Source organism: Alkalihalobacillus trypoxylicola (genome assembly GCF_001590785.1).
GTDB lineage: Bacteria > Bacillota > Bacilli > Bacillales > Bacillaceae_D > Alkalihalobacillus > Alkalihalobacillus trypoxylicola.
Map to the genome: position 1 here is coordinate 1 of NZ_LTAO01000011.1, position 57,671 is coordinate 57,671.

Sequence of the window (57,671 nt, forward strand, 5' to 3'; positions counted from 1 at the left end):
CAAGCGGGAGACCTATTCAGTGGGCCTTTAAGGCCGAGGCCGGTAAGAGAGGCTTCTAGCCGCAGAGCAAACCACCCGTTACCACGGGTGGTTTTGATTTTGGATGTAAAAGAAATTCATTGGGAAAGCATATACAACAGAAAGAAAAACGGAGTTCCTCTTTGCTTTCTTTTCAAACAATGTGCTAATATTTAGGTATGGTTTCTTAATTTAAAAGAAGCATTGATCATGGAAAATTGGAGGCAGAAAAGTTGCAATCAGTCGATTATAAAAAAATACAAGAAGCTGTCACAATGATTTTGGAAGCAATCGGAGAAGATCCAACACGTGAAGGCTTAGAGGATACACCTAAAAGAGTAGCAAAAATGTATGCAGAGGTATTTCAAGGCTTAAATGAAGACCCGAAAGAGCACTTTAAAACCATTTTTGGTGAAGACCATGAAGAGCTCGTACTAGTAAAAGATATTCCTTTCTTTTCAATGTGTGAACATCATCTAGTACCTTTCTTTGGACATGCACACATCGGGTACATACCAAGAGGTGGAAAGGTTACTGGTCTAAGTAAATTAGCAAGAGCAGTTGAGGCTGTTGCTAGAAGACCACAATTACAAGAAAGAATTACAGCGACGATTGCCGATTCTATGATAGAATCGTTAGACCCTCATGGAGTGATTGTCGTAATCGAAGCCGAGCATATGTGTATGACAATGAGAGGTGTCAAAAAGCCAGGAGCCAAAACGGTTACATCTGCTGTAAGAGGTGTTTATGCGGAAGATGCTCAACTTCGTGCAGAAGTAATAAGTCATATAAAAGGCTGAGCTTAGTAAAGGAGAGCATAGATATGAGTAATCAAAGTGAAAGTATTGTCATAAAAGCAAAAGAAAATGGAGTAAGTGTTTATGGTTTGACAAGAGGTACGGATACTAGACTTCATCATTCTGAAAAGCTTGACAAAGGAGAAGTGATGATTGCTCAATTTACTGAGCATACTTCAGCTATTAAAATCCGTGGAAAAGCAACGATTCAAACAAGTCATGGAACAATAGATACAGAAGACTAATAAAGAAAATAAAAGTATGATACAAATACCTAACATGAAAAAGCAGGAATTCCTGCTTTTTTATGTTGGACATAGTTGAATTCACGCAGAGCACTACCTTTTTTTATTAGTCCGGTTTCTAAAACTATGCTATAATAGTATGCGGTTTAAAAAAAACAGCTTCGTTCAAAATCGACAAAAAACAGCATGGTTGGATTTAAATTTGGGGGACTATTTATGGTTAATATGAAACAGGTAAATGAGAACATATATGAGATTAAGCAAAGCTTTCTCGACTTCACAAAACATCCATACTTAAATCAATACATAAAAACGCCTCAAATGGATGAGGATAAACTTTCTTTGTTATTTGCGATGCTCTCTCAACATTTTTCCGTGAAAAAAGCAAAGCTTGTAACTCTATCAGCACTATTATTGCAAGCTGCTTTAGATATTCATGAAAAAGTCTCCCTTCATAAAATTCAATCTGATACCGTGAAAAAAGAAAGACAACTTACGGTGCTAGCGGGTGATTATTATAGTAGCTTATATTATAATCTCTTAGCAAAAGAAAAATGCATTCCTATGATTCAAATATTTAGTCGTTCTATTCAAGAAATCAATGAAAGTAAAATGAATATTTATGAAAAAGGCTCGCTATACAACGGAAATATAGAAGAGTTTGAAAAAGAAGTATCCGCTATTGAATCTAAATTATTACAAAATATAGCTGGATATTTTTCAGAAATTAAATGGATTTCTGTTGTCGATGAATTTTTCTTTCTAAAAAGACTATTAGCAGAAAATGAGGACCGAAAAAAAGGGCTAAAGCGTCCTCTAATGAAGGCGTATATAGATGCATATGGGAATAAAGAAATTGAAACCATTATTGAGTCAAAGGTCGAAAACTTGAAAGCGTCTTTAATAAAAAAAGGACAAGAACTATCGAGCTTTGATGGACTATTTGCAGAATGTTTGGAACGGCTTGATACAACGACCTTATATCATAATAAAGTGGCAGAAGAAGGGTGAATTCTATGACACAGTCAAAAGAAGAAAGAGTTCATCAAGTCTTTCAATCAATCTACGAGAGATATGATACGATGAATTCTGTTATTAGTTTTCAAAGACATAAATCATGGCGCAAAGCGACAATGCGCCGTATGAATGTGAAAAAAGGGCAATCAGCTCTAGATGTTTGCTGTGGTACAGCTGATTGGACGATTGCTTTAGCTGAAGAGGTTGGAGTGAGTGGGAAAGTGGAAGGCTTAGACTTTAGTGAGAATATGCTAAAGGTCGGTCAAAATAAAGTAGAAGAAAAACAATTATCACAAGTTAATCTAGTTTGTGGGAACGCGATGGAACTTCCTTATGAAGATCAACAATTTGATTATGTAACGATTGGTTTCGGCTTAAGGAATGTACCTGATTATAAACAAGTATTAAGTGAAATGTATCGCGTTGTAAAGCCTGGTGGTATGGTCGTATGTCTAGAAACATCACAACCGACTATTCCTGTATTCAAACAGCTCTACTTTTTTTATTTCCGAAATATCATGCCTTTATTTGGAAAGTTATTGGCTAAAAGCTATAAAGAGTACTCTTGGTTAAATGAGTCGACGCAAACCTTTCCCGGTAGAGATGAGCTCAAGCGCTTATTTGAAGAAGTTGGTTTTTCACCAGTAGAAGTACAATCTTTTACCGGAGGAGTAGCAGCTATGCACCTTGGTTATAAGCCGGATGAAGTAGAAAAGAATGGGGAATCAATGTGATTAAAAAAGTTAAAATCATCTTAGAAATGATCAAATTTGAACACACTTTATTTGCTTTACCCTTTGCTTTTTTTGGGGCCGTTTTGGGGAGTGCAATCATTCAAGGATCTTTGCCTTCTATATCCCAATGGATATGGATTACACTAGCTATGGTTGGAGCAAGAAGTGCAGCAATGGGATTAAACCGAGTAATAGACGCTAAAATAGATGCGAGGAATCCAAGAACCGAAAGTAGGGCCATTCCTGCTGGTTTAATATCAAAGCTTGAGGTTATGATTTTTATTATCATCTCATTTATTATCTTATTTGTTTCAGCCTTTCAATTAAATATGCTTGCCGTGTATCTTTTACCAATTGCCGTCTTCTTTTTAGTTATTTATTCATATACGAAACGATTTACATGGGCATGTCATATTATACTAGGCTTTACAATTGCGATTGCACCCCTAGGTGGCTGGGTTGGGGCAACAGGGACATTAACGCTTGCTGCATTTATATTATTTATCGCCGTTTCAATGTGGACAGCTGGATTTGATGTTATTTATGCTACACAAGATTTAGATTACGATAAAGAGTACAAAGTTTACTCCATTCCAAGTCGTTTTGGATTAGTTAAGGCATTAAGGATAGCAAAGGGACTTCACATTATTAGCTTCTTAGCCTTTTTATCCCTTTACTTTTTTACTCCTTTGAGTTGGTTATATTTAATAGGGGTATTAATAGCGGGTGCTATTATGGTATATGAGCATTCTATTATCTCTGCTAAAGATATGTCTAGATTGAATGTTGCCTTCTTCACCATGAATGGAATATTAAGTGTACAACTGTTTTTATTTGCCATTGGAGATGTTTTATTTCTTTAATCGTAAAAAAAGCTTCAATTGAATCAATTTCATCATGCATATCTTATAATGAAAACCGGACGATTAGGGGTTTGATTTTCACTTTAGGTAGATGCTTTCCCAAGGGCTTGTCTTCAGCTAACTCTGACTACCGCAGATCTTCGTCAGAGTGGATCTTCAGACTGCGCTGCTCCTTTGGGAGTCCCTACCTACCGTTACAATCAACAAGTAATTTTTCAAACATTTAAGACATTTTTATAATGAATGTTTGGTTTTATTCACTTAAACCCATTTCATCCTTCATATCTTATAATGAAAACCGGACGATTAGGGGTTTGATTTTCACTTTAGGTAGATGCTTTCCCAAGGGCTTGTCTTCAGCTAACTCTGACTACGCAAATACGCAAATCTTCGTCAGAGTGGATCTTCAGACTGCGCTGCTCCTTTGGGAGTCACTACCTACCGTTTCAATCAAGGAGTTAAGTCGCAAACGTTTAAATCATATTTTATAAGAAACGTTCGGTTTTATTCGTTTATAGAGCCATTATGAAATTCACTCAATTAGAAAGAAGGTAAAGAAAATGACTGTTCGCATAGGTGAGATTTCTTATACGAATATATCGCCGCTTTTTCACTATCTAAATAAACAAACCTTAAATCAAGATGGTTTTTCTTTTATTCCACAAGTTCCTGCCCAATTAAACGCTGCAATGGCAGCTGGAACAATAGATATTGGTGGGATATCAAGCTTTGCTTATGGCGAAAATCAACATCATTATACATTGCTACCTAATTTATCTGTATCTTCATATGGAGATGTGCGATCCTTATTTTTATTTTCAAAAGTACCTATTGAACAATTACATAAAAAATCAATCGCTTTAACATCTAGTTCTGCGACCACTGTACATCTTTTAAAAATCATACTCAAACGATTCTACGAATTAGATGTCTCATATGAAATAATGGAGCCTAACTATGAGCGTATGTTAAATAAAAATGATGCTTGCTTGTTAATTGGCGATGATGCGATTATGTCTAGCTGGAACAAACAAGAAGATATTTATCAATATGATTTAGGTCAGCTTTGGTATAAATTTACTTCTTTACCCATGACATTTGCCGTTATAGCGGTACGAAATGAAACGATTGAACATCAACAAAGTAAGATTGAACAATTATATGAAGAAATGCTAATAAGTAAACAGCAATCGTTTCAAGATGGTTTTAAACCAATGATTAATCAAATAAAGCAAGATTACAGTGGAAGTCAGGCTTTTTGGGAAAAATACTTTCACGGTTTGACATACGATTTCTCGGAACAGGAACAAAAGGGTCTTCTACATTATTTTGATTTATGTTATGAATTAGGTTATTTACATCAGCCGGTTCATCAATTGAATATGATGGAAAATGTAACAGGAAAGACAAACTGACTAAGCAAGGTGATGCAAATGAACTTAGCTGATATTTATTTAAATTTTGTAGAGGATATTCAATTTATTGAAAAAGAGCTAGAAGAAAGAGTTCAGGCGACGAATCCGGTATTGAATAAATCCTCTGTACATTTACTCAGAGCAGGAGGAAAGAGAATTCGACCTGTATTTGTTCTGCTTGCAGCAAAGTTTGGAAACTATCAAATTAATGAATTAAAGCATATTGCTGCTCCGTTAGAATTAATTCATATGGGCTCTCTTGTCCATGACGATGTGATAGATGATGCTGAATTAAGAAGAGGCATCAAAACAGTGAAATCACAATGGGATAATCGAGTTGCCATGTATACGGGGGACTTTATTTTTGGAAATGCGGTTGAAACGACTACTTTTTTTTCAGAACCTTCTATTCATCAGGTCATTTCAAAAGCGATGGTAGAAATTTGTCTAGGGGAAATTGAGCAAATACGCGACCAATTTAACTTAGAACAAAATTTAAGGGGCTATTTAAGAAGAATTAAAAGAAAAACCGCACTACTTATCGCAATTAGCTGTCAGTTAGGTGCGATGGCGGCAAAAGTCAATCCCGATATTCAAAGGCAATTATACTGGTTTGGTTATTATGTAGGAATGTCTTTCCAAATTACTGACGATATTCTAGATTTTGTGGGGACAGAAAAAGAGCTTGGTAAACCGGCTGGTGGAGATTTATTACAGGGAAATGTAACTTTACCTGCACTTTATGCTATACAAACGGATACACCATTAAAAAAAGAGCTTGAACAGGCTTTTTGTAACAAATATATGTCAGAACATCAGATTGGTTTTTTTATTGATAAAATTATTCAATCTGGTGGAATAGAATACTCTTTAAAATTAAGTGATCATTATTTAGAAAAAGCTTATACCTGCTTAGATTTATTACCTGATGTAGAAGCAAAAAAACATTTGATGGAGATTGCCTCTTATATAGGTCGCCGTAAATTTTAAGGATAGGTGAGTACATAGGTTACTCACTTAAAAAATAAATTGAGAGCGCTTTATTTGTTTGATATACTATATATCGATACATAGATGTTTAATGACTGGAGGAATTTTGGTATGGAACGTACATATTTGATGGTGAAGCCTGATGGAGTAAAAAGAAATGTAATCGGTGAAATTGTTACTCGCTTTGAAAAAAAAGGCTACGAGTTAGTCGGAGCAAAGTTAACTGTCATTACGAAGGAAATGGCTGAGAAGCATTATGCAGAGCATAAGGAGCGTCCTTTCTTTGGAGATTTAGTAGAATTTATTACTTCTGGACCTGTTTTTGCTATGGTTTGGCAAGGTGAGAATGTCATAAAGACAGCTCGGTTAATGATGGGAGCAACCAATCCTATCGATGCAGCTCCTGGAACGATTCGTGGAGATTATGCAACTGTTATGGCCCAGAATATTATTCATGGCTCTGATTCTCCCGAAAGTGCTGAGCGCGAAATTGCGATCTTCTTTAAAGAAGATGAGTTAGTGTAATTTTTCGTAGGTTTATAACCTGATGAAATAGTAGAAACGGATTTAACCTCTTTTTTTCTCCTAGGAAAAGAAGAGGTTTTTCATATATTTGGCTATTCTTATAAGAAAGTTACTGGTATTCATGACTAGGAAGCATTATGATAATGAGTAGTACAAACTTGAGGAGAGTCATATGGAACAAGATTACGAGCAATTTATTCAGAACATTTATAAAGCTACTAATATTGATTTACATCAATATAAAGAGACTCAGATGAAAAGAAGATTAACTACTCTAAAAAGTAAGCATGGATTTTCGACTTTTGCAGATTTTTTTATAGCGATGAAGCAGAAACCAGGATTATTAGATGAATTTTTAGACCGGATGACGATTAACGTTTCAGAATTTTATCGAAATCCCTCACGTTGGGAAATTTTAAAATCTACTATCCTTCCTGAAATACTAAAAACAAGTAATAAAAATTCCTTAAAAGTCTGGAGTGCAGCGTGCTCATCAGGTGAAGAGCCTTATACGATTGCCATGCTCCTATCAGAATTTTTACCATTAAAAGAAAATATGATATTAGCTACCGATCTTGATCAAAATATTATAGAGCAGGCAAAGAGAGGTTTTTATTTAGAAAAAGCCGTTCAAAATGTTCCTAACATACATTTAGACCGCTACTTTCAAAAAAAGGATTTAGGCTATCAATTAAACCAATCATTAATGAAAAGCGTTACTTTTAAAAAACAGAATTTATTAGCTGATCCTTTCGATAGTCACTTTGATTTGATTGTCTGTCGAAATGTTATGATTTATTTTACAGAGGAAGCAAAGCACCAGCTCTACTTAAAGTTTAGCAAGGCATTGAAGCCAGGAGGAATTCTTTTCGTAGGGAGCACCGAACAAATCTTTCATAGCAAAAAATATAATTTAGAAGCAGAGGAAACTTTTTTCTATAAAAAAATAATCTAAATTGATAGAAGTATTATCAGAAAAAAGAGAAAATGATTTAGATGAAAACAGTTATTTTTGATAAAATGGCTAAATAATTTAGAACGAAACCGTAAAAGAGCAATACAAAATGACAAAAACATGTTATAATTTAACGCATAAAAGTGATAAAGAGATTTGAATGTAGTGGAGGCGAAATACAATGAGATATTTAACAGCTGGAGAATCACACGGACCACAGCTTACGACGATTATCGAAGGAATTCCTGCACAATTAGAATTATTAGCTGAAGATGTAAATACGGAACTGAAAAGACGTCAAGGAGGCTATGGTCGCGGAAGAAGAATGCAAATTGAAAAAGACCAAGTCCAAATTACAAGTGGTGTTCGACATGGAAAAACAACGGGTGCGCCTATTGCCTTAGTCGTTGAAAATAAAGATTGGACACATTGGACAAAAGTAATGGGAGCGGAGCCTTTGCCTGAAGGTGCCGAAAAAGAGGTTAAAAGAAAGATTTCTAGACCTAGACCAGGTCATGCTGATTTAAATGGAGCCATTAAATATGGACACCGTGATATGAGAAATGTTCTAGAACGCTCTTCTGCTCGTGAGACGACCGTTAGAGTAGCCGCAGGGGCAGTAGCGAAAAAAATATTATCCACTTTTGGAATGAAGGTTGGAGGTCATGTTTTAGAGATTGGTGGTGTGAAGGCACAACATACCCAATATCAATCCATTGAGGATTTGCAGGAGCGTTCAGAGGCTTCGCCTGTTCGTTGCTTGGATGAAGAAGCATCGACAGCCATGATGAATAAAATTGATGAAGCAAAACAAGCTGGTGACTCTATTGGCGGAATCGTTGAAGTGGTAGTGACGGGTGCTCCGATTGGGTTGGGTAGTCATGTTCAATATGACCGAAAATTAGATGCTAAGCTTGCAGCGGCAATTATGAGTATTAATGCATTTAAAGGTGTTGAGATTGGAATTGGATTCGAAGCCGCTAGCAAACCTGGTAGTGAGGTTCATGATGAAATTACATGGAATGAAGAAAAGGGCTATTCTCGAAAAACCAATCATCTCGGTGGGTTTGAAGGCGGTATGACCAATGGAATGCCGATCGTTGTTCGTGGTGTGATGAAGCCTATACCAACCTTATATAAGCCATTACAAAGTATTGATATTGAATCGAAGGAGCCATTTGCAGCAAGCATCGAACGCTCAGATAGCTGTGCAGTTCCAGCGGCATCTGTTGTAGCAGAAGCAGTCGTCGCTTGGGAAGTGGCAAAAGCATTATTAGAAACCTTTGGTTCTGATCAAGTTGATGTAATCAAAGATAATATTGAAAAGCACAACGATGCTGCGAGGAAATTCTAATGCAAGTGATTCAAGTAGAAGCTCCCTCTAAAACCTATCAGGTTTTTGTAAAATCAGGGATTATAAAGGAACTTGCTACCTATATCGCTCAATTAGAAAAAAAGCCAACTAGTCTTTTTATTATTACAGATTCGATTGTTGAGAAGCTCTATTTGGATTCTGTTAAGCAATCGTTAAATCATTTGAAAATCTATGAAGGAATTATACCAAGCGGAGAAGCTTCAAAGTCTTTTGAACAATATGAGCGTTTGCTAACAATAGCTCTTCAATCACAATTAGACCGCCATTCTTTAATCGTTGCATTAGGAGGGGGCGTGGTTGGAGATATAGCTGGTTTTGTTGCTGCTACCTATATGAGAGGAATTCGCTTCATACAAGTCCCCACCACTCTATTAGCGCAAGACAGTAGTGTAGGAGGAAAGGTTGCGATTAACCATCCTTTAGGGAAAAATATGATTGGAGCTTTTTATCAGCCAGAAATGGTCCTTTATGATCCGACATGTTTTACGACATTGCCTTCTGAAGAGTTGCGTTCAGGATTTGCAGAGGTTTATAAGCATGGCTTAATTAACGACGAGTTATTTTTTGATTGGCTACATAAAGAGATTACAGACTTAACAAACATCGAGCCGATCGTCATCGAAGAAATGTTGAAGCGTTCAATCGAAATAAAAGCGAGCATAGTAAAAGCTGATGAAAAAGAATCAGGTATACGAGCGTATTTAAATTTAGGCCATACGCTTGGTCATGCTATTGAAAAAGAATTAGGTTATGGGAAAATGACTCATGGAGAAGCTGTAACAATTGGTATTCTTTTTGCAATGAATGTAAGTGAAGAATTATTGAAATGCTCATTACCTATTCAAGAATTAAAGCTATGGTTGAGTAAGCTAGGTTATTCTACTGAGCTTCCTAAAATTTTAAATTCAAAACAATTATTGAACACGATGAAAAGTGATAAAAAGGCAGAAAACGGAACGATAAACATGGTTCTAATGAGAGAAATAGGTAAGGTTTGTCTCATGCCTGTAAAAGAATCAACCCTATTAAAACATTTAGAAAAAATGCTCGAGGAGTGACTTATATGGTAAGGGGAATAAGAGGTGCGACCACAGTAAAGGAAGATCGAGAAGACGAGATTTTAAAAGAGACGGAATATATGGTGCAGCAATTAGTGAAAGAAAATGAGGTCAATCCTGAGGATGTTGCTCAAGTACTCATTACGGTTACAGATGATATTAGCTCAACCTTTCCAGCAAAAGCATTACGGAGATTTCCTGAATGGAAATATGTCCCTGTCATGTGTGCAAGAGAAATCGCCGTTCCTAATAGTCTAGAAAAATGTATACGTATAATGGTGACTGTTAATAGTCAAACCCCTCAAGAGCAGATTAATCATATTTACTTAAACAATGCTGTTCAATTAAGACCGGATTTGCTCTTGACGGACGAAGCCAAAAAGGTTTAAACTGTTTGATAAGATTAGATTTAGTATTTAGTATAGCTTAGAAAATATGATGAGAATTAGTTGAGTTGAGACGAGTTGAGAATAGTTGAGTAGAGCCAAGCCGAGCAAAGGATGTTTTGATCACCCTATGCCTATTTGGTCATAGGGTTTTTTTATATTCAGTCGTTAAATCCTCTAAAAAATGGCTTTCACTTGTCCTCATTCGTTTTGCTCTTCTCGAAGGAGCGAATACCGTTATGATGAAAACCTCTTACCAAAATTTTTGTGAAGCAGCCAAGGTCTATAAAACCGTTCCTGTCGTGGAACAATTTTTTGCAGATGGCCTAACTCCCATTCAAATTGTGCACCAATTAACGGATGAAGTAAGTTTTGTTCTTGAAAGTAATGATGATGCATCAATTTGGTCAAATTATTCATTTATTGGACTTCATCCACTTTATCATTTAGTAGAAGAACAAAATCAGTTTTGTACGTATGAAGTGACAACAAATAAGAAATTAATACAGCAATCAACCTTCGAAGCGGCCTATGAAGAAACGATGTCTTTTTTAAATGTACAGCCATTAGATCTGCCTTTGCCGTTTAAGGGTGGAGCAGTAGGTTATATGAGCTATGATGCAATTGAAACAATAGAACCCTCATTAAAGACAGTTGAAGAGTCAAGGAACGTCCCTTATTACCAATTCTTAGTCTGTCAAACGCTCATTGCCTTTAATCATGTTACGAAACAATTGGCGGTCATTGTACATACGCCTATTCAATCACATCAGTCTGTCAAATCTCAATTTGAAGCTTCACAGAAGAAGATTAAAGAATTGATTGAGCAACTAGAACAGCCCAATCGAGGGTTATCTTTAAAAACGACGCCTATTATGGATGAAGAGGTTTCATTTGAAGGAGTTCAGTCCAATTATTTAAAGACAGATTTCTTGTCTCATGTAGAAGAAATTAAAGAATATATCCGTGCCGGAGATGTATTTCAAACTGTTCTTTCACAACGATTTGAAATGGATGTGAAATCAAGTGGACTTGAAATTTATCGGGTTTTAAGGATGGTAAATCCTTCTCCTTATTTATTTTATTTAAAATTTAATTCTCTTGAAATTATCGGAAGCTCACCTGAAAGACTCGTTCAAGTTCAAGATGGAGAAATTGAGATACATCCTATTGCTGGTACTAGAAAAAGAGGCAAAACGTTTGAAGAAGATCAAGCATTAGCAGCCGAGCTTTTACAGGATGAAAAAGAGCGTTCCGAGCATTATATGCTTGTTGATTTAGCTAGAAACGATGTTGGAAGGGTCGCAAAGTACGGCTCGGTAGAAACTCCGACTTTGCTAGAGATTGGGAGATTCTCTCATGTTATGCATATTATCTCTAAGGTCACAGGGATATTAAAAGAGGATTATAAGCCAATGCATGCCCTAATGGCTTCTTTTCCTGCCGGAACCGTTTCTGGTGCTCCCAAAATACGAGCTATGGAAATCTTACAAGAGCTAGAACCAACTAAGAGAGGAATCTACGCCGGAGCGATTGGATATTTAGGATTTGATGGGAACATTGATTCCTGTATTGCAATTCGTACTCTTGTATTAGAAAAGGGCAAAGCATACATCCAAGCAGGTGCTGGAATTGTTGCCGACTCCATTGCAGAGTTGGAGTATGAAGAAACTCAAAACAAAGCGAAAGCATTAATAAGAGCTGTCCAGATTGCAGAAAAAATGTTTGGTTATGAGGAGGTAAAATAAGATGTTAAAAAAGCATTTACAAACTTGTCTTAATCATCAGACATTAACTGAAAAAGAAGCAGAAGAAGTGATGAATGCGATTATGAATGGTGAGGCAACATCGTCTCAAATAGCTAGCATTATTTCGATTATGAGATATAGAGGTGAAACCGTTGATGAAATAACGGGCTTTGCTCGTGCAATGAGAAAGCATTCCCTTAGTATCCCATTCCAGCATGATGCGCTTATCGATACTTGTGGGACGGGGGGAGACTCTTTAAAAACCTTTAATATTTCAACAACGGTAGCCATTGTCCTTTCTTCTTTTGGACTAAAAGTAGCAAAGCACGGCAATCGGGCTGTATCATCTAAAAGTGGAAGTGCGGATGTTTTAGAGCATTTAGAAATAAGTATTCAGCATACACCTGATGCAGCTGCTCACTTTTTAGAAAAACACAATCTCTGTTTTCTTTTTGCTCCTCTTTATCATCAGTCGATGAAACACGCTGCGTTACCTCGAAAGGAACTAGGCTTTCGTACAATATTTAACATGTTAGGTCCATTGACGAATCCTGCAAATGCCAATCATCAATTGCTGGGAGTATATGATGTTCATATGATAGATAAAATGGCAGAGGCTCTGCAGCGTTTAGGAACAAAGCATTCTATCATAGTAGCGGGTGGCGAAGGATTAGATGAGTGCTCTATTACAACTCATACAGATTTGGTAGAAATAAAAGATGGTCAGCGTCATTCCTATCAAATCGTTCCTGAACAATTTGGGTTGAAACGTGGTAAACTAGATGAAATCCAAGTGGAAACACCATTAGAAAGTGCGAAACTAATGATAGATATCCTTAATGGAAAAGCGAATGAATCGGCTAAACATATTGTTTATTTAAATGCTGGTGTTGCCATGTACGCTTCTGACCAAGTTTCTAGTATACAAGAAGGTGTAGAGTTAGTAAGGCAAGGAATTGAATCTAAAGCTGTTTTAAGACATTTTCATCAGTTACAAATGGAAAGTAGGGAATCACAACATGCTTAAGAAAATCATTGAAACAAAGAAAAAAGAAATTGAGATATTAGAGCTTCCGAATCAGGTAGAGGTAACAAACTATTCTTTATATAAAGCACTAAAAAATAAAAACCGTTCTGTCGGGTTAATTGCGGAGGTAAAAAAAGCATCACCCTCTAAAGGAGTTATTCGTGAACACTTCGACCCTGTTCAAATTGCGAAGGAGTATGAGAAGGGTGGAGCTGATGCGATATCAGTGTTAACCGATGTTTCTTATTTTCAAGGTTCAAGTGATTATTTATCAGCCATTAAAAAAGTGGTTAACATCCCTGTCATGAGAAAAGATTTTATAATAGATAAAAAGCAAGTTGATGAAACCGTACTGATCGGTGCAGATGCCATGCTATTAATCGTTGATACCGTTCCGATTAAACAATTGAAAGACCTATACGATTATGCTTATGAAAAAAAGCTAGAATGCTTAGTTGAGGTTCATTCAAAGCAGGAATTAGAAGAATTATTGAATGAATTTACACCTAAAATGATTGGAATTAATAATAGAAATCTAAAAACCTTTGAAACCTCATTACAGCAGACGGTTGAAATGAGCCGAATGATTCCAGAACAAAGTCTGTTTGTGAGTGAAAGTGGTATTTTCACGAAAGCTGATATTGATTTGGTTCAAAGAGCTGGTGCATCCGCCGTTCTAGTTGGAGAATCCTTAATGAGAGAAGAGAATACAAATGAAGGGATTTTAACCTTATTTGGAGGGGAATCAATTGGCTCTTTCTCTTAAAATATGTGGAAATCACTCAAAGTCAGATGTGGATATATCTTTAAGAAGTAAAGCGGATTACATGGGCTTTGTTTTTGCTGAAAGTAAACGGAAAGTAACGATTGAGGATGTAAAGAATTGGCTAGAGCACAAACGACCTAGCCAAAAAATAGTTGCGTTATTTGTAAATGAAAAAATCGAAACAATTAAAGACACGATAAAAGCATTACCAATAGATATCGTTCAATGTCATGGAAATGAATCGAAAGACTATATAACAAGGTTAAAAAATGAAATAAAGCTCCCTATTTGGAAAGTCATTCACGCAAATAAAGAGGCTGTCGACTATATGGCTTCTTTTGCGGGATTAGTAGACGGTTATATTGTTGATTGCAAATCCAAAAATCAATGGGGTGGGACAGGAACATCTTTTGATTGGAGTACGATACCACTCTATCTTAATGAAGCAAAAAAACAATCTCAGCCCTTATTGATTGCCGGTGGAATTAACCCAGATAATGTAGAGGGATTGCTTCATTATTCAATTGACGGGATTGATTTATCTAGTGGAGTTGAAATAGAAGGCAAGAAATCAATGGCTTTAATAGAACAACTAGTGGAAAGGATGAATAAACATGAAAACAACCTATCCAGATAAAGCTGGTCGCTTTGGTGTTTTTGGAGGAAAATATGTTCCAGAAACATTAATGAGTGTAATTGAGGAATTAGAAGCCGCTTTAGAAGAAGCAATGAATGATTCAAATTTTATAAATGAATATATGGATCATCTAAAGGAATATGCTGGCAGACCGACAGCTTTAACGTATGCAAAAAATATTTCAGAAGAGCTTGGAGGTGCAAAAATCTATCTAAAAAGAGAAGATTTACTGCATACGGGGGCACATAAATTAAATAATGCCTTAGGCCAAGCTTTACTAGCGAAAAAAATGGGAAAAACAAAAATTGTCGCAGAGACGGGCGCGGGGCAGCACGGTGTCGCTTCAGCAACGATTGCCGCTAGATTTGGATTAGAATGTAAAGTATTTATGGGTTCAGAGGATATGGAAAGACAAGCTTTGAATGTGTTCCGAATGGAATTATTAGGAGCAGAAGTAATTCCAGCAACGTCTGGAAGTCAAACGTTAAAAGATGCAACAAATGAAGCGATTCGATATTGGGTAGCAAATGCTGAGGATACGTTTTATTTAATTGGCTCGGTTGTCGGACCGCATCCTTATCCGAAAATGGTCCGTAATTTTCAAAGAATAATAGGTGATGAGTCGAGAAGGCAAATGATTGAAAAAGCAGGAAAGCTTCCTAATGAAGTGATAGCATGTGTTGGTGGCGGAAGTAATGCAATAGGGATGTTTTATCCTTTTCTAGATGATGCAATTCAATTAATTGGAGTTGAAGCAGCAGGCTTAGGAGTAGAGACAGAAAAACATGCTGCAACGATTACTAAAGGAAATCAAGGAGTTATCCACGGCTCACTAACGTATCTCTTGCAGGATGAGCATGGACAAATAACGGAGCCTTATTCGATTTCGGCAGGTTTAGATTATCCAGGTGTCGGTCCTGAACATGCTTATTTGGCACACTCAGGTCAAGTATCTTATGAAGCTGTTACAGACCAACAAGCATTGGATGCATTAAAATACTTATCCGAAAAGGAAGGGATTATTCCAGCGATAGAAAGCGCTCATGCACTAGCGAAAGCATTCGAAAGAGCTAAGGCTCTTAGTAAAGAAGAAAGTATTCTTGTATGTTTATCAGGTAGGGGGGATAAGGATGTCCATACATTACAAAAACACTTTAAAGGCTAAAACAAGTAATCGCTTTGAGGCTATTTATGAAAAGCATGAAAAACTGTTTATTCCATTTATTACAGCAGGAGATCCTTGTGCAGATGCTACTATAGAGATTGCCTTAGCTCTAGAAGAGGCAGGAGCAAGTGTATTGGAATTAGGTGTCCCTTATTCGGATCCCCTTGCGGACGGACCTATTATTCAAGAGGCGTCTAAACGAGCATTGAAAGCTGAAATGACATTAGGAAAAGCAATGAAGCTTGTTCCTGAGATGAGAAATCGTGGATTAACGATTCCTCTAGTCATTTTTACGTATATTAACCCTATTTTACAATATGGTTTAGAAAAATTTGTTAAAGAAGCTGCATCATTCGGTATCGATGGAGTGTTAGTTCCCGATTTACCGATAGAAGAGAGCCTTGAGCTGAAGATGCTTTGTGAAGCTCATGACATGGAACTTATCTGCTTAGTGGCACCTACATCGAAAGAAAGAATTGAAAAAATTGCTAAGCAGGCTAAAGGATTTTTATATTGTGTGTCATCTTTAGGCGTCACAGGTGTACGGGATGAGTTAAATCCGGCAGTGTATGAATTTTTAAAAACAGTAAAGAAGCATACGTCTATACCAATGGCAGTAGGATTTGGGATTTCAAATGCTGAGCAAGTTAAATTAATGAATGAATTCAGTGATGGTGTTGTCGTTGGAAGTGCTTTAGTACGTGAAATAGGGGCATTAGAAAATCAGTTAAAAGACCCAAAAGAAAGAATAAATGCGCTCCAAACTATAAAAACATTTGTCTCTTCGCTCATTTCGTCGTAACATAGAGAGGGACAGATCATATTTTAAAAATGAATAAGTTCGTTTTTACATTTTAAGGCTATTTCCCCCGAATAAGTTCGGTGTAGCTGTGAGTAAAAACGAACGCTTATTTTTAGTCGAACATTTTAACGAGTTGAGGTGCTAAAGAAAATGAGAATAAAACAACAATTACATGGACTTCCATCTTATAAACCTGGAAAGCCGATGGATGAAGTAAAAAAGGAACTAGGATTAGAGCGTGTCATTAAGCTTGCTTCTAATGAAAATCCATATGGTTCATCGCTTTTGGCTCAAGAGGCGATTGCTCAATTACTTAATGGTTTAGCCATTTATCCAGATGGTTATGCAGCTATTCTTAGAAAAAAAGTAGCTACTCATATTGGTGTTGAACAAAATCAGTTGATTTTTGGAAACGGCTCGGATGAGGTGATTCAAATGCTATGTCGTGCTCTTTTAACCAAGGAGCATAACATCGTAACAGCGGATCCTACTTTTTCTCAGTATAAATTAAATGCTATTATTGAAGGAGCAGAAGTAAAGGAAGTTCCATTAAAGGACGGTGTTCATCAGCTAGATGAAATGTTAAAAGTAATCGATGAACAAACAAAGATTATTTGGGTTTGTAATCCAAACAATCCAACTGGAACTTATGTGACGGAAAAGGCATTTCTATCATTTTTAGAAAAAGTACCAAAACATGTTTTGGTCGTTTCAGATGAGGCTTATTATGAATATGTAGAGGCAAAAGATTACCCAGAGACAGTACCACTTCTAAAGGAATACGAAAATCTGGTTATATTAAGAACCTTTTCAAAAGCTTATGGTCTTGCCTCATTAAGAGTAGGCTATGGAGTTGGTCACCCTCACTTTATTCAATCTTTGGATCCGGTAAGACCTCCTTTTAATAATACAAGCCTAGCCCATGTTGCTGCTGCAAAAGCGTTAGATGATCAGGATTTCATTTCTAATTGTGTGCAAAAAAATGCAGAAGAGAAAAAAAGATTGGTAGATTTTTGTGATAAAGAGAACATTCCATTTTTTCCATCTCAAACGAATTTTTTATTAATGGATTTAAATAAAAAGGGAAATGATGTATTTGACTATTTCTTGCGTAAAGGTATGATTATACGTTCAGGAGAAGCATTAGGCTTTCCAACCTATATAAGGGTAACCATTGGTACAAAAGAAGAAAACGATGTATTTTTAGAAGTATTAAAAGCATTCCTAGAGGAAACGAAGTAATTATTATTTCAAGGTTGTTATAAATAAATAATGAGTGGCAATCATCTTTTTGGAGATGAGCCACTTTCTTCTATTTTTAGAGTAAGTTAAGATTTGTATTTGGGTTGAGGGGAGAAAAAATGACTAAAAAAGTGTTAATCATAGGACTTGGGTTAATAGGTGGTTCAATTGCTTTAGCGATAAGGCAAGAGCATTCTTGTGTGATTCGAGGCTATGATATTAGTAATGAAACATTAAAAGTGGCAAAGTCTTTAAAAATTATTGATGAGATTGTTGATTCCGTAGATGATGGAATTAAGGATGTTGATCTTATTATATTAGCAACGCCTGTTTCTAAGACGGAGCAAATTTTAACAGAAGTGAATCATCAATCATTTAAGCAAGGAGTTATTATTACAGATGTAGGTAGCACGAAAGCGAATATTGTGAGTAAAGCAACTGAAATCCTACCAGAACACGTGACATTTATTGGTGGGCATCCGATGGCAGGCTCTCATAAAACAGGAGTTGAAGCAGCTAGAGAGCACCTCTTTGAGAACGCCTTTTATATTTTAACACCGATGGAGAGTACAGATAATCGTTCTGTGATTCAATTACAAAATTGGTTAAAAGGAACAAAAGCGAAATTTATCAACATGACGCCAAAACAACACGATTATTTAGCTGGTGCGATTAGTCATTTTCCTCATATAGTCGCTACTAGCTTAGTGAATCAAATAGCTAAAATGGAGGAAGAACAGCCTTTGTTATTAAGACTAGCGGCAGGTGGGTTTAGAGATATTACTAGGATTGCATCTGCTAGTCCTGTTATGTGGCGCGATATATTAATCCATAATAAAGAGGTTCTTCTACCTTTATTAGATAATTGGATTTCAGAAATCAAAGGTGTGCAGCAAATCTTGGAGCAGAATGATGAGCAAGCTATTTATCAATATTTTGACGATGCCAAAGTTTTTCGGGATCAAATGCCTGAACGAACAAAGGGTGCCATCCCTGCTTTTTACGATTTGTTTGTGGATGTACCTGACCACCCAGGTGTAATTTCAGATGTGACCAGTATTTTAGCAACTCAAAGTATAAGTATTACCAATATCCGAATTTTAGAGACGAGAGAAGATATTATGGGAGTCCTTCGGTTAAGTTTTCGTTCTGAAGAAGACCGACAAGATGCAAAAAATTGTCTTGAACAAGCACTTTATGAAACGTCGATTATATAAGGAGGATTTCTATGAATAAAACAATGCACAGCATTACTAATGGATTAGAAGGCAGCTTAAAAATCCCAGGAGATAAATCGATATCGCATAGGGCTGTTATGTTTGGAGCTATTGCCTATGGGAAAACGACGGTAGATGGTTTTCTACCAGGTGACGATTGTTTAAGCACGATTGATTGCTTTCGTAAAATGGGTGTACAAATTGAACAAAAGGAAGAAAGAGTTGAAATCCTAGGGAAAGGCTTTGAAGGTTTAAAGGAACCAGTTGAAGTATTAGATGTTGGTAATTCAGGAACAACGACAAGATTAATGCTGGGGATTTTGGCGACGCTACCGTTTCATTCTATTGTCATCGGTGATGAATCGATAGCAAAAAGACCGATGTCAAGAGTAACGAAACCTTTAAAAGAACTTGGAGCTAAAATTGATGGAAGAGACGAAGGGAATTACACACCCCTTTCTATTCGTGGAGGAAAAACAAAAGGAATTCATTATCATTCCCCTGTAGCTAGCGCACAAGTTAAATCTGCAGTACTATTAGCAGGATTACAAAGTGAAGGAGTAACATCTGTTACGGAACCAGCTTTAACTCGTGATCATACGGAACGAATGCTGAAAGGATTTGGTGTGGATGTTCAAAGGGATGGTTTGACGGTTTCAATTGAAGGGGGTCAATCCTTGCAAGCTCAGCATATACAAGTTCCAGGTGATATATCCTCAGCTGCCTTTTTCCTTGTAGCAGGAGCGATTGTTCAAAATAGTTCCATTACGCTTCAATCCGTTGGGATTAACCCTACACGTTCAGGTATCATTGATGTTCTTCATTCCATGGGGGCTTCGCTAACCGTAACGAATGAAAAGGTCGTAGGAGGGGAGCCTATCGCAGATTTAAACATTGAAAGCTCTTCCTTACAAGGGACAGAAATATCAGGTGAGCTGATCCCTCGTTTAATAGATGAAATTCCGGTTTTAGCCGTTTTAGCGACTCAAGCCAATGGGAAAACCATTATTAAAGATGCAGAAGAATTAAAAGTAAAAGAAACGAATCGAATTGATACAGTTGTTCATCAGCTAAAGGAGCTAGGTGCCAATATTAGAGCGACGGATGACGGTATGATTATTGAAGGTCCAACTCCACTAAAGGCTGCAACAGTTAGGAGCTACGGAGATCATCGAATCGGTATGGCACTTGCTATTGCAGGTTTAATTTGTGATGGAGAATTAACCATTGAAAATACCGATGCCATTGCCGTTTCATACCCCCATTTCTTTGAGGATCTAGAAAGTCTTTCCAAATAATACCATAAGGGAATAACGTTTCTTTTACCTACCGGATGTTGCCGGTAGGTTTTTTTTACTAGTAAAGTCAAAAAAAAGACCTAACCAGAAACGGTAAGCGTTTACAAGTTAGGCTTTAGCTATGCGCTAAAAATAATATATTGTATGGATAGGAGTGGAGAGAAACCATACGCTTAATTTAATTATAGCGCTTTCATTAAGATTGTCAACTATATAATGTAAATATTTTTTAAAAGAATAGGACATGTTGAAAAGTCAGACTTAGATAGGTGGAACCGCGCTAGAGAAACCTTTATTTTCTAAAGACAAGGCTCCGATTTTCATCTTAAAAACCACATTCTGTAGTCTTCATATACGATGTATGCCAGGAACTTTGAATTTCCGTTTTGATTATTTCCTTTTAAAAACGACAGTATTCTATTTACCTATGTCTCTTTATCGCTTTGAAGAAGTTTAATTAAGTCTATTCTGTTCTTATTTCATAAGTTGATTCATAGCTTGTCTATAACTAAAAACTTTTAATGAGTGAGAATGGGGGAATCCACATGTATTTACTAGATCAAGTAAAAAAACAACAAGGAGATACACAAATAAATCGAGTATATTTAATTAAAGATCAGAAGGTAGTATTTGTGAATGAAGAATTTTCAAAATGGAATAAGGTACGTGTAAATGTGTCTGGTTTTACCTTAACAGCAGGTCATGTTCAAAGTGAGTACCAATTATTAAATGATTTATCAGATGATGAGTTTGAATTTAGACAAAAAACGTTAATTGAACATGGGTGTACAACGGTCATGCTATTTGTCAAAATTCAATATGAAGCTCAAATTGAAAAGAAGCTACTAGCAGTTATTGAAAAACTAAAATCGAGTACGATTGATTATGTGCTTGGCTTAGAGATTCCACTCCGATTATTAAGACCTTCTGTCTTAATTCTTTGTAAGAAATTAACGATACCCTTCTTACATGTTATATGTGATGAGCAATCTGACATCGAGCAAATTCCTTGGATGTATATAGCACAAGCTAGTTTATCTTACCGTGTCGTTCTAATGCCTTCGTTTAAACATGAGTCATTTAAAGAAAAGCAAAATCAAAAGTGGCACTGGCAAAAATATACGAAAAAATATGCAATTGCTAACGAAGAGTATATTCGAGAAGGGCAGCGCTGGGAACGAAGAGCTTTACAAAAGGTTGGATTGTATCCACAAAAAGGAGAGCTTCTAGTAGGAAGTGATTTGGATTATAACCTTTACACTGCTGACGAAAGTCAATTAGTTGAAGGAAGCCATAAACTGGATTATGATAAGAGAAAACCTAGCGCTGTCATATTAAGAGGAAAATCTCTTAAAATTGATCATCATCATTTTTTGATAGCTGGATTTGGCCAACACATTAGAATAAAAATGCCGGGACGCTTACTTTCAGTTGGAAATTAGCGGAATGTTTTAGGAGGAAGGTATGAAGTACTTGGATGAAGGTTTACAATTAATTGAAGAAGGAAAGCTAGAAGAAGGTTTAAATAAATTAAATATAGCTGAAAAAAATGCCAATCATGATCAGTTGTTTAGCCTAGCTGAAACTTACTACGAGTTAGGACATTTACAAAAAGCGCAGTCCATTTTAGAGAATCTCCTTGAATTGTATCCTGATGAAGGTTCTATTATTGTTTTTTTAGCGGAGATTTATATTGATTTAGATTTAGAGGATGAAGCGATCGATTATTTATTAGAGATTAAGGATAACGATGATAGTTATCTACAGGCACAATTATTACTCGCAGACTTGTATCAGCTTCAGTCATTAGATGAAGTAGCAGAGCAAAAACTGTTAGCTGCTGCAAAAAAAGCGCCTGATGAGGTCATCATAACTTATGGATTAGGTGATTTTTATTTAGGAAGAGGAGATTACGTTAAAGCTGTTCCTTTTTTAAAAAAAGCTGTTTTTAAAAAAGATGAGCTTAAGGGTATCCCTATTGAATTAAAATTAGCTGAAGCTTATAGTGCAAGCGGACAATTTGAAGAAGCTTTGCCTTACTATCAAAAAGGTCTCGACGAGCATTTTGAACCAAATGCCTTATTTGGATATGGCTTCACAGCGTATCAAGTGGGAGATTATATTTTAGCCATTGAGCAGCTTGAGGCCCTCCAATCTCTAGATCCTGATTTTACGACATTATATCCATATTTAGCTAAAGCCCAGGAAGCTGAAAATCGTTTAGATGATGCGATGGAGAGCTTGCGAGCCGGTATGAGAATGGATGAATATAATGACCAATTATATATTTTAGCAGGTAAATTGAGTTTTAAAAGGCAAAGACCTGAAGAAGGTGTTTCCTTCTTACAAGAGGCTATTGCTATTAATCCTGCAAATTTAGAAGCGATTCAAACTTTGGCAGCTTATTTTAAAGAACAAGAATTATATGAGGAGCTTTTAGATTTACTTCATAATGTGCGTCACTATGAGGAAGAGGGAGATCCATTGCTTACTTGGTATGAGGCTGATGCATTGAATAAAACAGATGAGATTGACCAAGCAGAGAAAAAGTTTAGAGAAGTTAGCGAGCAATTAGGTGATGATTTAGATTTCTTAGAGGACTATGGCTATTTTCTATATGAAATGGGCTATCGAACTGAAGCCATTGAAAAGTTTGAAAAAATATTAATTCAACAACCTGCCCGTGATGACTTGAGACAATTAATCATAGATGCCCAATCATGAATTATTTTTAAATAAATTGATAAAAAAAAAGGGAGAATGGATAGAGAAAGCGAATAATATTGTATATGATACGAATCATTAAGGTAAGAAACGTATCGTTTGGTTGAAGAAGTGAGAACGATTTGTGGAGGAGGTAATAACATGAGTAGCACGGTTCCAATCGTTGAGAAAAAAGATTTTTTAAGAAACTTTTTAAAACAATATGACTTAAAGCGAAGAGAGTGTGCATGGCTTTTAAATTATTTAATGAGTGATGATGAGCTTTTAGAAAAAGTTCATTTTGTTGAATATGCGGATAATGCTCCAAAATCTTTAGTTATTTCAGCCAATGGCGTCGATAAACCTCCCTTTTCATTTCATAAGTATAATCATATTACAACGGATGCTGAAAAAGCTTTCCATGATATTCGCTTAAATCAAAATGAAGACATATATATTGAACTCCATTTTATAGGGGCAAGAACCTATCCGCCTTTTTTATCGGTGTTAGAAGAGAATCCTTATATGCCTGAAAGTAAGGAACGGATGGAAGCCCACGAGAAATATGCTGAAAAAATATTATCCATATCTTTAATGACCTTTCAAAAACAACAATTAGTAAAAAGAATTGATGAAGCATTGGATCGAAAAGATAAAGAAACTTTTTTACAATTATCAGAGGAACTCAAGCAATTAAATACATTAAGGTAATCAAATCCTTCATTCATTGAAGATGGGGAAGAACCTGTTTTTAGTTTGAATTAGCTTGTAATAGGTGCATAAGAACAAATATTGAACAAGGGTGGGATATAACCACTTTCATACAAAACACGAGTCGGATGAACAGAATGCTGTTCACTGGCTCGTTTTTGATTTTAATGAAAAACAGTTTTTCGATGATGTTTGGAGGGTCAAATTCAATATGAACTTTGGCATTTCTTATCTGTGAGAAACGAGTGTAATGAAAATAGTCTTTATTTAAAATAAAGAAGCAACGTTCATATAAGTGAACGAAAACATATTTAATGACAGGCTGAAATCTACTTTTAACCATATTTTTTTGTGACGCTCCTCATTTATGCGTTTTGTTTGTATCGCTTTTTTTGTATGATGATAATGGTCAATCATCTTAAAAGAGATAGGCAAAATAACTGTTCATTTGGTTTCATTTTTGCTAGGATGTTTAAAGGAGGATGATGAAGATGCAATGGAAAGTTTTAGAAATGGATCAATACATACAGGCTAAAGAATATGTGGATACAGCAATCATTCCGTTAGTTCCAATTGACATAAAAGAGGAAGTCAAATCAACTGTTTCTATGGGTGAATTTATTTCTATTATTTCACATGAATTAGAAAAACAGTTTAAAGGTAGAGTTTTATTAATACCTAGCTTTACTTATTTAAAAAGCGAAAGTGAAGAGGATAAAACAGAGAGACTTAATCAATGGATTGAAGAATTACAAAATGCTGGTATGCGCCATTGCTTGCTTTTAAGCTCGGATGCTAGCTGGAGGCTCTCTGAAAATCGTTTACAGGGAGATTTATTCTGGCTACCAACTATTCCACTTGAACATTTAGATTCAGTGAATAAACGTAATGTAATTGCGGAACAAATAAAACAACTTGTTCCTTTATTGACAAATAAGTGGCAAAATCGTTAACATTTCAACTTTATCTTGACGAGAAAGTGTCCGGAAACAATTGACACTGTTAGCTCTCTAAGCTATTATGGGTTATGTCCTAGTATATTCTGTGTTGAATTATGTCCTTAAAAAGGAACACCTTATGAGGTTGGGGGGGAAAACAATTGAGTGAAAAAGAACATAAAGTATCGAGACGTCAGTTTTTAACTTACACTCTTACAGGTGTGGGAGGCTTTATGGCAGCTGGAATAATGATGCCGATGGCTCGTTTTGCCCTTGATCCGGCTTTGAAGGCAGGTGCAGAGAGTGAAACTGCCTACGTCTGTGAGCTATCTCAGCTAACTGAAGAGCCACAGCTATTTCCTTTTACTTATAAGCAGACAGATGCATGGTATGAATCAGACGTATCAGAATCTGCTTACGTGATGTTAGTAGGGGACGAAGTGTTAGCTTTATCTCCAAAGTGTACACATCTTGGCTGTCAAGTAGGGTTTGGCACAAATGACGAACACCCTGAACAGTTCTACTGTCCTTGTCACTTCGGTCGCTTTGATAAGCAAGGGATTAATATAGCGAATACGCCGCCAACAAGACCTTTAGATGCATATGAAGTGACAGTAGAAGATGGAAAAGTGAATGTAGGCCAAATTTATAGACGTTAAGGAGGGGCGTAATCAATGCTCCAGAAAATTTATGATTATGTGGATGAGCGTCTCGATATCACACCTATGTGGCGAGATATTGCGGATCATGAAGTCCCAGAGCACGTGAACCCTGCTCACCATTTTTCAGCATTCGTATATTGCTTTGGTGGGTTAACATTCTTCATTACTGTTATTCAAATTTTATCCGGTATGTTTTTAACGATGTACTATGCACCAGATATTATTAATGCATATAATTCTGTTGCTTATTTACAGCAGCAAGTAGCATTTGGTGTTATTGTACGTGGGATGCACCACTGGGGTGCAAGTTTAGTTATTGTTATGATGTTCCTACATACGTTACGAGTATTCTTTACAGGTTCTTATAAGAAGCCTCGTGAGCTTAACTGGGTAGTAGGTGTACTTATTTTCTTTGTTATGCTTGCATTAGGTTTAACAGGATACTTATTACCGTGGGATATGAAAGCTTACTTTGCGACAGTTGTAACATTAGAAATTGCAGATAGTGTGCCTATTATAGGTGGCTTTGCGAAGGCCTTACTGGCTGGTGGAGAAATAGTTGGTGCTGTTACATTAACTCGTTTCTTTGCTATTCATGTATTCTTCCTTCCAGCTGCGCTACTTGGACTATTAGCAGCTCACTTTATTATGATTAGACGTCAAGGTATTTCTGGTCCACTATAAAATCAAAATTAGATTATTAATCAAGCAGCGAAGGAGGGAATAAGATGAAACGTGGTAAAGGGATGAAGTTCGTTGGTGATTCACGTGTAAAAGCGGACGGACGTATGAAAAATATTCCAAAGGATTATTCGGAATACCCAGGAAAAACAGAAGCGTTTTGGCCAAACTACTTGTTAAAGGAATGGATGGTTGGAGCTGTATTTCTAATGGGATTTCTCTGTTTAACAATTGCGCACCCAGCCCCGCTTGAAAGACCAGCCGATCCTTCGGCAGCGGGATATATTCCACTACCGGACTGGTATTTCTTATTTCTGTATCAATTATTAAAATATAGCTTTGCATCTGGGGTTTACAATGTGATTGGAACAGTCGTTATTCCAGGTCTTGCTTTTGGAGCTTTATTAATCGTTCCATGGTTAGATACAGGAAAAGAGCGTCGTCCATTAAAACGTCCAGTTGCTTCAAGTTTAATGTTACTAGCGGTTATTTCTGTTATTTATTTAACTTGGGAATCAATTGACCAGAACGAAGCTCCGGCCGATCAAGGAGCGATCGTTGAGGAAGGTGAAATTGATACCGATGCAGAAGGATACGCTATTTATCAAAATGAGCAATCCTGTATTGGTTGTCATGGCGATACGATGGCAGGTGGTGCAGGTGGTCCTTCATTACTTGAAACGGAACGCTCGGCAGAGGAAATTAAGGATGTTATTATTAACGGAATCGAAGGTACAGGAATGCCAGCAGATGCTTTCACAGGCACAGATGAAGAGCTAGAGATTTTAGCCGAATACATTGCTGCTCATGGTAATCCTGAAGAATAATCGTTAAAAAGACGCGTCATCTTTTAGATGACGTGTTTTTTTTGCTTTTGTAAAGAAAACGAAGCCTAAATAGAATAGTAGAAAGTTGACAAGCTTGATTGGATAGTCAAAAATGAAGAAGGAAATATAGAAAGGATGATGGTGAATTGTTAAGACAGTGGCTGACCTTATTCGGTCATCGATCGATGATACTATTGCTATTAGCTATTAATATTCCTGGTACCCTTTATGGTTTTTACTGGTATTGGGGGCAGCTTCAAAATACCCCTCCTCAATTTTTAATATTTGTGCCAGATTCTCCAACAGCAAGTTTATTTTTTGTGTTCGTTTTGATTGCTTTTTTATGGAAAAAGAACTGGCCTATTATAGAAGCTTTAGCTGCCGTTACGTTAATCAAGTACGGAATCTGGGCGGTGGTAATGAATGCGTCTACAGGACTTTTAGGTGGGTCTTTAAACTGGCAGCATTATATGCTAATTTTTTCCCATGCAGGTATGGCTCTTCAAGCGCTCATCTATAGTCCGTATTTTAGAATAAAGAGCTGGCACTTAGCGATTGCAGCGATTTGGACGTTACATAATGATTTTATTGATTACTTTTTTGGAATGCATCCTTATTTATCAAGCTACTTAATGCCTCATATTAGTAGTGTGGCTGTTTTTACGGTTTCTTTAAGTGTTTTATCGATTTTAACTGTTTATTTTGTTAGTGTACGAAATAAGCAGCTGAAGCTCACGATTCAGTAAATTCGTTTTCTCTAAAGTTCTTGTCCCTTTTTGGTCTACTCTTGTCCTTATTTTCATAGGATGGAAATAGATGAAGGAGGGACCAACATGCGTCGTGCTTTTTTTGTATTTGGAATTGTATGGACAACCATATTACTTTTTCCATTAATGGCCATGGCTGAAGAAGATACTAAGGAAACTTGGAAAGAATTAAACCAAACCTCAGACCAAATACTGCAGCTTGTTAAGCAAGAAAAATATGAGGATGCTAAAAAATTAATAGGCTATTTTTCTGATGTCTTTTTAAGGCTTGACTTCAAAGCAGAAGGACTGACAATGAATGATTTGAGAACCGTTACGATTACCGTCGATAAAGCAAATGAAGCATTAGCTTCTGTAGATATGTCTTATAGTGAAAGAGTTCATGAAGTAACGAGCTTTCGTTTAGCTGTTGATGCATTATCGAGTGACTTCCATCCATTATGGCTTTATACAGAGGATACGATCATGACCGTTCTTCAACATTTAACAGAAAACATTAAAGAAGGGTCAGCTCAAACCTTTCAGCACGGATTAAACGAATTTCTGTATCAATATAAAATGGTCAGGCCAGCATTACTCATTGATTTGGAGCCTATGCAATTACAAAAAATAGAGTCACAAATAAAGTTTCTAGAATCATTAAGAGTAGATGTAACCAATCAGGAAGTCATACTTAACCATTTGGAAAGCATGATATCAGAGTGGGAAAGTCTTTATCAGCAAGTAAAAGAAGAACAAGCGGACCCTTCATTGTTATGGGTAATCATTACAATAGGAGGTATGATTTTCTTTAGTCTATCTTATGTTGGTTGGAAAAAATATAAAGCGGAGAAAGAGAAAAGCGATAAAATAAGAGCTAAAGAATAATGTGATGAAATTGTGAACATAGTAATAAAATGTAGCAGGAATTCAAGCACATTGTTTGACTATAATTGACCAATTCTCATAAAATAGATAGTAACAACATGAATAGGAGTGTGGGAATGAAATGAATATGATGTTTATCATTTATTTCATATTACTATTAATTATCCCTTTATGGGCGCAGAGTAAGGTAAAGTCCGCTTACCGTAAATACTCACAGGTACAGGCCTCATCTGGCTATACGGGTGCGCAAGTGGCTCGAAAAATTCTTGATGATAATGGGTTATATGATGTTAGAGTCGAGGAAACAAGAGGTACTTTAACAGACCATTATGATCCGCGATCGAAAGTGGTTCGTTTATCTACAGATAACTTTCATGGCACCTCAGTGGCAGGAAGTGCCGTAGCAGCTCATGAGGTAGGACATGCAATTCAGGACCAGCAGGAATATGCTTTTCTACGATTTAGAAGTGCGTTAGTACCGGTTGCGAGCTTTGGTTCCAACGTATCCTTTTTCTTTATCCTTGCTGGTATCATCATGGGATTATCCAATATGCTTTTATTAGGTATCGTCTTCATGGCTGCAGCAGTCGTATTTCAACTAGTTACTCTTCCTGTAGAGTTTGATGCTAGTAATCGAGCGATGTCTCAAATGGTTTCCAGTGGAATTATTCGAAATGAAGAGGAACGGGAAACGAAAAAGGTTTTAAATGCAGCAGCACTTACTTATGTAGCAGCAGCTGTAGTTGCCGTTCTTGAATTACTAAGATTCGTTTTAATGTTTATCGGAATGAATGATGATTAATACTTAAAGAGGCTGTTCCTAAAGGTTAGTAATAATTGACCTTATAGGTTCAGTCTTTTTTATGGATAGCTAAAAGCTCCGATTGAATAGGCTTCAGAATGCATAGTTAACGACTTTAAAGTAGATAAAAATCTTAAAAAGAATCGAGATGTTAACTTCTCGATTCTCTTTTTTTGAATCATTTGAACAAGCCTGTTTGTTATATTATGACTTATTAAGCGGTTTTTTATTTTCATCTAATGTGAATCCTTCACCGATTACATCCTGCACATCATTAACAGAAGCAAAAGCGTGTGGGTCGATTTGCTCTACTAAATTCTTTAAACGAATGAGTTCATTTCGACCTACTACACAATAAAGAACTTGCTTATCTAATCCACTAAAAGAACCTTTACCTTTTAGAATGGTGGCTCCTCTATCCATATCCTTTAAAATTCTAGCGGCAATTTCTTCGGCTTTTTCGGAAATAATAATCGCCGACTTAGCTGAATAAGCTCCTTGCTGGATAAAGTCAATGACTCTAGCGGCTACAAATACAGCTAAAAGGGTATACATCGCCTCACGGTAGTTTAAATAAATAAGTGAGCTAGTTATTACGACAGCGTCAAAGATGAACATCGTTTTCCCCATGCTCCAGCCTAAATATTTAAAGCCAAGCTTGGCGATTATATCTATTCCACCGGTTGTTCCTCCAAATCGAAAAACAATTCCTAAGCCCACTCCAATAAAAACTCCAGCAAATAAGGCTGCTAAAGTCATATCATCCCTTAAAGGTAGATAAACAATAGGGTATCTTTGAAAGAGTTCAAGAAAAAGCGAAACACTTAGCGTACCGATGACTGTATGTATAAAGGTCACTCTACCTAATATTTTCCAACCAATAAGGAGAATCGGAATATTTAAGATGAGGTTGGAAATAGCTGGGTTGAAATTGAATAAAAAGAATAAAATTAAAGTGATTCCTGTAAATCCACCATCCGCTAATTGGTTTTCCATGTTAAAGTACACTAAGCCAAAGGACATAATAGCAGAGCCTAAAAGAATCATGACAATGTTTTGTATTTTGATTGAACCCAAAAACATTCCCCCCTTCGGTATTGGTTGTTGGTTGCCATCTATATTATAGTAAATAGTTATTTTTTCAGCAAATTTAGTTTTTAGTATTTGTCAAAAGGGGACGGATTCGCTAACATGTAATCAAGGAGAAGGTGAGGTGCTTAGCAATGGAATCAAAACGAAAATCAATGGAAGAAATGCAACAAGAGGTCGATCAATATATTGGGCAGTTTAAGGAAGGCTATTTTAGCCCTTTAGCACTGCTAGCGAGACTCACGGAAGAGCTTGGTGAATTATCAAGAGAAGTAAACCATTTTTACGGAGAAAAGCCGAAAAAATCAAGTGAAGAAGAAAAAACAATGGAGCAAGAAATGGGAGATATGTTATTTGTGCTGATTTGTTTTGCTAATTCTTTGGAAATTGATTTAGAAGAGGCGTTTGATATCGTTATGAATAAATTTAAAACAAGAGATAAAGACCGATGGACAAGAAAGGAACAAGGTGAAATAAATCATGAGTCAAATTAAAATTGTTATTGCAGGGCCTCGTGGAAATATGGGTAAAGAAGCGGTAAAAATGGTTGAAAAAGTAACCGATTTTGAGCTGTTGGCCGTTGTGGATTCAAGAAACAATGGTAAGATGGTAAGAGATTTAGAAGGTTTACCTCCATTAGAGGTGCCTGTGTATGAGCAAATGGAGGAATGTTTGCAAAAACATCAACCAGATGTGTTAATTGATTTAACGAACCCTAAGTTTGGTCGCAAACACATGGAAGCTGCTTTTAAATTTGGTGTATCTCCTGTAGTAGGTACAACAGGATTCACGGATCAAGATTTATTAGAGCTTGATGCTATCGCAAAAAGTCAGAAAATAGGAGCGATTATCGCACCTAACTTTGCTATTGGCGCTATCTTAATGATGAAATTTGCCCAAACGGCTGCAAAGTATATGCCTGATGTGGAAATTATCGAACGACATCATGACCGTAAATTAGATGCACCATCAGGAACCGCGATTAAAACCGCTCAACTGATTTCAGAGGTTCGTGAGAAAAAAAATCAAGGACATCCTGAGGAGAGAGAAGAATTAGCTGGTGCCCGTGGTGCTGATTATGAAGGAATGAAAATACATAGTGTTAGACAACCAGGCTTAGTGGCCCATCAAGAAGTGGTGTTTGGAAGTGTCGGTCAAACATTGACGATTCGACATGACTCTATTAACAGAGAATCCTTTATGCCAGGTATAGAGCTGGCCGTTCGGGCCGTTAAAAATATAGAATCACTCGTTTATGGACTTGAACATTTAATGGACTAAAGTAGGGGAGAGAGAAAATGAAAATAGCCTTAATTGCTCATGATAAAAAGAAAGACAGAATGGTTCAATTTTCAATTGCCTATAAGAATATTTTAAAAAATCATGAATTATATGCAACAGGAACAACTGGTTTAAGAGTTATGGAGGCAACCGGCCTGAAGGTACATCGTTTTAAATCGGGGCCTCTAGGCGGCGATCAACAAATTGGGGCGCTAGTTGCTGAAAATCAATTTGATTTAATTATTTTCCTACGTGATCCGTTAACATCTCAGCCACATGAACCGGATGTGTCTGCACTTATCCGTTTATGTGATGTTAATGATGTTCCGCTAGCAACGAATATTGGAACAGCTGAAATTTTGATTAAGGGTTTAGAAAGAAATGATTTTAAATGGCGAGAAATGGTTCATGATAAGGAATCAGAAAATGAGTGATATAGATATTTTAGCATTTGGAGCTCACCCTGATGATGTAGAAATTGGAATGGGGGCAACATTAGCTAAATATACGCAAGAAAAAAAGAAAACCGTTATTTGTAACTTAACTTATGCAGAATTGTCATCTAATGGGACCGTTCCATTAAGGCAGGAGGAAGCGACTCAGGCAGCCGCTGTGTTAGGAGTTCAGGAAAGAATTCAGTTAGATCTTTCCGACCGAAAGTTATCTTTTATAACTGAAAAGGAAAGCCAAAAAATAGTCGATGTTATTCGGAAATATCAGCCTAAATATGTTTTTGCTCCATATCCTATTGATCGTCACCCCGATCATGGTCAATGCTTTCAAATCATAAAAGATGCGGTGTTTGATGCGGGTATTCGACGATTTGAAACGGATCAGTCCTATTCTAGCTGGAAGGTTAAAGAGCTGTTTTCTTATTTTATTAATAGCTATGCTCAGCCTGATTTTGTCATGAATGTAAGTGATGTGTACGACAAAAAAATGGAAGCTTTACAGTGCTATAAAAGTCAATTCGTCCCAAAGGATGGAGTCGAAACGCCGTTAACTAATGGGTACATTGAAGCTGTAGAGGCTAGAGACCGCTTATACGGTAATGAGGCAGGAGTGCAATACGCTGAGGGATTTAAAGCGATGAAACCATTATTATTCAACCAACTTATATAAAAGGATCGTTCTAATATGAAAAAATTAAAAATAGGGATAAGCTGTTATCCATCAGTAGGTGGCTCGGGAGTCGTAGCTACTGAATTAGGGAAACTGTTAGCAGAAAGAGGGCATGAGGTACATTTTATTACTTCTAGTATTCCTTTTCGGCTAGATCGAGTTTATCCTAACATTTATTATCATGAAGTAGAAGTTAATCAATATTCCGTCTTTCAATATCCTCCTTATGACTTAACGTTAGCAAGTAGAATGGCAGAGGTAGCTAAGCGAGAAAATCTAGATGTTCTTCATGTTCATTATGCACTTCCTCATGCGATTTGTGCGATTTTAGCGAAACAAATGATTGGCAATGATATTAAAATCGTGACAACCTTACATGGTACGGACATTACGGTTTTAGGCTACGACCCATCATTAGTAGGGTTAATTCGATTTGCTATTGAGCAATCAGATGTTGTTACGGCTGTTTCGGCCGATTTAATTAGTCAAACAAAGGAATTAGTTAAAACGGATAAAGACATTTGTACGGTTTATAATTTTATTGATGAACGTGTTTATTATCGAAAAGATGTAAAAGATTTAAAGAAACATTATGGATTAAAAGAAGGCGAAAAGGTTTGTATACATATTTCTAACTTTAGACCCGTTAAGAGAGTAATGGATATTATAAAGACGTTCAAATTGGTCGTAGAGCAAATAGATGCAAAATTATTGTTAATCGGTAATGGGCCTGACTTACCTCGAGTTAGAAAGTTAATTCAAGAATATGATTTAGAGGATAAGGTATTAGTATTAGGAAACCAAAAGCATATTTCGGAGCTTCTTTCGATGAGTGACCTCTTGTTTCTTTTAAGTGAAAAGGAGAGCTTTGGACTCGTTGCATTAGAAGCGATGGCTTGTGGTGTTCCGGTTATAGGCTCTAATATTGGCGGAATTCCAGAAGTAATTGATGATGGAATTAGTGGTTATTTAGGAGAAGTAGGTGACATAAAAGGGTTCTCAGAAAAAGCTCTCAAGTTGCTAACCGACGAATCATTGTATGCAGATTTTCAAAGAGAGTCTTTAAAGAGAGCAGAGAAACACTTTTCGTCATCTGAAATTGTCAAACAATACGAAGCCATTTATCGAGCTTAATAAAGGTATTAAGTAAAGGGCTATTGTGAAGGGGCTAAGAAATGGATATACAACAAACCAATCAAATTTTGCTGCGCTTGCATCAACAAGGCTACCGCGCTTACTATGTTGGTGGAGTCGTTAGGGATCGGTTACTAAAGAGAAACACGAAGGATATAGATATCGTAACCTCTGCTCCTAGTAGTGAAGTTCTCAAGCTGTTTTCCAAATCTTTTCAAATGAACAATGCCCACGATACCGTTATTGTAAGAAATAACCGGTCGGTTGTTGAAATCACAACAGAACGAGGAGAAAGCTTAAAAGAGGATTTAAACAAAAGAGATTTTACGATTAATAGTTTGGCGCTATCCATAAATGGTGAAATCATTGATTATGTGGGTGGAGCTTCTGATTTGCAAAAAGGGATCATTCGAAGTAATCAACCCTTAGAGAGAATGGTCGAAGATCCTTTGAGAATGCTTAGAGCAGTACGTTTCCAAAGTGATCTTGGTTTTCAAATAGACGAAGAATTACAAAATGTAATCAAAAAGCATGCTAATCTCATTGAAAAAACGGCATTAGAGCGTGTAATAAAAGAATTTGAGCTTTTCATAGGCGGTTCATTTCGAGAGTCGGTGATGAAACAAGGCCATACTCAAAAGATTCTTTATACATTACCTGGTTTTAAAATGAACGAAAAGACGTTCCTTCAATTACAGAAGCTTGGAAAAATAGACACCTCTGATCGTTCCCTTATATGGGCAGCTTTTGCTATCTCCTCACAACAAAATACTTATACTAAGCTACCTTTATCAAAGTCCATTTTAAAAGAAGTAAAAAAAATGGAGCATTTTTACTACTATAGGGAAATGAATGAATGGGAAGAGTATTCTCTGTATGAAGCATCATTAGAGATAGCTCAAAAAGTTGAATGGTTACGACAGAAATTTGACTTAGAAGCTACTCATCATTTAAAGGATATGTGGTCAAATTTACCAATCCATTCACGTGAAGATTTATGCTTGGATGGCCACGATTTAATAAAGAAACTTAATGAAAAGCCAGGTCCTTGGATCAAGGATTGGTTATTGCAAGCTGAAAAGATGATTATATGTGAAAAAATACCTAATGAAGTGAATACGCTAATAGATGAGCTAGTAAGGAGAAATGCAGCTCTATGAAGGAATTATTATTAAAAATATTAGTCGAAAATAAAGGGACATTTATTTCTGGTGAAAAATTAAGTACGGAATTAAACTGTTCCCGAACCGCGATATGGAAGCACATGGATGCATTAAGGAAAAGTGGATACAAGGTGGAGTCTGCACCAAAGAAAGGCTACCGTTTAACCGAAATTGCAGATGGCATTCAACCACATGATATCCAGCTTTATTTACAAACGAAAAAAATAGGTCATAAAATTCATAGCTTTGATACGTTACCGTCGACTCAAATAGTAGCGCGGGAATTGGTTTTAAAAGGTGCAAAAGAAGGAGAAGTCATTATAACCAATGAACAAACCGCAGGTAGAGGTAGGCTTGGAAGAGCTTGGCATACCTCACAGCAGAAGGCGTTAGCCTTTAGTTTACTTTTAAAGCCGGCGATTTTACCGAGGGATGTTCCGAAATTAACATTAGTAACAGCAGTAGCGGTCATTAGAGCCATCAAGGAGCTCACAAAGCTTCCAGTTCAAATCAAGTGGCCTAATGATATTATTTTAAATGGAAAAAAATTAGCGGGAATCTTAACAGAAATGCAATCGGAAGCTGACAGTGTTCATTGTATCATTGTGGGGATTGGTTTGAATGTTAATCAGACTGAGGAGGATATTCCGACAGAACTGAAGGACATTGCTACTTCTTTAAAAATGGAAGGCGGACAGGAATACAGAAGAGCCGCTTTATTAGCAAAAATTTTAGAGGAGATTGAGTGTTTATATGAGTTGTATTTGTCCGAGGGTTTTTTGCCGATAAAAGCGATGTGGGAAAGTCACGCTATTCATATCGGGACAACCGTTGAAGTACATACAATTCAGGAAACGATTCAAGGTATTGCTCAAGGAATAAATGATGATGGTGCTTTACAGGTAATGGATCAAACAGGTAAGCTTCATTCTGTTTACTCAGCTGATGTTTCAATAAAAAAACCATAACCTATGTCCTAGGCTTCACATTCAACAAAGAATGTAATCTGTGTTATAATTTCACTAGTGGGCTGTATCTTATATGAATAGCACCACTTTTATAAAATGAGACATATTTTAAATAGTCTGCCTTGATCCGAGCTGGACTAGGACAGAGGGATTCATGACTCGAAACCAAAGTATTCTGTTGGTTTATTTAAAGATGCATCCTTCTTATTTAGGGTGTTTTTTTATGTTGTCGTGAAGCACCTCTTAAATTAAAATTTAGGAGGAATAAAATGAAAAAAACATCAAGCTTTCTTCAAATGAAACAAAAGGGTGAAAAAATAGCGATGATGACTGCCTATGATGCACCATCTGCTTCTCTTGTAGAAAAAGCCGGAATCGACATGATATTGGTCGGTGATTCACTCGGTATGGTCGTTTTAGGCTATGATTCAACGATACCAGTAACCTTAGAGGATATGATTCTTCATACAAAAGCGGTTAAAAGAGGAGCAAAAGATACATTTGTTGTCGCTGATTTACCTTTTTTAACCTATCATGCTTCTCTAAGCCAGACGTTTGAATCTGCCAAGGCAATGATGCAACAAGCAGGTGCTGATGCAGTTAAGGTAGAAGGAGCAGCTGGAGTTGTCGAGAGCATTCGACAATTAACGAATGCTGGAGTACCAGTCATGGGTCATTTAGGTCTAACACCACAGTCAGTTGGTGTTCTTGGTGGTTATAAAGTGCAAGGTAAAGATGAAGAAAGTGCAGCTCAGCTATTAAAAGATGCAAAAGCGCTCGAACATGCAGGCGCATTTGCTTTAGTGATAGAATGTGTACCAGAGCAAGTAGGAAAAGTGATTTCTGAACAACTGAATATTCCAGTGATCGGAATTGGAGCAGGAGTTCATACGGACGGCCAAGTATTAGTTTATCATGATGCAATTGGTTACGGAGAAGCGCATGTTCCTAAGTTTGTAAAACGCTATGCAAGTGTTTCTGATCCGATCGTTACTGGTGTAGAAACGTATGTAAAAGAAGTGAAGCAAAGTCAATTCCCAACTAAAGAACATAGTTTCTTTACAAAGGAAACTCCTCTGAGCTTATATGGAGGAAAATAAATGGAACTTGTAAAAACGATTATAAAGATGGACGAGATCGTAAAGGATAAGCAAAGTCATCAACAGACGATTGGTTATGTGGCTACAATGGGTTATTTACACGAAGGTCATTTAAACTTAGTAAAGCAAGCGAGGAATGACTGTGATATCGTGGTAATGTCTATTTTTGTTAACCCTCTTCAGTTTGGACCAAATGAAGATTTTGAATCTTATCCTAGAGATGAAGAAAGAGACAAACAACTAGCTGAGGATGCCGGGGTAGATTATTTATTTATGCCGACAGTATCAGAAATGTATCCAACTGAAAGCTTCATGAAAATACGTGTTGAAAAAGGAACGGATGTTTTATGTGGAGCTAGCAGACCAGGTCATTTTGATGGGGTGGCTACAGTTGTGATGAAGTTGTTTCAAATCATTGAACCAACAAAAGCTTATTTTGGATTAAAGGATGCTCAACAGGTAGCGATCATTAAGAATATGGTCAAAACCTTTAATTTAAAACTGGATATCGTTGCATGTCCAACGGTTCGAGAAGAGGATGGCTTAGCAAAAAGCTCAAGAAATGTATATTTATCGGAAAAAGAAAGAGCGTTAGCTCCACAGCTAGCGATGTCTTTAAACGAAGCAAAAATGCTGATGGAGAAGGGAATGCACAGTAGAGCAGATATTATCTCTTTTTTACAGCAAAAAATGCAGCAAATCTCATTAGGAAAAACGGATTACGTAGATGTATTGAGCTTCCCAGCTTTGGAAGCAAAAGAGTTATTAAAAGGAGATGTTATTGTCGCTCTTGCTTATCAATTTGAAAAAGCAAGGCTTATTGATAACATTTTAGTCACTATAAAGGAGGAGCTTTGATATGTTAAGACATATGATGAGAGCTAAGCTACACAAAGCTACCGTAACAGAATCTAATTTGCATTATGTTGGCAGTATAACGATAGATGAAAATTTAATGGATGCAGTAGGTATTCTAGAAAATGAGAAAGTTCAAATTGTCAATAATAACAATGGATCTCGCTTTGAAACATATGTAATCAAAGGAGAACGCGGTAGTGGTGTCTGCTGTCTTAACGGAGCAGCGGCAAGACTTGTTCATCAAGGCGATACGGTTATTATTATAGCCTATGGTTTATTAGATGAAGAAGAGTTGAAGCAATTTCAGCCAAAAGTCGCTGTATTAGGAGAGAATAACAAAATTCTCGAGATGTTAGGAACAGAACCAGCTTCTACCGTTCTATAATGGGTATACTTCCCCCTTCTTAGCAAACACTTAAAAGGTAACATTGTTAAGAGGGGGGATTTATTTGGATCAGTGGCTACAGCAAGCAGAATGGATCGATCATCTATCGGTGAATTGGAAAGATATATCAGCAGTCAATCAGAAAAAACAAGTGGAGAAGCTAGAAGAATTTTCTCAATCAATTTTCGACTTCTGGACAGAAATTGAAGAACAATTGTACTTGTTAAAAGATCAGCTAAAGCCTGAAGCTTTTCCATGCGATTATCGATCAAAAGGAACGATATATTTCCAACTTGACATGTTTCCACAAGCTTGTGAACAGCTTCAATTAGAAAAAGCAGTGGGAGAAGAGGAAGGACTTAGAATTTTATATCTTGCTTATTCTTTCCTTTATTGTCAACAATTAAACAAAGCAAAGGAACATTTTTTATATGCATTATCCTTTTTTAAGTCCGATCATCATGTTGAAATCACTCATTTTTGCTATATTGGATTAGGCTGTATCATGGTAAAATTAGAAAAATACGATGAAGGTATTCATTTTTTTGAAAAAGCAAATGAATGGTTAACAGATAACGATGATGTCGTGTATAATTTAGGCATCTGTCATTTCTTAAATCAATCCTATGAGCATGCTAGGTTTTACTTCGAAAAAGCGATTGAAAATAATGACCAAGATGGAGAAGCTTATTATTTTTTAGGCTGTAGCTTATTGCAATGCGACCAAAGAAACGAAGGGTTTAAAGCTTTTGGACATGCTTTTCATTTATTAAAGTCATCGGAAATGATTATAGCTTTAGCCTATTTATTAGAGTGGAATGGTTTGTTTAAAGAAGCGATCGCATGCTACAAAAAATTGTTACCCTATGAAAAGTGGAAGCAACATAGCTTACATGGTGTTGCTTGGAATTACGGATTATTAAACCATGTAGATAAATCTTTAGAATATTTTCAGCAGCTATTCAAGGTGAATCCAACTCATCAAGCAGGAAAGCATTCTGTTGAGTGGTTAAACCATGTTTGGAGTGGTTCATAGCCTTCTGTAAAGGTAAAATGAGGTGTTAGTATTGGAACGTTATGTGGTCATAGATTTAGAAACAACCGGTCACTCTTTTAAAAAAGGAGATCGAATTATTCAAATTGGGGCAGTCGTGATCGAGAACGAACAAATCGTCGAGCGATTTGCCTCTTTTATTCAACCTGGAATAAAAATACCTGAATTTATAACGGAATTAACCGGTATTCGTGATGAAGATGTGGTGAATGCTCCTACGTTCTCAGAGGTTTATCCATTATTAAAAGAGATGCTAGAGTCTAGACATTTTGTAGCTCATAATGTCCTTTTTGATTATTCCTTTTTAATAGAACATATAAAAGCGATAGGTGAAGCTCCGCCGAGATTTTATTGCTATGATACGGTTGAATTATCGAGAATATTATTACCTCAAGAGGAAAGTTATAAACTTGGTCATTTAGCAGAGCAGCTCGGTTTTACACATGATCGCCCCCATCAAGCAGATAGTGATGCTGAGGTTACAGCAGAACTTTTTATCCTTTTACATAATAAATTAAAAGCATTACCTACAACGACATTAAAGCACTTGCAAAAGCTTACCAAGAATTTTCGTACAGATTTTACTAGACTGATTACACCCATTTTATTAAAAGAACGATTTGAAATAGACCAAAATTATGATCACTTCCGTGCATTGTCACTCAAAAAAAGAGTAGATGAAGAAGAAGCATTATTTTCTTCATCACTTACTTTTGGCGACTTTATTCAAACGTTTAAAATGGGCGATGTTCAAATGAAAAATGTTTTTCATCTTTATGAAAAAAGGCAAGGACAAGAACAGATGATGGAAGCGATATATGATGCTTTTTCACAAAATGAACACGCCTTAATTGAAGCTAGTACAGGGACAGGTAAATCATTAGCTTATTTAATCCCATCAGCCTTTTATAGTATCGAGCACAATCAGCCTGTCGTTATAAGCACTCAAACGATTCCCTTACAGGATCAATTACTAACAAAGGATATTCCGATTTTACAAAATTTTTTACCTTTTACGGTAAGGGTTGCCGTCTTAAAAGGTAGAAATCATTATCTATGCTTAAGTAAATTTGAACAGTCACTTACAACATTTTCAGATGATAGCTATGATATTTGCTTAACAAAAGCTCAAATATTAATTTGGATTACAGAGACACAAACAGGTGATGTTGAGGAATTGTCTTTACCCTCTGGTGGAAATGCATATTGGAATGAAGTTAAAAGTGATGCTTCTACTGATTTAGGTGCCTACAATCCGTGGATGAGCCGATGCTTTTACTATCGAGCGAAAAAGAAAGCTCAACAAGCTCATCTCATCATTACGAATCATGCCTTATTATTAACCGATCTTCAAAATAGCCAAAGTATTCTCCCAGCCTACAAGCATGCAATCATTGATGAAGCACATCATTTTGAAGAAGTAGCATCAAACCATTTAGGGGTTTCAACTGATTATTTCACGTTTACATACTTTTTCCAAAGATTAGCTCCAGGTCTTGATTATGGTAGTTTAGAACGATTGAAATCGTTACTTATGAAGTATAGCTGGATAAAGGAAATAGACTTTACGAAAGCAGAAGAGCGCTGTATAACCATAAAAGAAGAATTAGATGAAGCATTTCGTATGATATATAGGTATGTTGAAAAAAAACAGGATACGAACCAATCTGATGTTGGGCGTATGTCATATCGCTATCAGAGCTATCAAGAAAAAGGTCAAATGTGGAATGCTATTTTAGAAAATGTCATGAGAATTCATTTTTTAAGTAGAGAATGGTGTAAACCTTTAGTAAATCTTTGTGTAACCATGCAAGAACAAGTAGAATTAAATTATGAAGAAAAGAGCTTTTTAGCTGATTTTAAGTCACTAATTGAACAATATGATCAACATGAGCAATACCTTTATGAACTATTATTAGAAAGTGATCCGAATTATGTTTATTGGATTGAAATTGAGCCAAAAGGAGCTAGAAATGCTGTATTCTTGTATTGTCGGCCTATAGAAGTCGGCGAAATACTTGCGGATCAATTTTTTACAAGTAAAAATAGTGTCATTCTTACTTCAGCAACCTTAACGGTCTCTCAAACCTTTGATTATCAATTAGAAAAATTAGGGTTAAACGATTTTGGACCAAAAGAAATCATGATTCCTACTTCCTTTGATTATGAAAAACAGGCACGATTATTTTTACCAACAGATATGCCTTCGATTAAAGAGGTAAGCGAAAGAGAATTTGCTGTCGAGGTAAGTATTAAATTAACACGGTTAATTGAGGAAACGACGGGTAAGATGCTAGTTCTTTTTACCTCTTTTGATATGCTAAGAAATGTAAATGAATTTGTTAAGGATATGGGTGTAGATGTTCCTATCATTGCACAAGGAATTACGACTGGTAGTAGATTGAAATTAATGAAGCTTTTTAAACAAAGCGAAAGAGCGGTTTTATTCGGAACGAGTAGCTTTTGGGAGGGAGTAGATTTACCTGGAAAAGATTTAACCCAGCTAGTAATCGTTCGATTGCCTTTTGCTCCACCTGGTCAGCCGACACTGGAAGCGAAATTAGAGAAAGCAAAAAATGATGGCTATAATCCATTCCTATATGTTTCCTTACCACAAGCGATTATTCGCTTTAAACAGGGATTTGGAAGGTTAATCCGTTCTAAAGATGATTATGGATGCATTTTTATACTAGATAAAAGAATATCGACCACAACCTATGGAAAGAAATTCTTAGAATCATTACCAAATATTCCGGTTATCACTGGAAAATTAGAAACTTTACTAAGTGAAGCGATTAAGTTTGAGGGAGAACATGTCCATGAAAATGACCAAAGAAAATAATACACATTCCATTTTAATTCGAAATATAAATTGGGTCTCTCATCAACAAAATCAAGTGACAAATGGCTATGTCATTATCGAAAATGGTACCTTTTCAAAGCTAGGAGAAGGAGAGCCTACCCCACAAGAGTTAGACCGTGTAAAGCAAGTCAAATGGGGAAAAGGTAAATGGCTCATTCCAGGCTTTGTTAATACTCACACACATACAGGTATGAATTTGCAAAGAGGCTATTCGGATCAACTTCCGTTACAACAATGGCTACAGCAAAAAATGTGGCCATTTGAAGCGAATTTAGACAGAGAAGCTGTGGCAGCTGCGAGAGGACTAGCCATGGTAGAAATGATTAAATCAGGAACGACGACCTTTTTAGAGATGTATCATTTATTTATGGATGATTTTGCAGAAGATATTATAAATAGTGGTATGAGAGCGTCATTAATGAGAGCGATGATAGGGTTATGTTCAAGGGAAGAACAGGATGCGAAACTTAAGGAAGCAACCCATTTTGCTAAAACATGGCACAAGGAAGCTAACGGACGTATTCATACAATGATGGCACCTCACGCTCCTTACACGTGTCCGCCAGACTTTATTGAACGTATTGTAGAGGTAGCGAATGATTTATCGATACCTGTGCATATGCATCTCGCTGAAACTCTTAAGGAAACGGAAGATCATATCCATACATATGGGCTACATCCCATCCAGCATTTAGAAGAGCTTCAATTGCTTAATGAAGTAGATTGGTTATTCGCCCATGCTGTACATTTGAAAGAAAAACACATTGAAATCATTCAAAATGCTCAATCCAACATTTCTATCAGCCATAACCCAATTAGTAATTTGAAGCTTGGCTCTGGAATTGCACCAATTAAGATGATGTTAGAGAAAGGAATACCGATTACATTAGGAACAGATAGCGTGGCTTCTAACAATACGTTAGATATGGTAGAGGAAATGAGGGTAGCAGCGTTAATTCATAAAGGTATCAATCAAAATCCAATGTTAATGGATGAAATAACCACTTTTAACATGGCTACAATAAATGGCTATCGTGCTCTTCAATTTGAGCAGGTAAAGGGTATTGTAGAAGGTAGTGAAGCAGATTTCCTTTTAATTAACCAAAATGAAGCTCATCTTCAACCTTCTATCCAGATATTTTCACATCTTGTTTTTGCTTTAAACAGTCATGATATTACGGATGTGTACGTACAGGGAAAAGCATTGATGGAAAACCGAGAACTTTTAACGCTCGATAAAGAAAAAATAATACAAGAGGCTAATGCTCACTTTCATCGTTTGGAAGGTTTGTTAAAATAAGAATAATTCCTGCTAAAAGCAGGAATTAATTGAGGTGTGAGTCGGGAAATTTTAGTTTTTTTCTTGCTGAAATCGTAGTGGGAATTCTGTTTGTCGAACAGTTAAAGGAAACGTATTGTGCCATTCCTTTTCACTACGGCTTAGGAGAGAAATATGTTGCTTTTGCTGCATATAAAGAGAATAGATCGTCGATTGACTTGGCATCACATTTTCCTCCTTTTTCCCTTATGTTTTTATTATTTCATTTCGCTTAAAGAACTATGACTAGAAAATGTTGTGACATTTAGGATATATTGAGGTTTGATAAATCTTTAGCTTTCTATAGGTTTAATGATGAAAGACAATTAAGATAAGGTTGGGTTTAAGAATGAAAAAATGGATTATTTCAATCGCTTTACTAGTCATTGCTTCTTTCATAGGTTTAAGCATTTACGGATATCAACTGATTCGTGAGCCATTGAAAGAAAATTATAACCTGGCAGAACAGTATACGTTAGAAAATAATTTACTACAAACTATTGAAGAAGTGGAATATTATCATGGTACTGAGGCCTATTATGTAGTATATGGTAACGATGCAGAGGGCGATTCAAGTGTAGTATGGGTAGCCAATGACTTTGATGGGCATGATGTGAGAAAAGCAGATGAAGGAATTGATGAAGAGCGAGTTCGTAGCATTGTTGAGGCTGAGCACAATGTAAAAAGTATTCAGCGAATACGCTTAGGATATGAGCGGAATTTACCAACTTATGAAGTGACGTTTATTGATGAACAAGATCGTCAAAGTTATTTTTATGTAACCTTTGAAGACGGAACCTTTATGAAGAGATATCATTTAAATAGAGATTAATTTCTATTTTAGTATATAAAATAAATTGACTTCAATTTTTGCAAACCGTTATAATTAATAACGGTATCAAGTAGAAGTAATCAGTATGGAGGGTATAACTTGAAAACAACAATTAATCAAGTAGGTCAATTCGTTAACCAAGAAGTGACAATAGGAGCTTGGATTGCCAATAAACGATCAAGTGGAAAAATTGCTTTTTTACAATTAAGAGACGGGACAGGCTTTATCCAAGGTGTAGTCGTTAAAGCTGAGGTAGAAGAGGATGTATTTAAATTTGCCAAGTCCATTACTCAAGAAAGTTCTGTATACATAACGGGTAAGGTACGGGCTGATGAGAGAGCTCCCTCTGGCTATGAGCTCACGATTACGGCAATGGAACTCATTCATGAAGCGGTTGATTATCCAATCACACCAAAAGAACACGGCACGGAGTTTTTAATGGATCATCGTCATTTATGGATTCGTTCAAAAAAACAGCACGCTGTCTTGAAAATTAGAAATGAAATTATTCGTGCTACTTACGAATTCTTTAATAAAGAAGGCTTTGTGAAAGTTGATCCGCCTATTCTAACGGGAAGTGCACCTGAAGGAACTAGTGAATTATTCGCTACGAAATATTTTGATGAAGATGCTTATTTATCTCAAAGTGGACAATTATATATGGAAGCAGCTGCTATGGCTTTAGGAAGAGTGTTTTCATTTGGACCGACCTTCCGAGCGGAAAAATCTAAAACGAGACGTCACCTTATTGAATTTTGGATGATTGAGCCAGAGATGGCTTTTGTAGAGTTTGATGAAAACTTAGAAATTCAAGAGCAGTATGTGTCTTACATCGCTCAATCTGTTTTAGAAAACTGCCAGTTAGAATTAAAAACGTTAGGACGAAATCAGGAAAGCCTTCAAAAAATTCAAGCACCATTTCCTCGAATTACTTATGATGAAGCATTGGCTTTTCTTCATAAAGAGGGCTTCGATGATATTGAGTGGGGAGATGATTTTGGATCTCCACATGAAACGGCTATTGCTAACCATTATGACAAGCCTGTGTTTATTACTCATTATCCAACGACTCTTAAACCATTCTATATGCAACCAGATTCGAAGCGAGAAGAGGTTGTATTATGTGCGGATTTAATTGCTCCAGAAGGCTATGGTGAAATTATTGGTGGATCCGAAAGAATCAATAACTTAGAGCTTTTAGAACAGCGCTTAAATGAACACCAGTTAGATCCGAAAGCCTATGAATGGTATGCTGAGTTGAGAAAGTATGGATCGGTTCCACATTCTGGATTTGGTTTGGGATTAGAAAGAACCGTAGCCTGGATGGCCGGTGTCGAGCATGTCAGAGAAACGATACCGTTCCCAAGACTTCTTAATCGACTTTATCCATAAAAAATATAAGAGGCTATGATCATTAGTCTTATAAGAAAAACGAGTCCGATCCGATTATTGGACTCGTTTTTTTAAGGTTTAAAAAATAGCAGGATCGCAAACTTATTAGAACTGACAACATAGTCTAATTAGAGCTTATAAAGTAGTAAAACGTCTTTCCTACACGAATTGAATTTGTGTAAGGCTTTTTCGTTTACGAATGAGGTTGATAGGATTATCAAATCCTTAATTCATGTTATAATACTTTATAGAGGTGTAAAAATAATGTCAGATAAAATGCTCTTAAAATGGATGAAGCAAGGTCATCTGTCCATTCCGAAATTACTATTACAATATTATACAGATTTAGGATTAACAGAAGTGGAATTAATGACTTTATTACATATTCAATCTTTTATAGATGAAGGGGATTATTTTCCAACTCCAGAATTGCTTAGTGAAAGAATGACCCTTTCAAAGGAAGAGTGCAGCAATACAATGGGTTTACTTATAAAAAAAGGCTTTTTATCTTTAGATAAGCACTGGGATAATGGAATATTATATGAAAATTACTCTTTAGAACCATTATGGTTGAAATTAATGGAAGAATTGAATCAAGAAGATCAAAAGCAACAAGAAAAATCAAATGCCCAAATAGAAGGAGATTTATTTAAAACGTTTGAGCAGGAATTCTCTAGACCACTATCTCCTATAGAAATGGAGACGTTATCGATGTGGTTAGACCATGATAAGCATGAGCCAAAATTAATTCTTCAGGCATTAAAGGAATCGGTTATTTCTGGTAAGCTCAATTTTAGATATATTGATCGAATTCTTTTTGAGTGGAAACGTAACGGTGTCAAAACTTTAGAGCAAGTAAAAATTCATAGTGAAAAATACAGGAAGTTTCAAAATGGACAAAAACCAGATTCAAAAAGAGTCCGTTCAGAATCTTATCCAAGCTTTAATTGGTTAGAAAGTTAAAAAGGAATGATTTAAAATTGTTAACAAAAAAACAAACAATCGATGCGATTGATCAAATACAAGAAATGTTCCCTGAAGCTGAGTGCGAGCTCATTCACTCAAATCCGTTTGAGTTATTAATTGCGGTCGTTCTATCTGCTCAATGTACAGACGCTCTCGTAAATAAAGTGACTCCTAAGCTTTTTGAAAAATATCAATCACCCTCTGATTATTTAAATGCTTCACAGGAGGAACTGGAGCAAGATATTCGCTCTATTGGTCTTTTTAGAAGTAAAGCAAAAAACATCCAAAAACTAGCTGCTTCCATAATAAACGACTTCGATGGTCAAGTTCCTAAAACGAGAGATGAGTTAATCGGACTTGCCGGTGTAGGGAGAAAAACGGCAAATGTTGTAACATCCGTTGCTTTTGGTGAACCGGCTATTGCTGTGGATACACATGTTGAAAGGGTGAGCAAAAGGCTCGCCATATGTCGTTGGAAAGATAGCGTCTTAGAAGTAGAAAAAACGTTAATGAAAAAAATTCCAATAGAACGATGGTCAGATACCCATCATCAATTGATCTTTTTTGGTCGTTATCATTGTAAAGCACAGTCTCCAAAATGTAACGATTGTCCTTTATTAGAAATGTGTCGTGAAGGGAAAAAAAGATTGAAAGGAAAGTCATAAGATGATGATGATTCCTTTCGATTTTTGTATTTCTCCTTTTTATCATCACGAACAGTTAAAAATTGATCTTAATTCTCTTACTGAAAAACAAAGATTTACGCAAGTTCCCTTTTATTATGACATAACGTCTATCAAAAAGCCGTGGGAATCGCCCTATCCTTATATAGAGGAGATTTATCAGCTATGGTTAGAAGAGGAAATAGCGATTCGTTTTGCATTTAAAGGTAAGCGTAAGCATGAAATCGCTTCAAAAATGAGGATTTCCATTGCTTTATATATCGATGCCTTGTTCTGGTTAAATGGTCAGAGATTAAACAATCTCCATAAAATAGAGGAAGATATTTTGACTCTCACCTATCGACCACTTAATGCAAAAGATCGTTTAGCTTTTATTATAAAGCAGCACAATCAATACCATGCTTTTATTCAGCTACAAGCTTTAATGGAAGAATTAAATAAGATGTGTGCGCGAATAAAGGTTATGAAAAATAGGAAAAATAGCGAAGGTTTATGAAGGAGTGTAAGTATGGAAGGCGATTCTCACTTTTTTTCATCAGAGCTTGAAGCACTAGTCAATAAGCAAGAGTGGGTAAGGAAGCAGCAAATTATAAAAAAAATGGAAAGCCCCGTATTTGAAGTTGCATTTTGTGGACATTTTTCAGCAGGTAAGTCTACGATTATGAACACGATTTTAGGGGCAGAAATTCTTCCGACGAGTCCGATTCCAACTAGTGCGAATATTGTCTCGATTGCGAACGGAAATTTAGGAGTTTCTGTTCAAAAAGCGAATAAAGAAATTAAAAAATGGGATGGAGACATTCCGTGGGAACAAATAAGACAATGGGGGATGGATGGTCAGAGTATTACCGATATGCGAATTTTTGCTCCACTGACTTTTCTAAATAATAGCATCATTTATGATACACCAGGTGTTGATTCGACGGACCCTAATCATCAGAAGTTAACAGTAGAAGCGTTATTTACAACCGATGTAATCATTTATGTTATGGAATATAATCATGTTCAATCTGAGACAAATTTATATTTTTTAAAGCAATTATCTAATGAACAAAAGCCGATTATCATTTTAGTTAATCAGGTAGATAAGCACAATGATAAGGAACTGAGCTTTAATCAATTTGACGAATCGATAAAAGATACCTTTAAAAAGTGGAATATTCAATATTTAGATCTTTTTTATACAAGTATGAAAAAGAATGATCATCCCTATAATCAATTTGTCCAATTTGAAAAAAAATTAAAGGCATTATTATATCACGGAAATGAAGTGACCAAGTTTTCTAATCAGAAGTTAATCGATAGTTTTTATTTAAGCCTTTTATCTAGGTTAGAAAATGATCATGAAGACTGGCTTTTAGAAAAAGAAAATGACTTACAAAGTAAAGGATTCTCATTAGCATCAAGAAAACAATATGAGCTGCAAATAAAGGAAAAAAATCAGTTAAAAGAAGCGGATACTTTATTAAAGAAGCAGTTAGAAGAGGAATGGAAAAAACTATTCGCCCAAGTAACCGTTTTTCCTTATTCAACAACGGAATTAACGCGAGCGTGGTTAGAGAGCAAAGACCAAAACTTTAAGGTGGGTATTCTTTTTTCTAAAAAGAAAACAGTAGAAGAGCAACAAAAACGGTTGGATGCATTAATTTTAGAATTGAATGAAAAAATTAAGAGCTTGTTAAGTTTTCATGTTATTCGTTCGTTCGAAATCATTGATAAAAGACAGCTAACTAATCGTGATCAAGTAGAGCAAGCACTGCAACAATTTTCCTTAAATGTTGATTCTGAATTCTTTGAAGAATCAGCGATTCCTTCTCACATTAGTAGAGAATTTGTTTTTACTTTCACGAAAAATAAAGAAGCAGAAATAAAAAAACTCCTTTGGAAAAATGCTTATGGTATCTTAGAGTTAATAATAGAAGGTTTGAAAAATAGCTGGGAGGCTCAATTACAGCAAAAAGAAGTAGAAGTCATGCAATTAAAAAGTCTTTCTTCACTTTTTGAAGAAATATCAGAAAAAGAAACAGACTTTATTGAAGTGAAGACAACTATTACAAATGAGCTACAGCAATCAACAGATGAAAGCTTGCAGAAAAGGCTATTAGAGATTAGTATAAGAAGCTATCCTGAAAATGTGGATATAGCTCCATTTATAGATTTCTCTAATGAACAGGAGTCTGTAATAGAAACGGATTGGAAATGGGAGCCACCTCCTAGCAATCAAGTAAAAACTCAAGTATTTAATGAAGAATGGTTTCAGGAAATGGAACATTTATTGAGGTTAGATGATTATCCAAAGTCATTTGAATCGAAAAGAAATCAATTAGTAGAACGGCTTAAAAAACATCAAAATGAAACCTTTCGCTTATCATTATTCGGAGCATTTAGTGCCGGGAAATCAAGTTTTGCTAATGCATTATTAGGAAAAGAAGTTCTTCCTGTATCTCCTCATCCCACTACTGCTACGATTAATACGATAAAGAAGTCCAGCACGGATCATCGAAATGAAACGGCTGAAATTTTCTTTAAATCAGAAGAGCAACTAGAAAAGGAAATTGAATTTGTGAGCTCGCAATTAGGAGAAAGCTTTGGCCTAAAAAAATTAAAAAGCTGGAAGCCTAATCTTGAACAATTTTCCAGAAGTTCTCAAAAAACGTTGGCAGAATACTTACTGACGGTCAAAAAGAGTTTCCTTGAACATGAGGATTGGCTAGCGAACGTAAAAGAGGTTTCTTTAAATCAAGTAAACCCTTATATTGCTAATGAAGAAGTCGCTTGTTTAGTGAATGCGATTACGATATATTATGATTGTCCGTTAACCGAAAGTGGGGTAGAGTTAATTGATACTCCAGGTGTAAACTCTATTCATGGTCGCCATACCAATGTCGCTTTTCAGCAGTTAAAACATTCAGATGCCGTTTTTTACCTGACTTATTATAACCATGCTTTCTCAAAGGCTGACCAATGGTTTTTGCAGCAATTATCATTTGTTAATGATGGCTTTAAAGATGATAAATTATATTTTGTCTTAAATGCGGCAGACCTTGCCGAAAATGAGCGTGAGTTAAACGGAGTAAAGCTACATGTTTATAACGAACTGAAAAGAAATGGTTTAGCATCACCAAAGCTATATCATCTATCAAGTAAAGAAGGGCTTTCTGTAAAAAAAGGTGAGAAAAAAAGCTCAGAAGGACAGCATTTCTTGCAGTTTGAGGAGCAGTTTTATCAGGAAACGATTCAAGAACTCAAACGGTTAAATATAGAAATATTACAAAAAGAAGTGCAAGAATACGTAGTAGAATTAGCAGAAGCGATTCAATTTTTGTCAGAATCCAAGAGTGAAAGAGAAAGAAAATTAAATAACTTAAAACGAGAAAAAGTCGAATTAGCAAAAGCTATAGATCAAGCGTCTGCTTCTTCTGTTATGACCTCAATCACGCAAGAGCTTTCTGAGTTGATGGTTTATTTAAGAGAAAGAATTTTGTTCGTTTTCTCTGATAGCTTTAATGAAGCGATTAATGTCACAACGATTACTGGCCATAATAAAAAACAGCAATCAATGGCATTATTAGAGGGATTAAGAGAGTATAAAAATCAAAGTGAATTATTTATTAAAAATGAGCTTTATGCAACTTTGGTTCGAATCGAATTAAAATTAGCAGGTGAACTGGAAGCTTGGTATCAAGAAAGTGAAGAAGACATTCAAAGGTTGTGGAGCACTTTTTCAGGTTCTAAACCAGACATTGAAATGAAGCTTTATCAGGAAGTTCTTCCATCTTTAAGGGAAATAGATCCAAAAAGCTATTTAAATGAATTTAAAAGTACTAAGCATTTCTTTGAAGAGGGCGGTTCAAAACAGTTAAAAGAGCGCGTTGTAAATGATGCTGTAAGCAGTGCTAGAAATTATTTATTTGAATTTGAAAAAGAGCTCGAAATATTATTACTACCTGTCGTTTCGGAAAAAATTGAAATGGAAAAACAACATTTAAAACAAGAAATAGAGCTGGTTATTACTCGGTATGCTTCCTCATTCTCTGAAAAAGAGCAAAATGCTTTAAAAACAGAGTGGAGCAAATGGAGTGGGCTCGAACAACTTGTCTAACTATCAAAAAGCTCGCTAGCATCACGCTAACGAGCTTTTTGTGTATAAAGTATTTACTCAGTTTCTTCTTCAGAATCATCGGGATTCTCTTCCTCATTTTCATCTGAGGTTGAATCATCCTCCTCATCTGGACGATTTCCTTCATTGTTTCCATTATTTCCATTGTTACCGTTATTACCGTTGTTGCCATTATTTCCGTTATTATTATCGTTTCCTGGAGGGTTTTCGTTTCCGTTATTTTCTTCGTTATCGTCCTCTTCAGGAACTTCCTCTTCAGGAATTTCTTCTTCCTCCTCTTCTTCTTCCACTGCTTCAGGCACGGTCACCTCTGCGCTAGCAGGATCACTACTTTGTCCTTGGTAATCGGCTATAAGAGAGAAGCGGTAGCTTGATCCTGGCTCGGGATCTGACAAAATAAACTGCATATCGCTAGATTGTTGGACGCTTTCTGAACCTCCGCCATCTACTGCCATGGAAAGATTAAAAGTAACATCATCTAATAGGCTTTCTGGATAATTCCATGTTACAATGATTTGATTTTGCTCTTCCTGATAAACAGCTTGAAGGCTAGAAGGTGACTCTATTTCAACAAACTCGTCTGAAACCTCTGTTTGCTCAGTTCCTTTTACAAATAATTCATAAATAATCTCGCTCTGTGGTGTAAATGGACTCGGAAGCTTCCCGGTAGAGCGTTCTACTCCCACTCTTACGACTGAATCAGGCATTTCAAAGTCTGGTGTATCAATATCAGCTGAGATTTTACTCATTACTTCATTGAAAATACGCTGTGAAAGTCTCCGCTCTTCATCATTGGCTAAATAATTTCCTTCACCACTAAGATTATCGAATCCAGACCAAACCGCAACGGTATACCTCGTCGTATAACCTGAGAACCAAACATCAGGAACTCCACCTTGTGGTATGTTTTTCTCAGCCATAAAATCTGGATCAAAATTTGTGGTTCCTGTTTTCCCAGCCATCGGAAGACCACTCACATTAGCAGTTCCACCTGTCCCATTATTAACGGCTGTTTTTAACATATCAGTAGTCATAAAAGCGGTATAATCATTCATCGCTTGATGGCTTTCTGGCTCTAGCTCTAACTCACGTCCATCTGGAAATACAACTTTACGAACTGTATAAGGCTTGTTATAAGTACCGTTATTTCCAAATGCCGCATAAGCACCTGCTAGCTGCATAGTTGTTATTCCTTCTTTAAAACCACCTAATCCGTAAGATTCTGGCATTGGCTCTTCTTCTACAGCAATTCCAAGGCCATTTGCAAATTCGGCTGCCTGATCAACTCCAACTTCCTGCAATGCTTTTATAGCAGGGACGTTACGAGATCTCGCTAGAGCGGTTCTCATCGTCATACTTCCTTGATAGCTGCCATCGAAGTTTCTTATTTCTCTACCATTCGGATATTCGTGTGGTTCATCCACGAAAATTTTCGCGGTAGACCATTGATTAAATTCAATACCAGGTGCGTAATCTAAGATAGGTTTTATCGTAGAGCCTGGCTGTCTCTTATGATCAGTCGCATAATTATAGCCGCGCTGAATTCCTGTATCTTCTCGACCGCTTCCAATCGCTTTAACTTGGCCCGTTTGTGTATCTAATATCGTCACAGCAGAGCGGTAATCTTCATTATCAGGATAGTTAGAAATAAAGTCACTTGTATATAAAACGTTTTCTACATGCTCTTGTGCATCAACATCTAAAGTAGTGTAAATCTTTAATCCAGAATTATAAATATCATGGGCCGTAATACCATCAATTTCTTCTAATTCCTTTTGAACTTGATTGTAAAAAGAAGCATAAGGATAAGATTCACCGCGCTCACTTGGATTTAATTGTTCATCGATTGGTATAGCCTTGGCTTGTTCAGCTTCTTCACTACTAATTTTCCCATGCTGCTCCATTAAATTAATGACCACATTTCTGCGACTTTCAGCATTTTCTGGGTTGTTTAAAGGATCATAAAAGCTTGGGCGACGTGGAATAGCGGCTAGTAGTGCAGCATCCTCTAGATTTAACTCACTAATCGACTTGCTGAAATATCTTTGAGAGGCAAGCTCAACACCGTACACGCCATTTGCTAAATAAATTTGATTTAAATACATGGTTAAAATTTGGTCTTTTGAATAGCGTTGTTCAAGCTGAATGGCTAGGTAAGCTTCTTGGATTTTTCTAGTGATTTTTTTATCATCGGATAAAAACAGGTTTTTTACTAACTGCTGAGTAATCGTACTAGCACCCTCTGCACCAAATCCATCGGTAATATTCGCCAGCACAGCACCAACAAATCTCCTCATATCCATGCCCCAATGCTCTCTAAAGCGAATATCCTCTACAGAAATAAAGGCATCCTCTAAAACGTCTGGAATATCATCATAATTGACATTAATTCGGTCTTCTACTGAATCAAGCTGAGAAATAAATTCGTCGTTTTGGTCAAAAATTTCACTTCCTTGTGAGAGAACCAATTTCTCAGGATCCAATTCAGGTGAGTTTTGTACGATTGCAAAAACCGTAATACCACCAATGACGACAGAAAGCATAAATAAAGCAACTAAAGTTAATAGAATTTTTTTCCAAACACCTTTTTTCTTAGGTGCTTTTTTGTTTTGTTGTTTTCTCTTTTCCATTCGAGAATGAGTTTTTTTTGTCTCATTATGTTCTGACATAGCGTTCTTCCTTTCACGAGATCAATCTATAAAATATTACTGAAAATATACTTGATCAACGATGGATAAATAATCAATTCTAGGCTGGTAGCCTATTTTAATTAAATGTCCCCATTCTTCAATATCTTTTTTTCGGATTGATTTACGACCATTATTTTGATTCTGATAATGATGAATTAAAATTTGAGCATCTAATAAATAAATTTCATCAAATAAAGTAAAGGAGAGAATAATAAAAGAAATCCCGTTTTGATTGATAACAGCTTCCATATGCTCAATTTGATGCTGGTGGAAATTTTGTAAAGGAAAAGATGTTTTATTTTTAGTTTCTTTTGCTTCAAAATCAATATATTTTCCTCTATAAACTCCATTATAATCTGTTGTAGATGCTTGTTTAAAATAGGCCTCCTTTATAACAGCAGCACTTCGTCTAGGATAATCAACTTGGACGATTTGAACAGGTGTTGGCTTTTTGTGAATGACCGCTTTTTGAGAATGTAAATAAAATGTATTCGTATCATTTAAATCATCCTCAAGAGTCATTCCTCTATTGCTGTAATTCGTTCTTTCTTTTTTGTTTTGCGATAGTGTAGACCCCTTTGGTACATATCGTTTTCCGTTAGGGTAGCGAATAGACATAGACTTTTCGACCCTTTCTTTTCTATCATTCATAACATTCATTGGAAATAGCACTAGGAAGGAATGTCATCAAACTATCTTACCATAAAATACGTTAAAAGTAGACGGAAGAAACATCTTAAGATTATAAAGTTTTGTGAAAGATGGTGTTAATTTTGCTAAATAAACAATCAAGGTTATTCATAGAGAAAATAGAACATAGGACAAAAGAACAGAATTATGACAATGTCTCAAGAACTCATGCTTACTTGGCTTATTTTAATCAAATACCAGAAGTGAGGTGGGCCTTGCTAGCTTCAGCTGTTTCACGCAATGCAGGTTGGAATATGACTACGCTATTTAATGAAAAGTTCAAAAGCTATATGTCATTAGAAAATAGAGCACATTTAATTGCTTTTCTAGAAAGAGCTAATTGGTTAATATTTGCTGATGCTTATCCGCAATTAATGATTTATCAGTTTTCAAAGGAGCAAGGTTATCCCTTATTTTCATTATTGCCTTATTTTGGTGTTTCTAAATTTATGGTAACAGAGTGGAACCTTTTTTGGGACCGTAAAGATGAGGAGCGTCTATGTACAGCGTTAATCATTAATGAACAAAACCACTTAGAGGAAACTTTAATGAATACCAAATGGGTAAAGAGAGAGATTCTTCATAATATTTGGTTTCAACTCGATCAACACACAGAATTTAATTATATTCTTTTTCCTACATTAGATAATGTGATTTTTGGATATAAAGTTTTTAAATTTGAAAAAGTAGAAGAAAGAATTCAATTAGGGAAAAAGTTGGCCCAACTATTGTTTCATCCAGATTGCTTTCATTCAATTAAAAATTTTTTATGTAAGGTAGAACATACAGGTTCAAGATTAGATTACGAAACGTATATTCAGGAAGCGAAAGTTTATTCGAAAACCCCTTTGTTACGTACTGTATTAATGAATTTCCACCATAAAAATACTAATCATTTAGATTGGTATGAAGCAAATAAAGAAAAAAAGTGGTGGTTTGTACCTTTATCAAAAATAGAAGTAACAGACCGAAAGAAATGGTTACAATTTAAAAGAAAAGAATGGAAGGTTACTTCTTGGTTGCTTTCAACTTTACAAGATAAGATTTGAATGATGAAGTGGGTTTAAGTGAACGAAACCTACCATTCATTATAAAAAATGTATTGAATGTTTCCTAAATCACTTGTTGATTGTAACGGCAGGTAGTGACTCCCGAAGGAAAAGCGGAGTGTGAAGATCCACTCTGACGCAGCTCTGCATAGTCTGAGTTAGCTGAAAACAAGCCTTTGGGAAAGCATCTACCTAAAGTGGAAATCAAAAACCAAATCGTTCCGTTCTCATTAAAAGTTAAAAGTGATGAAATTGATTCAAGTGAAAGGGAAAATTGGTTGGACAAAACCTGTTTCTAAATCATGTCATTTAGGGAATGGGTGCATACAAAGACAATGAACAGGCCCTTCCTTCTTTTAAGTAAGAAGGGGGCCTGTTGAATGTTGAAGAACCTCTATAAAGTCACGTAACTTAGAGAACTGTTAATGACCTAAGACCAAGTGAACTTTTCAATTATGATGGAAGTTCATAGGAAAACAATCGTGTTTTTCCGAGAATTAGTAATAGGTAAAACGCTATTCACTGCTTTAAATCTTTACAATAACTAGAAAATGGTAAGTTTTCCTTGTTCGTGTTTTAAGTGGAAGGTCGGTTAGGTCCTCCTAGCTTTTTATCTAGGATATTATTTTTCTTCGTCTGTTGCTTACTTTCTTTGGACGGTTGCTGTTGTTTGGATTGATTTTCAGCCATATTTTTACCTCCTTTCAGGATTGATAGGATTAGCATTTGACGTTTTCCTATTTAAATATACATAATCCAACACGCTTAGCTCTTTCTGACTAGTTAAGACTTTCTTTGCCGAAACACTTCTAGTTTTGTCATGAGAGAAGGTTTTGCAGAAATAAACGTGAATATCTTTATGTATCAAAAGTAAAACGGAGGGATGTAAGATGAGTCCATTATTAAAAACAAAGGAAGTATCTGAACGCTTATCGGTCAATCCTACAACGATCCAAAGATGGGTAAAATATTTTAATCTTCCTTGTGTAACCAATGAGCATGGACATTATTTCTTTACTGAGGATCAAGTTCAATGGCTTCTCGATATTAAGCACCAATTAAATGAAGGAAAAAAAATGCGTGAAGTAGAAATTACGATAGAAGGAAAGACTTGTAAAGCAAATTTAGGAAAAAAAGAAAGAATAGCAACGGAGCAGTATGAGCATAAATTAGAGCAGGTTTTAGACCGTGTCTTATTTTTAGAGCAACAGCTAAGCAAAAAAGCAGATGAAGTGGTGAGCTATCAGTTATTAAAGCATCGTTCTGAAATAGATGAAATGATGAACATGCTAACAAGGCTTGAGCAACGATTGGAAAAAATGGAAAGGACAAATGCAGCGAGTGCGGAGTCTGAATTACCTTTAGTAGTCGGAGGAGAGCCAAAAAAACGCTGGAAAAACTTTGTTCAAATGTTTACATTGTAAAAAACCTCTATTCAAGATACGTAAATTTTGTTACGATTTTGGCGGAGGTGTCAATCATGACAGATGAACAATTAAAAACACTTCGTCAAATAAACCAAGCTCTTTTGGAAAAAAATCAATTTGCTAAGGAGTTTTTTTTAGATATTAAAGAAAAGGAAAACTATGAGCCAGATTTTTTTGGAACAGTTAAACCTTTCACAGATGAAGTGACTCAGCTAAGTATGGAATGGCATGAGCTAGCGACTATTATGG

The 57,671-nt window shown here is 36.1% G+C and carries 58 protein-coding genes (1 of these 58 running past the window's edge); 53 read left to right on the forward strand and 5 right to left on the reverse strand.

Annotated features, from left to right (window positions below; all coding sequences use genetic code 11):
- Window positions 1-251: 251 nt before the first annotated feature.
- The 31 genes from folE (at window position 252) to AZF04_RS06950 (ending at window position 29,238) form a co-directional block, all read left to right on the forward strand.
- Window positions 252-818 carry a GTP cyclohydrolase I FolE gene (folE, locus tag AZF04_RS06800; protein WP_061948094.1) on the forward strand — a complete coding sequence of 189 codons (567 nt, stop codon included), beginning with the start codon at window positions 252-254 and terminating at the stop codon, window positions 816-818.
- A 23-nt stretch (window positions 819-841) separates the two neighbouring features.
- A complete protein-coding gene (mtrB, locus tag AZF04_RS06805) occupies window positions 842-1,060 on the forward strand; it encodes a trp RNA-binding attenuation protein MtrB (protein ID WP_045484109.1) in 219 nt (72 codons plus the stop codon).
- A 216-nt stretch (window positions 1,061-1,276) separates the two neighbouring features.
- A complete protein-coding gene (locus AZF04_RS06810; RefSeq protein WP_061948095.1) occupies window positions 1,277-2,071 on the forward strand; it encodes a heptaprenyl diphosphate synthase component 1 in 795 nt (264 codons plus the stop codon).
- A 5-nt stretch (window positions 2,072-2,076) separates the two neighbouring features.
- Window positions 2,077-2,811: a demethylmenaquinone methyltransferase gene (locus AZF04_RS06815; protein WP_061948096.1), complete on the forward strand. Its 735-nt coding sequence runs from the start codon at window positions 2,077-2,079 to the stop codon at window positions 2,809-2,811.
- Window positions 2,808-3,674, forward strand: a complete 867-nt coding sequence (locus tag AZF04_RS06820) for a UbiA-like polyprenyltransferase (protein ID WP_082795438.1) — start codon at window positions 2,808-2,810, stop codon at window positions 3,672-3,674. The genes AZF04_RS06815 and AZF04_RS06820 overlap by 4 nt, the downstream gene beginning before the upstream one ends.
- A gap of 560 nt (window positions 3,675-4,234) precedes the next feature.
- A complete protein-coding gene (locus tag AZF04_RS06825; RefSeq protein WP_061948097.1) occupies window positions 4,235-5,089 on the forward strand; it encodes a menaquinone biosynthesis protein in 855 nt (284 codons plus the stop codon).
- A gap of 18 nt (window positions 5,090-5,107) precedes the next feature.
- The gene (gene hepT / locus AZF04_RS06830; protein WP_061948098.1) at window positions 5,108-6,079 is read left to right on the forward strand and encodes a heptaprenyl diphosphate synthase component II; all 972 of its coding nucleotides are present in this window, start codon (window positions 5,108-5,110) and stop codon (window positions 6,077-6,079) included.
- A 111-nt stretch (window positions 6,080-6,190) separates the two neighbouring features.
- Window positions 6,191-6,604: a nucleoside-diphosphate kinase gene (gene ndk, locus AZF04_RS06835; protein WP_061948099.1), complete on the forward strand. Its 414-nt coding sequence runs from the start codon at window positions 6,191-6,193 to the stop codon at window positions 6,602-6,604.
- Between the two features lie 172 nt (window positions 6,605-6,776).
- On the forward strand, window positions 6,777-7,559 hold the full coding sequence (locus AZF04_RS06840) for a CheR family methyltransferase (protein WP_061948100.1): 783 nt from the start codon (window positions 6,777-6,779) through the stop codon (window positions 7,557-7,559).
- Between the two features lie 181 nt (window positions 7,560-7,740).
- Window positions 7,741-8,913: a chorismate synthase gene (aroC, locus tag AZF04_RS06845; protein WP_061948101.1), complete on the forward strand. Its 1,173-nt coding sequence runs from the start codon at window positions 7,741-7,743 to the stop codon at window positions 8,911-8,913.
- Window positions 8,913-9,992, forward strand: a complete 1,080-nt coding sequence (gene aroB, locus AZF04_RS06850; RefSeq protein ID WP_061948102.1) for a 3-dehydroquinate synthase — start codon at window positions 8,913-8,915, stop codon at window positions 9,990-9,992. Before aroC ends, aroB begins: the two co-directional genes overlap by 1 nt.
- 5 nt (window positions 9,993-9,997) lie before the next feature.
- Window positions 9,998-10,381 (forward strand): chorismate mutase, encoded by a 384-nt coding sequence (gene aroH / locus AZF04_RS06855; RefSeq protein WP_045484090.1) that lies wholly within the window; start codon window positions 9,998-10,000, stop codon window positions 10,379-10,381.
- Between the two features lie 236 nt (window positions 10,382-10,617).
- Window positions 10,618-12,126 (forward strand): anthranilate synthase component I, encoded by a 1,509-nt coding sequence (gene trpE / locus AZF04_RS06860; protein WP_174522653.1) that lies wholly within the window; start codon window positions 10,618-10,620, stop codon window positions 12,124-12,126.
- A gap of 1 nt (window position 12,127) precedes the next feature.
- Window positions 12,128-13,153: an anthranilate phosphoribosyltransferase gene (trpD, locus tag AZF04_RS06865; RefSeq protein WP_061948103.1), complete on the forward strand. Its 1,026-nt coding sequence runs from the start codon at window positions 12,128-12,130 to the stop codon at window positions 13,151-13,153.
- Window positions 13,146-13,919, forward strand: a complete 774-nt coding sequence (gene trpC / locus AZF04_RS06870; RefSeq protein ID WP_061948104.1) for an indole-3-glycerol phosphate synthase TrpC — start codon at window positions 13,146-13,148, stop codon at window positions 13,917-13,919. Before trpD ends, trpC begins: the two co-directional genes overlap by 8 nt.
- The gene (locus AZF04_RS06875) at window positions 13,903-14,556 is read left to right on the forward strand and encodes a phosphoribosylanthranilate isomerase (protein WP_061948105.1); all 654 of its coding nucleotides are present in this window, start codon (window positions 13,903-13,905) and stop codon (window positions 14,554-14,556) included. Before trpC ends, AZF04_RS06875 begins: the two co-directional genes overlap by 17 nt.
- On the forward strand, window positions 14,534-15,721 hold the full coding sequence (gene trpB, locus AZF04_RS06880; RefSeq protein WP_061948106.1) for a tryptophan synthase subunit beta: 1,188 nt from the start codon (window positions 14,534-14,536) through the stop codon (window positions 15,719-15,721). The genes AZF04_RS06875 and trpB overlap by 23 nt, the downstream gene beginning before the upstream one ends.
- On the forward strand, window positions 15,687-16,523 hold the full coding sequence (trpA, locus tag AZF04_RS06885) for a tryptophan synthase subunit alpha (protein WP_082795275.1): 837 nt from the start codon (window positions 15,687-15,689) through the stop codon (window positions 16,521-16,523). Before trpB ends, trpA begins: the two co-directional genes overlap by 35 nt.
- Window positions 16,524-16,673: 150 nt before the next feature.
- A complete protein-coding gene (hisC, locus tag AZF04_RS06890; protein WP_061948107.1) occupies window positions 16,674-17,765 on the forward strand; it encodes a histidinol-phosphate transaminase in 1,092 nt (363 codons plus the stop codon).
- Between the two features lie 119 nt (window positions 17,766-17,884).
- Window positions 17,885-18,982, forward strand: coding sequence for a prephenate dehydrogenase (locus AZF04_RS06895; RefSeq protein ID WP_061948108.1), 1,098 nt, complete (start codon window positions 17,885-17,887; stop codon window positions 18,980-18,982).
- Window positions 18,983-18,993: 11 nt separating this feature from the next.
- Window positions 18,994-20,280: a 3-phosphoshikimate 1-carboxyvinyltransferase gene (gene aroA, locus AZF04_RS06900; protein ID WP_061948109.1), complete on the forward strand. Its 1,287-nt coding sequence runs from the start codon at window positions 18,994-18,996 to the stop codon at window positions 20,278-20,280.
- 545 nt (window positions 20,281-20,825) lie between these two features.
- Window positions 20,826-21,722, forward strand: a complete 897-nt coding sequence (locus AZF04_RS06905) for a hypothetical protein (RefSeq protein WP_061948110.1) — start codon at window positions 20,826-20,828, stop codon at window positions 21,720-21,722.
- A 22-nt stretch (window positions 21,723-21,744) separates the two neighbouring features.
- Window positions 21,745-23,004, forward strand: coding sequence for a tetratricopeptide repeat protein (locus tag AZF04_RS06910; RefSeq protein ID WP_061948111.1), 1,260 nt, complete (start codon window positions 21,745-21,747; stop codon window positions 23,002-23,004).
- 141 nt (window positions 23,005-23,145) lie between these two features.
- A complete protein-coding gene (locus tag AZF04_RS06915; protein WP_045484058.1) occupies window positions 23,146-23,694 on the forward strand; it encodes a ReoY family proteolytic degradation factor in 549 nt (182 codons plus the stop codon).
- A gap of 491 nt (window positions 23,695-24,185) precedes the next feature.
- Window positions 24,186-24,647 (forward strand): YpiF family protein, encoded by a 462-nt coding sequence (locus AZF04_RS06920; RefSeq protein ID WP_061948112.1) that lies wholly within the window; start codon window positions 24,186-24,188, stop codon window positions 24,645-24,647.
- 146 nt (window positions 24,648-24,793) lie between these two features.
- The gene (locus AZF04_RS06925; protein ID WP_061948113.1) at window positions 24,794-25,291 is read left to right on the forward strand and encodes a QcrA and Rieske domain-containing protein; all 498 of its coding nucleotides are present in this window, start codon (window positions 24,794-24,796) and stop codon (window positions 25,289-25,291) included.
- A gap of 15 nt (window positions 25,292-25,306) precedes the next feature.
- The gene (qcrB, locus tag AZF04_RS06930) at window positions 25,307-25,978 is read left to right on the forward strand and encodes a menaquinol-cytochrome c reductase cytochrome b subunit (RefSeq protein WP_045484049.1); all 672 of its coding nucleotides are present in this window, start codon (window positions 25,307-25,309) and stop codon (window positions 25,976-25,978) included.
- Between the two features lie 44 nt (window positions 25,979-26,022).
- A complete protein-coding gene (locus AZF04_RS06935; protein WP_061948114.1) occupies window positions 26,023-26,802 on the forward strand; it encodes a menaquinol-cytochrome c reductase cytochrome b/c subunit in 780 nt (259 codons plus the stop codon).
- Window positions 26,803-26,948: 146 nt separating this feature from the next.
- A complete protein-coding gene (locus tag AZF04_RS06940) occupies window positions 26,949-27,548 on the forward strand; it encodes a DUF1405 domain-containing protein (protein WP_082795274.1) in 600 nt (199 codons plus the stop codon).
- 87 nt (window positions 27,549-27,635) lie between these two features.
- The gene (gene ypjB, locus AZF04_RS06945; RefSeq protein WP_061948115.1) at window positions 27,636-28,436 is read left to right on the forward strand and encodes a sporulation protein YpjB; all 801 of its coding nucleotides are present in this window, start codon (window positions 27,636-27,638) and stop codon (window positions 28,434-28,436) included.
- Between the two features lie 127 nt (window positions 28,437-28,563).
- On the forward strand, window positions 28,564-29,238 hold the full coding sequence (locus AZF04_RS06950; RefSeq protein ID WP_045484298.1) for a zinc metallopeptidase: 675 nt from the start codon (window positions 28,564-28,566) through the stop codon (window positions 29,236-29,238).
- Between the two features lie 204 nt (window positions 29,239-29,442).
- Here the strand turns inward: AZF04_RS06950 and AZF04_RS06955 are convergent, their stop codons facing one another.
- Window positions 29,443-30,321, reverse strand: a complete 879-nt coding sequence (locus AZF04_RS06955) for a YitT family protein (protein ID WP_045484041.1) — start codon at window positions 30,319-30,321, stop codon at window positions 29,443-29,445.
- Window positions 30,322-30,461: 140 nt separating this feature from the next.
- Between AZF04_RS06955 and AZF04_RS06960 the strand changes: the two genes are divergently transcribed.
- From AZF04_RS06960 to AZF04_RS07020, 13 genes are all read left to right on the forward strand, one after another.
- Window positions 30,462-30,821, forward strand: a complete 360-nt coding sequence (locus AZF04_RS06960) for a nucleotide pyrophosphohydrolase (protein ID WP_045484036.1) — start codon at window positions 30,462-30,464, stop codon at window positions 30,819-30,821.
- Complete coding sequence (gene dapB, locus AZF04_RS06965; RefSeq protein WP_061948116.1) at window positions 30,808-31,608, forward strand: 4-hydroxy-tetrahydrodipicolinate reductase; 801 nt, start codon at window positions 30,808-30,810, stop codon at window positions 31,606-31,608. The genes AZF04_RS06960 and dapB overlap by 14 nt, the downstream gene beginning before the upstream one ends.
- A 17-nt stretch (window positions 31,609-31,625) precedes the next feature.
- Window positions 31,626-32,042, forward strand: coding sequence for a methylglyoxal synthase (gene mgsA, locus AZF04_RS06970; protein WP_061948117.1), 417 nt, complete (start codon window positions 31,626-31,628; stop codon window positions 32,040-32,042).
- Window positions 32,035-32,730 carry a bacillithiol biosynthesis deacetylase BshB1 gene (bshB1, locus tag AZF04_RS06975; protein WP_061948118.1) on the forward strand — a complete coding sequence of 232 codons (696 nt, stop codon included), beginning with the start codon at window positions 32,035-32,037 and terminating at the stop codon, window positions 32,728-32,730. Before mgsA ends, bshB1 begins: the two co-directional genes overlap by 8 nt.
- A gap of 15 nt (window positions 32,731-32,745) precedes the next feature.
- Window positions 32,746-33,864: an N-acetyl-alpha-D-glucosaminyl L-malate synthase BshA gene (gene bshA / locus AZF04_RS06980; RefSeq protein ID WP_045484026.1), complete on the forward strand. Its 1,119-nt coding sequence runs from the start codon at window positions 32,746-32,748 to the stop codon at window positions 33,862-33,864.
- Between the two features lie 41 nt (window positions 33,865-33,905).
- Window positions 33,906-35,024, forward strand: a complete 1,119-nt coding sequence (locus AZF04_RS06985) for a CCA tRNA nucleotidyltransferase (RefSeq protein WP_061948119.1) — start codon at window positions 33,906-33,908, stop codon at window positions 35,022-35,024.
- A complete protein-coding gene (locus AZF04_RS06990) occupies window positions 35,021-35,995 on the forward strand; it encodes a biotin--[acetyl-CoA-carboxylase] ligase (RefSeq protein ID WP_061948120.1) in 975 nt (324 codons plus the stop codon). Before AZF04_RS06985 ends, AZF04_RS06990 begins: the two co-directional genes overlap by 4 nt.
- Before the next feature lie 269 nt (window positions 35,996-36,264).
- Window positions 36,265-37,095, forward strand: coding sequence for a 3-methyl-2-oxobutanoate hydroxymethyltransferase (gene panB / locus AZF04_RS06995; protein ID WP_061948121.1), 831 nt, complete (start codon window positions 36,265-36,267; stop codon window positions 37,093-37,095).
- Window positions 37,096-37,953, forward strand: coding sequence for a pantoate--beta-alanine ligase (gene panC / locus AZF04_RS07000; protein ID WP_061948122.1), 858 nt, complete (start codon window positions 37,096-37,098; stop codon window positions 37,951-37,953). It begins immediately after the preceding gene.
- Window position 37,954: 1 nt separating this feature from the next.
- Window positions 37,955-38,338 (forward strand): aspartate 1-decarboxylase, encoded by a 384-nt coding sequence (gene panD, locus AZF04_RS07005; RefSeq protein ID WP_061948123.1) that lies wholly within the window; start codon window positions 37,955-37,957, stop codon window positions 38,336-38,338.
- 64 nt (window positions 38,339-38,402) lie between these two features.
- Window positions 38,403-39,374 carry a tetratricopeptide repeat protein gene (locus AZF04_RS07010; protein ID WP_061948124.1) on the forward strand — a complete coding sequence of 324 codons (972 nt, stop codon included), beginning with the start codon at window positions 38,403-38,405 and terminating at the stop codon, window positions 39,372-39,374.
- A 22-nt stretch (window positions 39,375-39,396) separates the two neighbouring features.
- The gene (gene dinG, locus AZF04_RS07015) at window positions 39,397-42,234 is read left to right on the forward strand and encodes an ATP-dependent DNA helicase DinG (protein ID WP_235599939.1); all 2,838 of its coding nucleotides are present in this window, start codon (window positions 39,397-39,399) and stop codon (window positions 42,232-42,234) included.
- Window positions 42,212-43,555: an amidohydrolase gene (locus AZF04_RS07020; RefSeq protein ID WP_235599940.1), complete on the forward strand. Its 1,344-nt coding sequence runs from the start codon at window positions 42,212-42,214 to the stop codon at window positions 43,553-43,555. The genes dinG and AZF04_RS07020 overlap by 23 nt, the downstream gene beginning before the upstream one ends.
- 51 nt (window positions 43,556-43,606) lie before the next feature.
- Here AZF04_RS07020 and AZF04_RS21145 read toward each other — a convergent pair whose 3' ends face one another.
- Entirely contained in the window at window positions 43,607-43,759 is a 153-nt protein-coding gene (locus AZF04_RS21145; RefSeq protein ID WP_156479511.1) for a hypothetical protein, read from the reverse strand.
- 163 nt (window positions 43,760-43,922) lie between these two features.
- Between AZF04_RS21145 and AZF04_RS07025 the strand changes: the two genes are divergently transcribed.
- The 6 genes from AZF04_RS07025 to AZF04_RS07050 all read left to right on the forward strand — a co-directional run bounded on the left by AZF04_RS07025 (window position 43,923) and on the right by AZF04_RS07050 (window position 51,548).
- A complete protein-coding gene (locus AZF04_RS07025) occupies window positions 43,923-44,405 on the forward strand; it encodes a cell wall elongation regulator TseB-like domain-containing protein (RefSeq protein WP_061948126.1) in 483 nt (160 codons plus the stop codon).
- 99 nt (window positions 44,406-44,504) lie between these two features.
- The gene (gene asnS, locus AZF04_RS07030; protein WP_061948127.1) at window positions 44,505-45,797 is read left to right on the forward strand and encodes an asparagine--tRNA ligase; all 1,293 of its coding nucleotides are present in this window, start codon (window positions 44,505-44,507) and stop codon (window positions 45,795-45,797) included.
- Window positions 45,798-46,061: 264 nt separating this feature from the next.
- Complete coding sequence (locus AZF04_RS07035; RefSeq protein WP_061948128.1) at window positions 46,062-46,760, forward strand: DnaD domain-containing protein; 699 nt, start codon at window positions 46,062-46,064, stop codon at window positions 46,758-46,760.
- 17 nt (window positions 46,761-46,777) lie between these two features.
- Window positions 46,778-47,428, forward strand: a complete 651-nt coding sequence (gene nth / locus AZF04_RS07040; protein WP_061948129.1) for an endonuclease III — start codon at window positions 46,778-46,780, stop codon at window positions 47,426-47,428.
- Between the two features lies 1 nt (window position 47,429).
- A complete protein-coding gene (locus tag AZF04_RS07045) occupies window positions 47,430-47,942 on the forward strand; it encodes a YpoC family protein (RefSeq protein WP_061948130.1) in 513 nt (170 codons plus the stop codon).
- Between the two features lie 12 nt (window positions 47,943-47,954).
- Window positions 47,955-51,548, forward strand: coding sequence for a dynamin family protein (locus tag AZF04_RS07050; RefSeq protein WP_061948131.1), 3,594 nt, complete (start codon window positions 47,955-47,957; stop codon window positions 51,546-51,548).
- 53 nt (window positions 51,549-51,601) lie between these two features.
- Here AZF04_RS07050 and AZF04_RS07055 read toward each other — a convergent pair whose 3' ends face one another.
- Together AZF04_RS07055 and recU are read right to left on the reverse strand one after the other, a co-directional pair.
- A complete protein-coding gene (locus AZF04_RS07055) occupies window positions 51,602-54,235 on the reverse strand; it encodes a transglycosylase domain-containing protein (protein ID WP_061948132.1) in 2,634 nt (877 codons plus the stop codon).
- 36 nt (window positions 54,236-54,271) lie between these two features.
- Window positions 54,272-54,874, reverse strand: a complete 603-nt coding sequence (recU, locus tag AZF04_RS07060; protein WP_061948142.1) for a Holliday junction resolvase RecU — start codon at window positions 54,872-54,874, stop codon at window positions 54,272-54,274.
- A gap of 155 nt (window positions 54,875-55,029) precedes the next feature.
- On the opposite strand from recU, the gene AZF04_RS07065 reads away from it, so the two are divergent.
- Window positions 55,030-55,995, forward strand: a complete 966-nt coding sequence (locus tag AZF04_RS07065; RefSeq protein ID WP_061948133.1) for a DUF2515 family protein — start codon at window positions 55,030-55,032, stop codon at window positions 55,993-55,995.
- Between the two features lie 576 nt (window positions 55,996-56,571).
- On the opposite strand, the gene AZF04_RS07070 is transcribed toward AZF04_RS07065, so the two are convergent.
- The gene (locus AZF04_RS07070; protein WP_061948134.1) at window positions 56,572-56,685 is read right to left on the reverse strand and encodes a hypothetical protein; all 114 of its coding nucleotides are present in this window, start codon (window positions 56,683-56,685) and stop codon (window positions 56,572-56,574) included.
- 200 nt (window positions 56,686-56,885) lie between these two features.
- Here AZF04_RS07070 and racA point away from each other — a divergent pair, with 200 nt between their 5' ends.
- Together racA and AZF04_RS07080 are read left to right on the forward strand one after the other, a co-directional pair.
- Window positions 56,886-57,419, forward strand: a complete 534-nt coding sequence (racA, locus tag AZF04_RS07075; protein WP_061948135.1) for a chromosome-anchoring protein RacA — start codon at window positions 56,886-56,888, stop codon at window positions 57,417-57,419.
- 56 nt (window positions 57,420-57,475) lie between these two features.
- A protein-coding gene (locus AZF04_RS07080) for a YppE family protein (RefSeq protein ID WP_061948136.1) crosses the window boundary here: on the forward strand, window positions 57,476-57,671 show its 5' portion. It continues 191 nt past the right edge of the window; 196 of the gene's 387 nt are visible here — the first part of the coding sequence; the start codon lies at window positions 57,476-57,478; its stop codon lies beyond the right edge, outside the window.

Excerpts from the sequence above, each read along its gene's own strand:
- trpE (WP_174522653.1), top strand. The coding sequence starts at position 10,618 with ATGATGAAAACCTCTTACCAAAATTTTTGTGAAGCAGCCAAGGTCTAT.
- recU (WP_061948142.1), bottom strand. The coding sequence starts at position 54,874 with ATGTCTATTCGCTACCCTAACGGAAAACGATATGTACCAAAGGGGTCT.
- AZF04_RS06815 (WP_061948096.1), top strand. The coding sequence starts at position 2,077 with ATGACACAGTCAAAAGAAGAAAGAGTTCATCAAGTCTTTCAATCAATC.
- AZF04_RS06935 (WP_061948114.1), top strand. The coding sequence starts at position 26,023 with ATGAAACGTGGTAAAGGGATGAAGTTCGTTGGTGATTCACGTGTAAAA.
- trpA (WP_082795275.1), top strand. The coding sequence starts at position 15,687 with ATGTCCATACATTACAAAAACACTTTAAAGGCTAAAACAAGTAATCGC.
- mgsA (WP_061948117.1), top strand. The coding sequence starts at position 31,626 with ATGAAAATAGCCTTAATTGCTCATGATAAAAAGAAAGACAGAATGGTT.
- ypjB (WP_061948115.1), top strand. The coding sequence starts at position 27,636 with ATGCGTCGTGCTTTTTTTGTATTTGGAATTGTATGGACAACCATATTA.
- bshA (WP_045484026.1), top strand. The coding sequence starts at position 32,746 with ATGAAAAAATTAAAAATAGGGATAAGCTGTTATCCATCAGTAGGTGGC.
- qcrB (WP_045484049.1), top strand. The coding sequence starts at position 25,307 with ATGCTCCAGAAAATTTATGATTATGTGGATGAGCGTCTCGATATCACA.
- AZF04_RS07035 (WP_061948128.1), top strand. The coding sequence starts at position 46,062 with ATGTCAGATAAAATGCTCTTAAAATGGATGAAGCAAGGTCATCTGTCC.
- AZF04_RS07070 (WP_061948134.1), bottom strand. The coding sequence starts at position 56,685 with ATGGCTGAAAATCAATCCAAACAACAGCAACCGTCCAAAGAAAGTAAG.
- bshB1 (WP_061948118.1), top strand. The coding sequence starts at position 32,035 with ATGAGTGATATAGATATTTTAGCATTTGGAGCTCACCCTGATGATGTA.
- AZF04_RS21145 (WP_156479511.1), bottom strand. The coding sequence starts at position 43,759 with ATGCCAAGTCAATCGACGATCTATTCTCTTTATATGCAGCAAAAGCAA.
- AZF04_RS07020 (WP_235599940.1), top strand. The coding sequence starts at position 42,212 with ATGAAAATGACCAAAGAAAATAATACACATTCCATTTTAATTCGAAAT.
- hisC (WP_061948107.1), top strand. The coding sequence starts at position 16,674 with ATGAGAATAAAACAACAATTACATGGACTTCCATCTTATAAACCTGGA.
- hepT (WP_061948098.1), top strand. The coding sequence starts at position 5,108 with ATGAACTTAGCTGATATTTATTTAAATTTTGTAGAGGATATTCAATTT.
- AZF04_RS07045 (WP_061948130.1), top strand. The coding sequence starts at position 47,430 with ATGATGATGATTCCTTTCGATTTTTGTATTTCTCCTTTTTATCATCAC.
- aroC (WP_061948101.1), top strand. The coding sequence starts at position 7,741 with ATGAGATATTTAACAGCTGGAGAATCACACGGACCACAGCTTACGACG.
- AZF04_RS06840 (WP_061948100.1), top strand. The coding sequence starts at position 6,777 with ATGGAACAAGATTACGAGCAATTTATTCAGAACATTTATAAAGCTACT.
- AZF04_RS06950 (WP_045484298.1), top strand. The coding sequence starts at position 28,564 with ATGATGTTTATCATTTATTTCATATTACTATTAATTATCCCTTTATGG.
- mtrB (WP_045484109.1), top strand. The coding sequence starts at position 842 with ATGAGTAATCAAAGTGAAAGTATTGTCATAAAAGCAAAAGAAAATGGA.
- ndk (WP_061948099.1), top strand. The coding sequence starts at position 6,191 with ATGGAACGTACATATTTGATGGTGAAGCCTGATGGAGTAAAAAGAAAT.
- trpD (WP_061948103.1), top strand. The coding sequence starts at position 12,128 with ATGTTAAAAAAGCATTTACAAACTTGTCTTAATCATCAGACATTAACT.
- panC (WP_061948122.1), top strand. The coding sequence starts at position 37,096 with ATGGAACTTGTAAAAACGATTATAAAGATGGACGAGATCGTAAAGGAT.
- AZF04_RS06895 (WP_061948108.1), top strand. The coding sequence starts at position 17,885 with ATGACTAAAAAAGTGTTAATCATAGGACTTGGGTTAATAGGTGGTTCA.
- AZF04_RS07050 (WP_061948131.1), top strand. The coding sequence starts at position 47,955 with ATGGAAGGCGATTCTCACTTTTTTTCATCAGAGCTTGAAGCACTAGTC.
- trpB (WP_061948106.1), top strand. The coding sequence starts at position 14,534 with ATGAAAACAACCTATCCAGATAAAGCTGGTCGCTTTGGTGTTTTTGGA.
- panD (WP_061948123.1), top strand. The coding sequence starts at position 37,955 with ATGTTAAGACATATGATGAGAGCTAAGCTACACAAAGCTACCGTAACA.
- AZF04_RS06905 (WP_061948110.1), top strand. The coding sequence starts at position 20,826 with ATGTATTTACTAGATCAAGTAAAAAAACAACAAGGAGATACACAAATA.
- trpC (WP_061948104.1), top strand. The coding sequence starts at position 13,146 with ATGCTTAAGAAAATCATTGAAACAAAGAAAAAAGAAATTGAGATATTA.
- AZF04_RS06920 (WP_061948112.1), top strand. The coding sequence starts at position 24,186 with ATGCAATGGAAAGTTTTAGAAATGGATCAATACATACAGGCTAAAGAA.
- racA (WP_061948135.1), top strand. The coding sequence starts at position 56,886 with ATGAGTCCATTATTAAAAACAAAGGAAGTATCTGAACGCTTATCGGTC.
- panB (WP_061948121.1), top strand. The coding sequence starts at position 36,265 with ATGAAAAAAACATCAAGCTTTCTTCAAATGAAACAAAAGGGTGAAAAA.
- AZF04_RS06915 (WP_045484058.1), top strand. The coding sequence starts at position 23,146 with ATGAGTAGCACGGTTCCAATCGTTGAGAAAAAAGATTTTTTAAGAAAC.
- AZF04_RS06910 (WP_061948111.1), top strand. The coding sequence starts at position 21,745 with ATGAAGTACTTGGATGAAGGTTTACAATTAATTGAAGAAGGAAAGCTA.
- aroA (WP_061948109.1), top strand. The coding sequence starts at position 18,994 with ATGAATAAAACAATGCACAGCATTACTAATGGATTAGAAGGCAGCTTA.
- AZF04_RS06960 (WP_045484036.1), top strand. The coding sequence starts at position 30,462 with ATGGAATCAAAACGAAAATCAATGGAAGAAATGCAACAAGAGGTCGAT.
- AZF04_RS07055 (WP_061948132.1), bottom strand. The coding sequence starts at position 54,235 with ATGTCAGAACATAATGAGACAAAAAAAACTCATTCTCGAATGGAAAAG.
- AZF04_RS06810 (WP_061948095.1), top strand. The coding sequence starts at position 1,277 with ATGGTTAATATGAAACAGGTAAATGAGAACATATATGAGATTAAGCAA.
- AZF04_RS06985 (WP_061948119.1), top strand. The coding sequence starts at position 33,906 with ATGGATATACAACAAACCAATCAAATTTTGCTGCGCTTGCATCAACAA.
- aroH (WP_045484090.1), top strand. The coding sequence starts at position 9,998 with ATGGTAAGGGGAATAAGAGGTGCGACCACAGTAAAGGAAGATCGAGAA.
- AZF04_RS06955 (WP_045484041.1), bottom strand. The coding sequence starts at position 30,321 with ATGTTTTTGGGTTCAATCAAAATACAAAACATTGTCATGATTCTTTTA.
- dapB (WP_061948116.1), top strand. The coding sequence starts at position 30,808 with ATGAGTCAAATTAAAATTGTTATTGCAGGGCCTCGTGGAAATATGGGT.
- AZF04_RS06990 (WP_061948120.1), top strand. The coding sequence starts at position 35,021 with ATGAAGGAATTATTATTAAAAATATTAGTCGAAAATAAAGGGACATTT.
- AZF04_RS06825 (WP_061948097.1), top strand. The coding sequence starts at position 4,235 with ATGACTGTTCGCATAGGTGAGATTTCTTATACGAATATATCGCCGCTT.
- AZF04_RS07025 (WP_061948126.1), top strand. The coding sequence starts at position 43,923 with ATGAAAAAATGGATTATTTCAATCGCTTTACTAGTCATTGCTTCTTTC.
- aroB (WP_061948102.1), top strand. The coding sequence starts at position 8,913 with ATGCAAGTGATTCAAGTAGAAGCTCCCTCTAAAACCTATCAGGTTTTT.